Source organism: Mesorhizobium sp. M0045, assembly GCF_040323385.1.
Classification (GTDB): domain Bacteria; phylum Pseudomonadota; class Alphaproteobacteria; order Rhizobiales; family Rhizobiaceae; genus Mesorhizobium.
Genome location: NZ_JAMYUY010000025.1, coordinates 1 through 55,412 on the forward strand (window position 1 = coordinate 1; position 55,412 = coordinate 55,412).

At 63.4% G+C, this 55,412-nt stretch carries 56 protein-coding genes and 2 pseudogenes (1 of these 58 running past the window's edge); 40 read left to right on the top strand and 18 right to left on the bottom strand.

Going from position 1 to position 55,412, the window contains the following annotated elements:
- Positions 1-93 precede the first annotated feature (93 nt).
- The 11 genes and pseudogenes from NKJ72_RS31035 to NKJ72_RS27050 form a co-directional block, all read left to right on the top strand.
- Positions 94-237: pseudogene (locus NKJ72_RS31035) on the top strand (DUF2628 domain-containing protein); the annotation flags it as partial.
- Between the two features lies 1 nt (position 238).
- The gene (hisH, locus tag NKJ72_RS27005; RefSeq protein ID WP_352480180.1) at positions 239-889 is read left to right on the top strand and encodes an imidazole glycerol phosphate synthase subunit HisH; all 651 of its coding nucleotides are present in this window, start codon (positions 239-241) and stop codon (positions 887-889) included.
- A 3-nt stretch (positions 890-892) separates the two neighbouring features.
- A complete protein-coding gene (locus NKJ72_RS27010; RefSeq protein ID WP_352480181.1) occupies positions 893-1,183 on the top strand; it encodes a DUF1330 domain-containing protein in 291 nt (96 codons plus the stop codon).
- A 2-nt stretch (positions 1,184-1,185) separates the two neighbouring features.
- The gene (hisA, locus tag NKJ72_RS27015) at positions 1,186-1,935 is read left to right on the top strand and encodes a 1-(5-phosphoribosyl)-5-[(5-phosphoribosylamino)methylideneamino]imidazole-4-carboxamide isomerase (RefSeq protein ID WP_352480182.1); all 750 of its coding nucleotides are present in this window, start codon (positions 1,186-1,188) and stop codon (positions 1,933-1,935) included.
- Positions 1,932-2,768, top strand: a complete 837-nt coding sequence (locus NKJ72_RS27020; protein WP_352480183.1) for an arginase family protein — start codon at positions 1,932-1,934, stop codon at positions 2,766-2,768. Before hisA ends, NKJ72_RS27020 begins: the two co-directional genes overlap by 4 nt.
- Positions 2,765-3,559 (top strand): imidazole glycerol phosphate synthase subunit HisF, encoded by a 795-nt coding sequence (hisF, locus tag NKJ72_RS27025; protein ID WP_352480243.1) that lies wholly within the window; start codon positions 2,765-2,767, stop codon positions 3,557-3,559. The genes NKJ72_RS27020 and hisF overlap by 4 nt, the downstream gene beginning before the upstream one ends.
- Before the next feature lie 36 nt (positions 3,560-3,595).
- On the top strand, positions 3,596-3,922 hold the full coding sequence (locus NKJ72_RS27030) for a phosphoribosyl-ATP diphosphatase (protein WP_254815934.1): 327 nt from the start codon (positions 3,596-3,598) through the stop codon (positions 3,920-3,922).
- 18 nt (positions 3,923-3,940) lie between these two features.
- Complete coding sequence (gene coaA / locus NKJ72_RS27035) at positions 3,941-4,900, top strand: type I pantothenate kinase (protein WP_352480184.1); 960 nt, start codon at positions 3,941-3,943, stop codon at positions 4,898-4,900.
- A 78-nt stretch (positions 4,901-4,978) separates the two neighbouring features.
- Positions 4,979-6,019 (top strand): glycosyltransferase family 2 protein, encoded by a 1,041-nt coding sequence (locus NKJ72_RS27040; RefSeq protein ID WP_502901905.1) that lies wholly within the window; start codon positions 4,979-4,981, stop codon positions 6,017-6,019.
- On the top strand, positions 6,019-6,711 hold the full coding sequence (locus tag NKJ72_RS27045) for a class I SAM-dependent methyltransferase (RefSeq protein ID WP_352480185.1): 693 nt from the start codon (positions 6,019-6,021) through the stop codon (positions 6,709-6,711). The genes NKJ72_RS27040 and NKJ72_RS27045 overlap by 1 nt, the downstream gene beginning before the upstream one ends.
- A complete protein-coding gene (locus NKJ72_RS27050) occupies positions 6,704-7,138 on the top strand; it encodes a GtrA family protein (RefSeq protein ID WP_352480186.1) in 435 nt (144 codons plus the stop codon). Before NKJ72_RS27045 ends, NKJ72_RS27050 begins: the two co-directional genes overlap by 8 nt.
- 174 nt (positions 7,139-7,312) lie before the next feature.
- Here the strand turns inward: NKJ72_RS27050 and NKJ72_RS27055 are convergent, their stop codons facing one another.
- The 3 genes from NKJ72_RS27055 to NKJ72_RS27065 all read right to left on the bottom strand — a co-directional run bounded on the left by NKJ72_RS27055 (position 7,313) and on the right by NKJ72_RS27065 (position 10,189).
- Complete coding sequence (locus NKJ72_RS27055; RefSeq protein WP_352480187.1) at positions 7,313-7,930, bottom strand: alpha-ketoglutarate-dependent dioxygenase AlkB family protein; 618 nt, start codon at positions 7,928-7,930, stop codon at positions 7,313-7,315.
- Between the two features lie 131 nt (positions 7,931-8,061).
- Positions 8,062-8,499, bottom strand: coding sequence for an alternative ribosome rescue aminoacyl-tRNA hydrolase ArfB (gene arfB / locus NKJ72_RS27060; protein WP_352480188.1), 438 nt, complete (start codon positions 8,497-8,499; stop codon positions 8,062-8,064).
- A 79-nt stretch (positions 8,500-8,578) separates the two neighbouring features.
- Positions 8,579-10,189: a phosphoenolpyruvate carboxykinase gene (locus NKJ72_RS27065; protein WP_352480189.1), complete on the bottom strand. Its 1,611-nt coding sequence runs from the start codon at positions 10,187-10,189 to the stop codon at positions 8,579-8,581.
- A gap of 342 nt (positions 10,190-10,531) precedes the next feature.
- On the opposite strand from NKJ72_RS27065, the gene NKJ72_RS27070 reads away from it, so the two are divergent.
- From NKJ72_RS27070 to NKJ72_RS27130, 13 genes are all read left to right on the top strand, one after another.
- On the top strand, positions 10,532-11,233 hold the full coding sequence (locus tag NKJ72_RS27070; protein ID WP_023677547.1) for a response regulator transcription factor: 702 nt from the start codon (positions 10,532-10,534) through the stop codon (positions 11,231-11,233).
- Between the two features lie 148 nt (positions 11,234-11,381).
- Positions 11,382-13,166, top strand: a complete 1,785-nt coding sequence (locus tag NKJ72_RS27075) for a sensor histidine kinase (protein ID WP_502901904.1) — start codon at positions 11,382-11,384, stop codon at positions 13,164-13,166.
- Between the two features lie 31 nt (positions 13,167-13,197).
- Positions 13,198-13,644: an HPr kinase/phosphorylase gene (locus tag NKJ72_RS27080; RefSeq protein ID WP_352480190.1), complete on the top strand. Its 447-nt coding sequence runs from the start codon at positions 13,198-13,200 to the stop codon at positions 13,642-13,644.
- 164 nt (positions 13,645-13,808) lie between these two features.
- A complete protein-coding gene (locus NKJ72_RS27085; protein WP_254815942.1) occupies positions 13,809-14,210 on the top strand; it encodes a PTS sugar transporter subunit IIA in 402 nt (133 codons plus the stop codon).
- Positions 14,207-14,503, top strand: coding sequence for an HPr family phosphocarrier protein (locus NKJ72_RS27090; RefSeq protein WP_352480191.1), 297 nt, complete (start codon positions 14,207-14,209; stop codon positions 14,501-14,503). The genes NKJ72_RS27085 and NKJ72_RS27090 overlap by 4 nt, the downstream gene beginning before the upstream one ends.
- 156 nt (positions 14,504-14,659) lie before the next feature.
- The gene (ahcY, locus tag NKJ72_RS27095; protein ID WP_352480192.1) at positions 14,660-16,060 is read left to right on the top strand and encodes an adenosylhomocysteinase; all 1,401 of its coding nucleotides are present in this window, start codon (positions 14,660-14,662) and stop codon (positions 16,058-16,060) included.
- A 188-nt stretch (positions 16,061-16,248) separates the two neighbouring features.
- Positions 16,249-18,810: a sensor histidine kinase gene (locus NKJ72_RS27100; protein WP_352480193.1), complete on the top strand. Its 2,562-nt coding sequence runs from the start codon at positions 16,249-16,251 to the stop codon at positions 18,808-18,810.
- An 8-nt stretch (positions 18,811-18,818) separates the two neighbouring features.
- Entirely contained in the window at positions 18,819-20,330 is a 1,512-nt protein-coding gene (gene tsaE / locus NKJ72_RS27105) for a tRNA (adenosine(37)-N6)-threonylcarbamoyltransferase complex ATPase subunit type 1 TsaE (protein ID WP_352480194.1), read from the top strand.
- 41 nt (positions 20,331-20,371) lie between these two features.
- Entirely contained in the window at positions 20,372-21,130 is a 759-nt protein-coding gene (locus NKJ72_RS27110) for a nucleotidyltransferase family protein (protein ID WP_352480195.1), read from the top strand.
- Positions 21,127-24,264 carry a double-strand break repair protein AddB gene (gene addB / locus NKJ72_RS27115; protein WP_352480196.1) on the top strand — a complete coding sequence of 1,046 codons (3,138 nt, stop codon included), beginning with the start codon at positions 21,127-21,129 and terminating at the stop codon, positions 24,262-24,264. The genes NKJ72_RS27110 and addB overlap by 4 nt, the downstream gene beginning before the upstream one ends.
- Complete coding sequence (gene addA / locus NKJ72_RS27120; protein WP_352480197.1) at positions 24,261-27,773, top strand: double-strand break repair helicase AddA; 3,513 nt, start codon at positions 24,261-24,263, stop codon at positions 27,771-27,773. Before addB ends, addA begins: the two co-directional genes overlap by 4 nt.
- 73 nt (positions 27,774-27,846) lie before the next feature.
- The gene (trxA, locus tag NKJ72_RS27125) at positions 27,847-28,170 is read left to right on the top strand and encodes a thioredoxin (RefSeq protein WP_023677558.1); all 324 of its coding nucleotides are present in this window, start codon (positions 27,847-27,849) and stop codon (positions 28,168-28,170) included.
- 132 nt (positions 28,171-28,302) lie between these two features.
- Entirely contained in the window at positions 28,303-28,584 is a 282-nt protein-coding gene (locus tag NKJ72_RS27130; RefSeq protein WP_254815949.1) for a cupin domain-containing protein, read from the top strand.
- Positions 28,585-28,632: 48 nt separating this feature from the next.
- On the opposite strand, the gene NKJ72_RS27135 is transcribed toward NKJ72_RS27130, so the two are convergent.
- The 6 genes from NKJ72_RS27135 to NKJ72_RS27160 all read right to left on the bottom strand — a co-directional run bounded on the left by NKJ72_RS27135 (position 28,633) and on the right by NKJ72_RS27160 (position 34,347).
- Positions 28,633-29,052: a VOC family protein gene (locus NKJ72_RS27135; RefSeq protein ID WP_352480198.1), complete on the bottom strand. Its 420-nt coding sequence runs from the start codon at positions 29,050-29,052 to the stop codon at positions 28,633-28,635.
- Between the two features lie 62 nt (positions 29,053-29,114).
- Entirely contained in the window at positions 29,115-30,440 is a 1,326-nt protein-coding gene (locus tag NKJ72_RS27140) for a bifunctional folylpolyglutamate synthase/dihydrofolate synthase (protein WP_352480199.1), read from the bottom strand.
- 157 nt (positions 30,441-30,597) lie between these two features.
- Complete coding sequence (accD, locus tag NKJ72_RS27145) at positions 30,598-31,524, bottom strand: acetyl-CoA carboxylase, carboxyltransferase subunit beta (protein WP_352480200.1); 927 nt, start codon at positions 31,522-31,524, stop codon at positions 30,598-30,600.
- 37 nt (positions 31,525-31,561) lie between these two features.
- Positions 31,562-32,401, bottom strand: coding sequence for a tryptophan synthase subunit alpha (gene trpA, locus NKJ72_RS27150; protein WP_352480201.1), 840 nt, complete (start codon positions 32,399-32,401; stop codon positions 31,562-31,564).
- A 2-nt stretch (positions 32,402-32,403) separates the two neighbouring features.
- Positions 32,404-33,654, bottom strand: a complete 1,251-nt coding sequence (gene trpB / locus NKJ72_RS27155) for a tryptophan synthase subunit beta (protein ID WP_254815954.1) — start codon at positions 33,652-33,654, stop codon at positions 32,404-32,406.
- Between the two features lie 33 nt (positions 33,655-33,687).
- Positions 33,688-34,347: a phosphoribosylanthranilate isomerase gene (locus tag NKJ72_RS27160; protein ID WP_254816377.1), complete on the bottom strand. Its 660-nt coding sequence runs from the start codon at positions 34,345-34,347 to the stop codon at positions 33,688-33,690.
- A gap of 175 nt (positions 34,348-34,522) precedes the next feature.
- On the opposite strand from NKJ72_RS27160, the gene NKJ72_RS27165 reads away from it, so the two are divergent.
- Entirely contained in the window at positions 34,523-34,741 is a 219-nt protein-coding gene (locus NKJ72_RS27165) for a hypothetical protein (protein ID WP_352480202.1), read from the top strand.
- Between the two features lie 8 nt (positions 34,742-34,749).
- Here NKJ72_RS27165 and NKJ72_RS27170 read toward each other — a convergent pair whose 3' ends face one another.
- From NKJ72_RS27170 to NKJ72_RS27185, 4 genes are all read right to left on the bottom strand, one after another.
- Positions 34,750-35,508 (bottom strand): M48 family metallopeptidase, encoded by a 759-nt coding sequence (locus NKJ72_RS27170; RefSeq protein ID WP_352480203.1) that lies wholly within the window; start codon positions 35,506-35,508, stop codon positions 34,750-34,752.
- Between the two features lie 97 nt (positions 35,509-35,605).
- Positions 35,606-36,082: a DUF2852 domain-containing protein gene (locus NKJ72_RS27175; protein ID WP_352480204.1), complete on the bottom strand. Its 477-nt coding sequence runs from the start codon at positions 36,080-36,082 to the stop codon at positions 35,606-35,608.
- A gap of 116 nt (positions 36,083-36,198) precedes the next feature.
- The gene (locus tag NKJ72_RS27180; protein ID WP_352480205.1) at positions 36,199-37,341 is read right to left on the bottom strand and encodes a benzoate/H(+) symporter BenE family transporter; all 1,143 of its coding nucleotides are present in this window, start codon (positions 37,339-37,341) and stop codon (positions 36,199-36,201) included.
- A gap of 4 nt (positions 37,342-37,345) precedes the next feature.
- The gene (locus tag NKJ72_RS27185) at positions 37,346-38,113 is read right to left on the bottom strand and encodes an alpha/beta hydrolase (RefSeq protein WP_352480206.1); all 768 of its coding nucleotides are present in this window, start codon (positions 38,111-38,113) and stop codon (positions 37,346-37,348) included.
- Positions 38,114-38,327: 214 nt separating this feature from the next.
- On the opposite strand from NKJ72_RS27185, the gene infC reads away from it, so the two are divergent.
- From infC to NKJ72_RS27220, 7 genes are all read left to right on the top strand, one after another.
- Positions 38,328-38,864, top strand: a complete 537-nt coding sequence (gene infC, locus NKJ72_RS27190; RefSeq protein WP_023677573.1) for a translation initiation factor IF-3 — start codon at positions 38,328-38,330, stop codon at positions 38,862-38,864.
- Positions 38,865-39,066: 202 nt separating this feature from the next.
- Entirely contained in the window at positions 39,067-39,708 is a 642-nt protein-coding gene (locus NKJ72_RS27195; protein ID WP_352480207.1) for a methyltransferase family protein, read from the top strand.
- Positions 39,709-39,899: 191 nt separating this feature from the next.
- Positions 39,900-40,103 (top strand): 50S ribosomal protein L35, encoded by a 204-nt coding sequence (gene rpmI / locus NKJ72_RS27200; protein WP_006201248.1) that lies wholly within the window; start codon positions 39,900-39,902, stop codon positions 40,101-40,103.
- A 37-nt stretch (positions 40,104-40,140) separates the two neighbouring features.
- Positions 40,141-40,542: a 50S ribosomal protein L20 gene (rplT, locus tag NKJ72_RS27205; RefSeq protein ID WP_006201247.1), complete on the top strand. Its 402-nt coding sequence runs from the start codon at positions 40,141-40,143 to the stop codon at positions 40,540-40,542.
- A gap of 96 nt (positions 40,543-40,638) precedes the next feature.
- Positions 40,639-41,724: a phenylalanine--tRNA ligase subunit alpha gene (pheS, locus tag NKJ72_RS27210; protein WP_352480208.1), complete on the top strand. Its 1,086-nt coding sequence runs from the start codon at positions 40,639-40,641 to the stop codon at positions 41,722-41,724.
- A gap of 109 nt (positions 41,725-41,833) precedes the next feature.
- The gene (gene pheT / locus NKJ72_RS27215) at positions 41,834-44,242 is read left to right on the top strand and encodes a phenylalanine--tRNA ligase subunit beta (RefSeq protein ID WP_352480209.1); all 2,409 of its coding nucleotides are present in this window, start codon (positions 41,834-41,836) and stop codon (positions 44,240-44,242) included.
- Positions 44,243-44,282: 40 nt separating this feature from the next.
- Positions 44,283-44,885, top strand: coding sequence for a nucleotidyltransferase family protein (locus tag NKJ72_RS27220; protein WP_352480210.1), 603 nt, complete (start codon positions 44,283-44,285; stop codon positions 44,883-44,885).
- A 250-nt stretch (positions 44,886-45,135) separates the two neighbouring features.
- Here NKJ72_RS27220 and NKJ72_RS27225 read toward each other — a convergent pair whose 3' ends face one another.
- Entirely contained in the window at positions 45,136-46,131 is a 996-nt protein-coding gene (locus tag NKJ72_RS27225) for an aldo/keto reductase (protein ID WP_352480211.1), read from the bottom strand.
- A 104-nt stretch (positions 46,132-46,235) separates the two neighbouring features.
- Here NKJ72_RS27225 and NKJ72_RS27230 point away from each other — a divergent pair, with 104 nt between their 5' ends.
- The 5 genes and pseudogenes from NKJ72_RS27230 to NKJ72_RS31040 all read left to right on the top strand — a co-directional run.
- The gene (locus tag NKJ72_RS27230) at positions 46,236-47,126 is read left to right on the top strand and encodes a LysR family transcriptional regulator (protein ID WP_352480212.1); all 891 of its coding nucleotides are present in this window, start codon (positions 46,236-46,238) and stop codon (positions 47,124-47,126) included.
- Between the two features lie 149 nt (positions 47,127-47,275).
- Positions 47,276-47,854 carry a cytochrome b gene (locus NKJ72_RS27235; protein WP_352480213.1) on the top strand — a complete coding sequence of 193 codons (579 nt, stop codon included), beginning with the start codon at positions 47,276-47,278 and terminating at the stop codon, positions 47,852-47,854.
- Positions 47,855-47,922: 68 nt separating this feature from the next.
- Positions 47,923-48,498: a YceI family protein gene (locus tag NKJ72_RS27240; protein WP_352480214.1), complete on the top strand. Its 576-nt coding sequence runs from the start codon at positions 47,923-47,925 to the stop codon at positions 48,496-48,498.
- 115 nt (positions 48,499-48,613) lie between these two features.
- Complete coding sequence (locus NKJ72_RS27245; protein WP_352480215.1) at positions 48,614-49,600, top strand: Gfo/Idh/MocA family protein; 987 nt, start codon at positions 48,614-48,616, stop codon at positions 49,598-49,600.
- Between the two features lie 54 nt (positions 49,601-49,654).
- Positions 49,655-49,816, top strand: a pseudogene (locus NKJ72_RS31040) (FAD-dependent oxidoreductase); the annotation flags it as partial.
- 168 nt (positions 49,817-49,984) lie between these two features.
- On the opposite strand, the gene NKJ72_RS27255 reads toward NKJ72_RS31040, so the two are convergent.
- Entirely contained in the window at positions 49,985-50,731 is a 747-nt protein-coding gene (locus NKJ72_RS27255) for a GntR family transcriptional regulator (protein ID WP_352480217.1), read from the bottom strand.
- Positions 50,732-50,830: 99 nt separating this feature from the next.
- Here NKJ72_RS27255 and NKJ72_RS27260 point away from each other — a divergent pair, with 99 nt between their 5' ends.
- From NKJ72_RS27260 to NKJ72_RS27270, 3 genes are all read left to right on the top strand, one after another.
- Positions 50,831-51,418, top strand: a complete 588-nt coding sequence (locus NKJ72_RS27260; protein ID WP_352480218.1) for an autotransporter — start codon at positions 50,831-50,833, stop codon at positions 51,416-51,418.
- A gap of 135 nt (positions 51,419-51,553) precedes the next feature.
- On the top strand, positions 51,554-52,339 hold the full coding sequence (locus tag NKJ72_RS27265; RefSeq protein ID WP_352480219.1) for a DUF899 domain-containing protein: 786 nt from the start codon (positions 51,554-51,556) through the stop codon (positions 52,337-52,339).
- Between the two features lie 89 nt (positions 52,340-52,428).
- Positions 52,429-52,701 (top strand): hypothetical protein, encoded by a 273-nt coding sequence (locus NKJ72_RS27270; RefSeq protein ID WP_502901906.1) that lies wholly within the window; start codon positions 52,429-52,431, stop codon positions 52,699-52,701.
- Positions 52,702-52,747: 46 nt separating this feature from the next.
- Here the strand turns inward: NKJ72_RS27270 and NKJ72_RS27275 are convergent, their stop codons facing one another.
- From NKJ72_RS27275 to NKJ72_RS27285, 3 genes are all read right to left on the bottom strand, one after another.
- The gene (locus NKJ72_RS27275) at positions 52,748-53,689 is read right to left on the bottom strand and encodes an alpha/beta hydrolase (protein ID WP_352480221.1); all 942 of its coding nucleotides are present in this window, start codon (positions 53,687-53,689) and stop codon (positions 52,748-52,750) included.
- An 85-nt stretch (positions 53,690-53,774) separates the two neighbouring features.
- The gene (locus tag NKJ72_RS27280; RefSeq protein WP_352480222.1) at positions 53,775-54,557 is read right to left on the bottom strand and encodes a carnitinyl-CoA dehydratase; all 783 of its coding nucleotides are present in this window, start codon (positions 54,555-54,557) and stop codon (positions 53,775-53,777) included.
- Positions 54,550-55,412, bottom strand: the 3' portion of a protein-coding gene (locus NKJ72_RS27285) for an acetate--CoA ligase family protein (RefSeq protein WP_352480223.1). 1,216 nt of this gene lie beyond the right edge of the window; only the last 863 of its 2,079 coding nucleotides appear in the window; the start codon falls outside the window, past its right edge; the stop codon is at positions 54,550-54,552. Before NKJ72_RS27285 ends, NKJ72_RS27280 begins: the two co-directional genes overlap by 8 nt.

A 55,412-nucleotide genomic window follows, 5' to 3' on the forward strand; every position in this document is an offset into this window, starting at 1 on the left:
CACTCCTCTCTTTTGTGGGGGGGGGGGGGGTGTTTGTTTTTTTAATCTAATTTCTTGGGGGGGGCGCCGCCCCCCCCCCCCCCCCCCCCCCACGCCGACATCCGCTATGTGTTGGAAGCCGCTGCGGATTCGGATGCACAAACTCCTGGGCAGCGTATCGTCCCAGACGCAGCACATGCCCGGCCGGCGCAGATGGGCCTGGCACTGGGGCTGAACCATATTCCGGGAAAGCCCTGAGATGAGGGTCGCGATCATCGACTACGGGTCGGGCAATCTGCGCTCGGCCACCAAGGCCTTCGAGCGTGCCGCGCATGAAGCCGGCATTGCCGCCGCGATTGAACTCACCGCCGATGCCGAGCGGGTCAGGACCGCCGACCGCATCGTCCTGCCCGGCGTCGGCGCCTATGCCGATTGCGCCGCTGGACTGCGTGCGGTCGCCGGCATGTGGGAGGCGGTCGAGGAGGTGGCGATCGCCAAGGCTCGGCCGTTCCTCGGCATCTGCGTCGGCATGCAGCTGATGTCGGAGCGAGGCCTGGAAAAGACCGTCACAAAGGGCTTTGGCTGGATCGCCGGCGACGTCAAGGAGATCACGCCGGCCGATCCGACGCTGAAGATCCCGCAGATCGGCTGGAACACGATTGACCTGAAGCGCAAGCATCCGCTGTTTTCCGGCATTGCGACGGGCGGCAAGGGACTGCACGCCTATTTCGTCCACTCCTACCATCTGGATGCACGGGAAGAGGATGAGGTGCTGGCGGTTGCCGACTATGGCGGCCCGATAACGGCCGCTGTCGTCCGCGACAACCTGGCCGGAACGCAATTCCACCCCGAGAAGAGCCAGGCGCTGGGCCTGGCGCTGATCACCAATTTCCTAGGCTGGAGGCCCTGAACCATGAGCAAGAAGGGCTATTGGATGGCATTGGTCGATGTCCACGATCCCGAGATCTACAAGCAGTACATCGAGGCCAATGCCGCGGCTTTCGCGAAATACGGCGCGAAGTTCCCGGTGCGCGCCGGGCGGTATACCAGCCCGGAAGGACCGACCGGCAATCGCCACGTGCTGGTGGAATTCGAATCCTATGAAATGGCGCTGGAATGCTACGGCTCGCCTGAATACCAGGAGGCCTTGAAGTACAGGCTCGCCGGCTCGACCGGGCACTTTGTCATCGTCGAAGGCGCCTGAAGGTGATCCTGTTTCCGGCCATAGACCTCAAGGACGGCAAATGCGTGCGCCTCCGGCACGGCGACATGGCGACCGCGACGATCTACAATGACGATCCGGCGGCCCAGGCGCGCGCCTTCGAAGAGCAGGGCTTCGAATGGCTGCACGTCGTCGACCTCAACGGCGCCTTCAAGGGCCAGAGCGTCAACAGCGCGGCGGTCGGCGGCATCCTAAAGGCGACGAGCAATCCGGTGCAGCTCGGCGGCGGCATCCGCACCCTGGCGCAGATCGAGGACTGGCTCGACCGTGGGCTTGCCCGCGTCATTCTTGGCACCGTAGCGGTGCGCGATCCGGATCTGGTCAGGCAGGCTTGCAAGGCATTCCCGGGCAAGATCGCCGTCGGCATCGATGCCAAGGGCGGCAAGGTCGCGGTCGAAGGCTGGGCCGAGGCCTCGAGTCTCGGCGTGATCGAACTGGCGAGGAAATTCGAGGGTGCCGGCGTCGCCGCCATCATCTACACCGATATCGACCGCGACGGTGTGCTGACCGGCATCAACTGGGACGCCACCATCGATCTCGCCGACGCGGTGTCGATCCCGGTCATCGCTTCGGGCGGGCTCGCCTCGATCGCCGACATCGTGCGCATGACCATGCCCGATGCCCGCAAGCTCGAAGGCGCGATCTCCGGCCGCGCGCTTTATGACGGCCGCATCGATCCGGCCGAGGCGCTGGCGATCCTGCGCGGCAAGCCGACGGCAGGGGCGTCATCATGAAAGTCTCGATTATCGTCGCCCCTTATGACAGCGGGCACCATCATGAAGGGTGCGGCCAGGGGCCGGACGCTATCATCGGCGGTGGGCTCGTCGAAGCCCTGACCGTGGCCGGCCATGACGTCACCGTCGAAGATATCGGCAAGGTCGGAGACGAGCAGGGGCGCGAAATCGCAACCGGCTTTGCCGTCTGCAACACTGTAGCGACCAAGGTTAGCCTCGCCCGCGATGGAGGACGCTTCCCGATTATCCTTGCTGGAAATTGTCTGACCGCCGCCGGTGCGGTTGCCGGTGAAGCCGCGGATTCGATCATCTGGATCGACCAGCATGGCGATCTCAACACGCCGGAGACGTCGCCCTACGGCTTTCTCGACGGCATGGCGCTGGCGGCGACTCTCGGGCTCTGCTGGCGTCCGATGGCGGCAGCGATTCCGGGGTTCCGGCCGATAGACCCGGCGCGCTGCCTGCTGGTCGATGCCCGCGACCTCGATCCCGACGAAAAGCGCCTACTGGAAGCCTTGCCGATCGTGCGCACCGAATGTGCCGGCGCACTCCATATGATCGAAAAGCTCACGGCGACAGGGACTATGCGGGCGCATCTGCATCTCGACCTGGACGTCGTCGATCCGAATGTGCTGCAGGTGAACCGCTACACGCATCCGGGCGGTCCGAGCCCGGAACAGCTACGGCAGCTTGCCTGCGGACTGGCCAGGTCCATCCCGATCGTGGGCGTTACGCTCTCGGCATACGACCCGGCCTTTGATTCCCAGTCCGAGGTTCCGCCCGTCGTCGGCCAGCTGCTCGTCGACTTTCTTGCGGCGATCGAGAGGATCTGATGCTGAAAGCCCGCGTCATCCCCTGTCTCGACGTCAAGAACGGTCGTGTCGTCAAGGGCGTCAATTTCGTCGACCTGGTCGATGCCGGCGATCCCGTCGAAGCGGCAAAAGCCTATGACGCGGCCGGCGCCGACGAGCTCTGCTTTCTCGACATCACCGCCTCGTCGGAAAACCGCGAGACCATTTTCGATGTCGTCGCCCGCACCGCCGAACAATGTTTCATGCCGCTGACCGTTGGCGGTGGCGTCCGTCAGGTCGCCGACATCAGAAAGCTGCTATTGGCCGGCGCCGACAAGGTGTCGATCAACACGGCGGCGGTGAAGACCCCAAATTTTGTCGCCGAAGCAGCGGACAAATTCGGCAACCAGTGCATCGTCGTCGCCATCGATGCCAAGAAAGTGTCCGCTGCGAGCGAGGCCGATCGCTGGGAGATATTCACCCACGGCGGCCGCGAGAAGACCGGCATCGACGCCGTCGAGTTCGCTCGGCGAGTGGTCGATCTCGGCGCCGGCGAGATCCTGCTGACATCGATGGACCGCGACGGCACCAAGGCCGGCTACGACATCGCCCTTACCCGCGCGGTCGCCGATGCCGTACGCGTGCCGGTCATCGCTTCCGGCGGCGTCGGCACGCTCGACCACCTTGTCGAAGGCATTCGCGACGGCCATGCCGGCGCGGTGCTGGCGGCGTCGATCTTCCATTTCGGCACCTACAGCATCGCCGAAGCCAAGCTGCACATGGCTCAGGCCGGACTGCCGATGCGGCTGGACTCGCCGGGTAATCGGTCCTAGAGCCTTTCCGGCTAAGAAGAGGCTGTAAACGCCGTCATGACCGAGTTCTCGCTCTCCGATCTGGAGAAGATTATTGGCGAACGCGCGCGTTCCGGCGATCCGGATTCGTGGACGGCCAAGCTCTTTCAGCGCGGCATGAGCAAGGCAGCGCAGAAACTCGGCGAAGAGGCGGTCGAAACGGTAATCGCAGCCGTCAGCGCCGACCGGGACGCGCTTGTTTCGGAAAGCGCCGATCTCATCTATCATTGGCTTGTCGTTCTCGGCATAGCGGACATTCCGCTGAGCGATGTGCTCAACGAGCTTGAACGCCGCACCGGTCGTTCGGGCATCGCCGAAAAGGCGTCTCGGCTGGACCGGGGCTGATCGCTGCGGAGGAACTCGATGGACCAGCTCGCTCCTACCGAGAAGTATTCACCCTATCGTTTCTTCTCGGCCGAGCAATGGTCGCGGTTCCGCGCCGATACGCCGATGACGCTCACCGAGGACGAAATCCGTCGTCTGCGGTCGCTGAACGATCCGGTCGATCTCCACGAAGTCGAGCGCATCTATCTTTCGATGTCGCGGCTGTTGTCGGCTCATGTCGAAGCCAGTCAACTCCTGTTCAGGCAGCGCCAGGCCTTCTTCAACGCGCTGGACGCGGCCAAGACACCGTTCATCATCGGCATTGCCGGTTCCGTCGCGGTCGGCAAATCGACCACGGCGCGCGTGCTAAAGGAGCTGCTGGCGCGCTGGCCGTCGAGTCCCAAGGTCGACCTGGTCACCACCGACGGCTTCCTGCTGCCGAACGAAGTCCTGCGCCGCAACAATCTGATGGAGCGCAAGGGCTTTCCCGACAGCTACGACGTCGGCGCGCTGCTGCGTTTCCTGTCCGGCATCAAATCGGCGCAGCGCAACGTCCGCGCGCCAGTCTATTCGCACCTGACCTATGACGTCATTCCGGGCGCGTTCCAAACCATCGACCGGCCCGACATCCTGATCTTCGAAGGTATTAACGTCCTGCAGCCGGGCAAGCTGCCGAAGGACGGCAAGATCGTGCCTTTCCTGTCGGATTTCTTCGACTTTGCCATCTACATCGATGCGGAGGAGGCGCTGATCCATCACTGGTATATCGCCCGCTTCATGCGGTTGCGCGAAACCGCCTTCCGCGACCCGGCCTCCTTCTTTCACCGCTATTCGCAACTTTCCGAGGATGCGGCCCGCGCCATCGCCGAGGGTCTGTGGACCAACATCAACCTGAAGAATCTGCGCGAGAATATATTGCCGACCCGCGCCCGAGCCGATCTCATCCTGCGCAAGGGCGCCAACCATCTGGTCGAGGAAGTGGCGCTCAGGAAACTGTAACGGCGCGGTTAACGGCGCCTTAGGCTATCCCGGCTAGTGTTCGATGGGCAATTCCAGCGGATCTGTCGGGAGCAGTCTGTGATCAACGCGAGCAGTACCGGAGTTCGTGCGACGCAGCTCCGCTATTCCCTGGTCATTCCGATCTTCAACGAGGAGGCGGTTCTTCCACTCCTTATCCGGCGAATAGTCGCCCTGCTCGACGTGCTGGACGCACCGGCAGAGGCTATTTTCGTCGACGACGGCAGTACCGACACGAGTGTGATCTACCTGCGTGGGATGGTTGCCGAGGAGCCACGCTTCCGGCTGATCGAACTGTCGCGCAATTTCGGGCACCAGATTGCAATTACGGCCGGCATGGATGCGGCTGCCGGCGAAGCCGTGGTGGTCATGGATGCCGACCTCCAGGATCCCCCGGAAGTCGTTCTCCAACTGGTGGAAAAGTGGAAGGAGGGCTATGAAATCGTCTACGCGAGGCGTATGCGGCGCGAAGGCGAAACCTGGTTCAAACGGCTGACAGCCAGCATCTTCTACCGGCTGATGGAGAAGATGACTTCGGTCGACATTCCCCGCGACGTTGGCGATTTCCGGCTAATCGGCCGCAAGGCTCTCGATACGTTCAAGCAGATGCCGGAGCGCAACCGTTTCGTGCGCGGCATGTTCGGTTGGATGGGATTCAAGCAGACGGCGGTCTCATTCGAGCGGCCGGCGCGCGCCGCAGGTGAAACAAAGTATCCTTTCTGGAAGATGCTCCGCCTGGCTGTCCACGGGGTCATCGGCTTTTCGGAAAAACCCTTGCGTATGGCGCTCTGGGCCGGGCTCGCTATCTCGGGGGTAGCCGCGCTGCTCGGGCTCTTCGCCGTGGCTTCCTGGGCATTCAGTTTCGGTGTTGTCCAAGGCTGGACGTCGACAGTTGTTATTGTTTCCTTCTTGTCGGGGATCAACCTGTTCATGACCGGTATCGTCGGCCTCTATGTCGGCGGGATCCACTCCGAGATCAAGCGCCGGCCGCTCTACGTCATTGATCGCCTTACTGGCTTCGAGGACGCGCTCCGGGCGGAAGTCGACAATCGAAACACCGAGGCGACGTTGTCGGCGTCACGCGACAGAAGGTTTGGTTGATGGCCGAACTCTTCGATCAATATCGCACCACCTATAACAGGACGGTCGACGACTCGATCAGGTTCTCCGGGCTGAAGCATGACTTCTTCCTGCAGGCCAAGTTGGCCCCTCTCGCCGACCTGATCGCGACACGCGGTATCGCGAGGCGCGACGGCAGCGTTCGGGCGCTTGATGTCGGCTGCGGGATCGGCGCGCTGCATCCTTACGTGAAGCCGCTTTTTCCAGACCTTCACGGCTGCGACATTTCGAGGGAATCCATCGCCCGGGCGCGTGAGGAAAACCCCTGGGTCACCTATGCCGACTACACGGCTCCCGTGCTGCCTTACGCGGACGGCACATTCGACCTCGCATTCGCCGTTTGCGTCGTCCATCATGTGCCGCCTGAACATTGGCCGAGCTTTGTTTGCGAGATGCGACGCGTCGTCCGACCCGGCGGCGTTGTCTCGGTGATCGAGCACAACCCGTACAATCCGCTGACACGCCTTGCCGTCTTCCGCTGCCCCTTCGATGAAGATGCTGTCCTGATCAGTCGCCGCCAAGCCGGGAATCTCATGGAGACAGCCGGCCTCACAGAGGTCGAAGGTAGACATTTTCTGATGTTTCCTTTCGCGAATTCGGTCGCGCGCAAGGTCGAGGGCTGGGTCTCGCACCTGCCGCTCGGGGCGCAATATATATGCAGCGGCCGTGTTTAGCGCCGGTTCGGGCTTCAGACTTGCAAAGCAGCCGGCGCGTTTCCTGATTATCGGCCTTGGCGCCACTCTGCTCTACGCACTGCTTGCCGCGGTATTTTCGATGGGGGAAACGCCATTGATGCGGCCCGCTTCTGGCTCGGTGCTCTCTTACGTCATCGCGGCCCTCTACTCCTACGCCGGCCACAAGTATTTTACCTTCGCGTCCAGCGGGGCGCATCGTTTCGAGGCGCCTCGCTTTTTCGTGCTGACATTGCTTGGTCTGGCGGTGTCATTTCTTCTGCCCGCCGTGTTGTCCGGGATTCTGGGCCTGCAGGCGCAGATTCCGATTGTGCTGACATGCCTCGTAATCCCGCTCGTCAACTATGTGATGCTTCGCCACTGGGTATTCGCCAGCGCTGGTCTAGGTTTGCGGAACGGCTCGAGATGATGCGATTCCCGGACCGCCCGAGATCGGCTGTTGGCGCTCCAGGCCTGGCGTGCGCGCAACGATGCAACGCACCGCCAGCTCCGGGCTTGCAACCCTGGCCGGGGCAGTGCCCTGCTGCTGGCCAAACGCTACAACGGCGGTCGTGCTACTGGCACCCCCGGGCACCCGAACAGCCTATGTCGGCGTCGTCACCCGCCTCAGCGTCAGATTGATCCGCCCGCCGTTCTTCAACAAGGCCGAGGTCGAGGGGTAGATACGGTCGACGCCGTGAAAGCAGAGCCGGCCTTCGCCGCCAAGCACTACGACATCGCCGCTCTTCAGCCTGAACGATTTGGTGGCGCCGTCGCGCGTCGTCTGGCCGATCCGGAACAGGCACTCGTCGCCGAGCGACACCGAGACGACCGGTGCCGAGAAATCCGCCTCGTCGCGGTCCTGGTGAAGGCCCATCTTGGCATCCTGCGAATAGAAATTGACCAGGCAGGCCTCCGGCGGGTGCGCATAGGCAGATACGTCCCGCCACAGATCGAGCAGCATCTCCGGGATCGGCGGCCAAGGCCTTCCGGTCACCGGGTGGGTCGGCTGGTAGCGATAGCCGTGCTCCTTGTCGGTGACCCAGCCCAGCGGGCCGCAATTGGTCATGCGCACGCTCATCTCCGTGCCGGTACGCGGCATTGCCGGCACGAACAGCGGGGCTTCCTCCACGACTTTCCTGATATCTTCCACCAGCACTTCCTGCATGGCGCGCGAGAGGTGGCCGGGCATATGGCGGACGCCTTTGGGCAGTACGAGCATCGCGTTGCTTGATCCGTTGGTCTGGAAAATCAGAATGCCACCGTCAAACGAAAACGGCGACCCGAAAGCCGCCTCCGACAGTAGCTGCGCGCGTTACGCCGGCGATCTGAGATCCGAAGCCGCTTCGGCTGTCACTCATCCTCAACCCGGCCGCGCATTTTCTTGATCGAGCCGCGCCCGGCCTTGCTCTTGAGCCGTCTTTCGACCGCGCCTTTGGATGGCCTGGTCTTCTTGCGCGGCGGTGGCGGTGGTTCGGCGGCCTTGGCAACCAGTGCCGTCAGCCGCGCCCGGGCGTCCGCCCGGTTCTGCTCCTGGGTGCGGAAGCGTCCGGCTTCGATGACGATGACGCCGTCCTTGGTGGCGCGCTGGCCGGCAAGCTTGATGGTTCGTTCGCGCACCCGCTCCGACAGGCCAGCCGCATTGGCGGCATCGAAGCGCAATTGCACTGCCGTCGCCACCTTGTTGACGTTCTGGCCGCCCGGGCCGGACGAACGGATGAAGTCCTCGTGCAGGTCGCCCGGATTAATCACCGCATCGTCGGTGATGATGATCTTGTCGTCGGCGTTCATGCCGCAGTCATGGCGCGGCAGGCGAAAAAAGAAAAGGCCCGATCGAAGCCGGGCCTTGAAGCATCACCAAGGGCGACGGCTATTCAGCCGCTACCTGCATGCGTGGTGCGGCGCCGAGCACGGTGGCGTCGACATGGGCTTCGAACTTTTCGAAATTGTCGACGAACATGCCGACCAGCCTTGCCGCCTGCCGGTCGTAGGCGGGCTTGTCGACCCAGGTCGATCTCGGGTCGAGAATGGCGCGGTCGACGCCGGCAACCGTCACCGGTACGTCAAAACCGAAATTGGCGTCGGTGCGGAAGTCGGCCGCTTTCAGCGAGCCGTCGAGCGCCGCCGCAAGCAGCGCCCGCGTTGCCTTGATCGGCATCCGCTTGCCGGTGCCGTAGGCGCCGCCGGTCCAGCCGGTGTTGACCAGCCAGCAATCGACGCCGTGGCGGGCGATGAGCTCGCGCAGCAGATTGCCGTATTCCGACGGATGCCGCGGCATGAACGGTGCGCCGAAGCATGTCGAAAACGTCGCTTCGGGTTCGGTAACGCCCTTCTCGGTCCCGGCCACCTTGGCGGTATAGCCGGAGAGGAAATGATACATCGCCTGCGCCGGGGTCAGGCGCGCGATCGGCGGCATCACGCCGAATGCGTCGGCGGTCAGCATGATGATGTTCTTCGGGTGGCTGGCGCGCCCCGTCTTGCTGGCGTTCGGGATGAAATGGAGCGGGTAGGCGCAGCGCGTGTTTTCGGTCAGCCCGCCGTCGTCGAAATCCGGCACGCGGCCGGCGTCGAGCGCCACATTCTCCAGTACGGTGCCGAAGCGCTGGGTGGTGGCGAAGATCTCCGGCTCGGCTTCGGCCGAAAGCTTGATCGTCTTTGCATAGCAGCCGCCTTCGAAATTGAAGACGCCGTGCGGTCCCCAGCCATGCTCGTCGTCGCCGACCAGCGTGCGCGACGGGTCGGCCGACAGCGTCGTCTTGCCGGTCCCGGAAAGGCCGAAGAAAACGGCCGCGTCGCCGGCGGGCCCTTCATTGGCCGAGCAATGCATCGGCATCACGCCTTTTGCCGGCAGCAGATAGTTGAGCACGGTGAACACCGACTTCTTCATCTCGCCGGCATAGGAGGTACCGCCAATCAACACGATCATGCGCGAAAGATCGACCGCGATCACCGTTTCGCCGCGCGTGCCGTGGCGGGCGGGATCGGCGCGGAACGACGGCAGGTCGATTATCGTCAAATCGGGCACGAAATGCTCGAGTTCGGCGGCTGCAGGCCGGATGAGCAGATTGCGGATGAACAAGGAGTGCCAGGCAAGCTCCGTGATCACCCTGGTCGGCAGCTTCAGTTCCTCGTCGGCACCGCCGACCAGGTCCTGCACATAAAGGTCCTTTCCAGCCGCATGGGCGCGAAAATCGGCGAGCAGCGTATCGAACTGGATCGGCGAAATCGCCTTGTTGTTGTCCCACCATACATGCGGCGCGGTGCTTTCGTCGCGCACCACGAATTTGTCCCTGGGCGAGCGGCCGGTGTGCTGCCCGGTCTCGGCGGCAAGCGCGCCATGCGCGGTGAGTCGGGCCTCGCCACGGCGGATTGCCTCCTCGTAGAGCGCGGCCGCGCCGAAATTATAGCGCACCACGCCAGTGGTTCTCAGGCCGATCCGATCGATTGCACATGCAGGATTGCGTTTGCCGGCTTCCGACATGGGTGTCCCTTCTTCGATTTACCGCGTCTTTACCGGCGAATTCCGGAAACCCCATTGCAGGAGCTAATAACGTCAAAACCAGAAAAGGCGAATGATATCAAATCATTAATCGATTTAAATATTTTGAAAGTTGTTTAAATCGTTTATATGTGCAAAAACACTGATGGTTGCCCAAAGGATTGGCGATGTTCATTCGTCCAATCCATATCGAGGTACAATTGTGGCCGCCGGCGTGCCGCGCGTGACAGCGGATAAAGCCTATGCCACATTTTGTACCTAATTTGTCCTGCAAAAGCCCCTTCTCGACGAAAGAAGGGACAGCTCATGAGGGAGCCGCTTGAAATGGCAACAATCGCGCTTGTCGACGACGATCGCAACATTCTGACTTCGGTTTCGATCGCCCTCGAATCCGAGGGTTATCGGGTCGAAACCTACACGGATGGGGCATCGGCGCTGGAGGGACTGGCGGCGCGCCCGCCGAACCTCGCCATCCTCGACATCAAGATGCCGCGCATGGACGGCATGGAGTTGCTGCGCCGGATGCGTCAGAAATCCGACCTGCCGGTGATCTTCCTGACCTCCAAGGACGATGAGATCGATGAACTGTTCGGCCTCAAGATGGGCGCCGACGACTTCATCCGCAAACCCTTCTCGCAGCGTCTTCTGGTCGAACGCGTCCGCGCCGTGCTGCGCCGCGCCAGCACCCGCGAGGCGGCGGCCAAGGCGCCCAACCAGCAGGCTCGGTCGCTTGAGCGCGGCCAGCTTGTCATGGACCAGGAGCGCCACACCTGCACCTGGAAGGGCGAGCCGGTGACGCTGACCGTCACCGAGTTCCTCATCCTGCATTCCCTGGCACAGCGTCCGGGCGTCGTAAAAAGCCGTGATGCGCTGATGGATTCCGCTTATGATGAGCAGGTCTATGTCGATGACCGCACCATTGACAGTCACATCAAGCGGCTGCGCAAGAAGTTCAAGGCCGTCGATGATGACTTCGAAATGATCGAAACCCTTTACGGAGTCGGGTATCGGTTCCGCGAAGCATGAATAGGCAGTAGGCAGTGGGGAATAGTCGGTAGTCAGTTTTGAATGATGCGAGCGGCCACTCATGCATCGCCGCGATCTCAGCCAACCATTTCTCTATTCCTGCTGCCTACTCACTACTCACTAATTACCGAGCGGGAGCTGCTATTCGATGGCAGTGGAAGTAGAGCGAGTGAGACGGTCGGGCGCCGCCAGGCGCCCGCCGCGGATTCTGCCCGCCTTGGTGTCGAAAATTACGGTGCCGATGCGCCGGTTTCTCGGCCATCACATTTTTTCCAGCCTAACACGGCGTATTCTCTTTCTCAATCTCGCCGGCCTTGCCGTCCTGGTCACCGGCATTCTCTACCTCAACACCTTTCGCGATGGGCTGATCGACGCCCGTGTCGAGAGCCTGATGACCCAAGGCGAGATCATCGCCGGCGCGATCGCCGCGTCAGCGACGGTCGAAACCGATTCCATCAGCATCGATCCGGAAAAGCTGCTTGAGTTGCAGGCCGGCGAAAGCCTCGGGCCGGGCTCCGACCAGCTCGACAATCTCGATTTCCCGATCAATCCGGAGCGCGTGGCGCCGGTGCTCAGGCGGCTGATCTCGCCAACGCGGACGCGCGCCCGCATTTATGACCGCGACGCCAACCTGCTGCTCGATTCCCGCCATCTCTATTCGCGCGGCCAGATCCTTCGCTACGACCTGCCGCCGGTCGAAGTGGAACAGCCGGACCTTCTGGAGCGCATCCAAAAATTCGTCTTTGATTTCTTCCGCAACAAGCAGCTGCCTGTCTATCGCGAGCAGCCGGGCGGCAACGGTGCTGCGTTTCCGGAAGTGGTCAAGGCGCTTACCGGCAGTCCGTCGACGATCGTGCGGATCTCGGAGCAGGGCGAGCAGATCGTTTCAGTGGCGGTGCCGATCCAGCGCTTCCGTGCCGTTCTCGGCGTGCTGATGCTGTCGACCGAAGGCGGCGACATCGACAAGATCGTCGCGGCCGAGCGCAAGGCGATCCTGCGTGTGTTCGGCATCGCCGCCCTGGTTACCGCCATCCTGTCGATGCTGCTGGCCTCCACCATCGCCAACCCGCTTCGCCGGCTTTCCGCGGCGGCGGTCAGGGTTCGCCGCGGCGTCAAGAACCGCGAGGAAATCCCCGACTTCTCCGACCGCCAGGACGAGATCGGCAATCTCTCGATCGCCGTGCGCGACATGACCAATGCGCTCTACGCCCGTATCGAGGCGATCGAAAGTTTTGCCGCGGATGTCTCGCACGAGCTGAAGAACCCGCTTACCTCGCTGCGCAGCGCTGTGGAGACATTGCCGCTGGCCAGGAACGACAATTCGCGGAGCCGGCTGATGGATATCATCCAGCACGATGTGAGGCGGCTGGACCGCCTGATCACCGATATTTCCGATGCCTCCCGTCTTGATGCCGAGCTGGCGCGGGAAGACGCGGGAACCGTCGACCTGAAGAAGTTCATCACCGATCTGGTCGCCGTCTCGCGCGAGGCCACGCGCAACAAGAAGGCGGTCGAGATCGAGTTCAAGGTCGCCAAACTGCCGCAGGGCGTGAAAGGCTACTTCGTCGTCGGCCATGATCTGAGGATCGGCCAGGTGATCACCAACCTGATCGAGAATGCCCGCTCGTTCGTTCCCGAAGATCGTGGCCACATCACCATATCGCTGGCACGCGCCGGCAAGTTCAACATCGTCACCGTCGACGACAATGGCCCCGGCATCCGGGCCGATAACATCGATCGCATTTTCGAGCGGTTCTATACAGATCGGCCGGCCGGCGAGGCGTTCGGTCAGAACTCGGGCCTTGGCCTGTCGATATCCAGGCAGATCGTTGAAGCCCATGGCGGCACGCTGAGCGCCGAGAACATCCCGGGCACCAAGCCTGGCGAGATCAAGGGCGCGCGCTTCGTGGTGACGCTGCCGGCGGAAGGCTGAGGGATGAATTCCAATCACGCCTGGTCCTATTGTGCAGCCTGAACACATTCACGGCACCGCGATCCTGATAGGTGATCGCGGCATTCTCATCACCGGACCGTCCGGCTTGGGCAAGACGACGCTGGCGCTCGCCTTGATCGATCATTGCAGCCAGCGCGGGCTGTTTTCCCGGCTGATCGGCGATGACCAGCTCTTTGCCGCCGATTGCGAGGGGCGGCTGGTCTGCCGCGCACCAGCCAGCATAGCCGGCCTCGTCGAGGTGCCGGGATTCGGCCCCAAACCGATACAGTTCGAGCCAAGCTGCGTGATCGACCTCATTATCCGGCTGGTGCCAGTCGGCAAAATGGCCCGCTTCCAGGAAGACTGCAGCGAACTCGTTGTCGGCGTGACGGTGCCGCGCATCGATCTTGCCGGGCGCAATGTCGCGGCCGCCCTGCCGGCAGTGATGTCGCGTCTATCGATTGCGCCTTTCCTGTGATCCGATTTCGATTTTTTGCTGCAATGCGTCAAATTGGCTTGGGCCGGCGCAATTTTGGGCTTGTCAACGGGCCTTGCGTCGACAAGATAGCGCTCCCGCCGCCTGGAACGGTCGGCGAGCATAAAATGCGCCTGTGAAGCGGCGATGACGGGAGCCACCAAAGAATGATCGGACTCGTGCTTGTAACGCACGGTCAACTGGCCGCCGAGTTCCGCAATGCCGTGGAACACGTCGTTGGGCCACAAGACAATTTCGAGACCGTGGCGATCGGTGCCGACGATGATATGGAACAGCGCCGCCGCGACATTATCGACGCAGTCGGCCGCGTCGATACGGGATCAGGCGTCATCGTTTTGACCGACATGTTCGGCGGCACGCCCTCCAACCTCGCCATTTCCGTGATGGAATCCGGCCGCATCGAGGTCATTGCCGGCATGAACCTGCCGATGCTGATCAAGCTGTCCAGCGTTCGCAAGGGCGACAACATGACGGCAGCCCTGGATGAGGCGCAGGCTGCCGGCCGCAAATACATCAATGTCGCCAGTCAACTCCTGAGCAGCAAATGAGCGCGCTGTTGCCGGAAAAGGACAAGATCGTTCGCGACTTTCCGATCGTCAACCAGCGCGGCCTGCATGCGCGCGCCTCGGCCAAGTTCGTTCAAATTGCCAGCGGCTTCAATGCCACGGTCCAGGTCGAGAAGGACGGCGTCAAGGTCGGCGGCACCTCGATCATGGGCCTGATGATGCTGGCGGCAAGCCCCGGTTATTCGATCCGCGTCACCGCCACCGGCCCGGAGGCCGAAGAGGTCATCGAGGCGCTGGAGCAACTGGTTGCTTCCCGTTTTGGCGAGGAATGCTGACGTGCTGATCGCTTCCGAAGACATGCACGGATAAAGATTTCTTTATATCCCATTGTCGTCCAACTCTCGATCTGCTAGTCAGGCCGGCAACTCGCGCCCTCCGACACGCTTTCGGGGCGGGCGCGTCCCGCAATCAATTCGCATCGGAGCACTGCCATGACGGGTAGCAAGGACTATGTGGTCGCAGACATCGCGCTTGCCGGCTGGGGCCGCAAGGAGATCGAGATCGCCGAAACCGAAATGCCGGGCCTGATGGCCTGCCGCGAGGAATTCGGCGACAAGAAGCCGCTCAAGGGCGCGCGCATCACCGGCTCGCTGCACATGACCATCCAGACGGCGGTGCTGATCGAAACGCTGAAGGCGCTCGGCGCCGATATCCGCTGGGCTTCCTGCAACATCTTCTCGACCCAGGACCACGCCGCCGCGGCCATTGCCGAGGCCGGAATTCCGGTGTTTGCCGTCAAGGGTGAGACGCTGGAGGATTATTGGGTCTACACCGACAAGATCTTCCAGTGGGCCGATGGCGGCACCTCCAACATGATCCTCGATGACGGTGGCGATGCCACCATGTACATCCTGATCGGCGCCCGCGCCGAGGCCGGCGAGGATGTGCTGTCTAATCCGGGCAGCGAAGAGGAAGAGATCCTGTTTGCCCAGATCAAGAAGCGTATGCAGGCATCACCCGGCTTCTTCACCAGGCAGAAGGAAGCGATCCGCGGCGTCACAGAAGAGACGACGACCGGCGTCAACCGGCTCTATCAGTTGCAGAAAAAAGGCCTGCTGCCGTTCCCGGCGATCAACGTCAATGATTCCGTCACCAAGTCGAAATTCGACAACAAATATGGCTGCAAGGAATCGCTTGTCGACGGCATTCGCCGCGGCACCGACACGATGATGGCCGGCAAGGTCGCGGTCGTCTGCGGCTATGGCGACGTCGGCAAGGGCTCGTCGGCTTCGCTCAAGGGCGCTGGCGCCCGCGTCAAGGTCACGGAGGTCGATCCGATCTGCGCGCTGCAGGCGGCGATGGACGGTTTCGAGGTGGTCACGCTCGAAGACGCGGCGCCGACGGCCGACATCGTCATCACCACCACCGGCAACAAGGACGTCGTTACCCTCGACCACATGCGCCTGATGAAGGACATGGTGATCGTCGGCAACATCGGTCACTTCGACAACGAGATCCAGGTTGCCTCGCTGCGCAACCTGAAATGGACCAACATCAAGCCTCAGGTCGATATGATCACCTTCCCGGACGGCAAGCGGATGATCCTTTTGTCGGAAGGCCGCCTGCTCAACCTCGGCAACGCCACCGGCCACCCGAGCTTCGTCATGTCGGCGTCCTTCACCAACCAGGTGTTGGCCCAGATCGAGCTGTACACCAAGCCCGGCCAGTACGAGAACCGGGTCTATGTCCTGCCGAAGCATCTCGACGAAAAGGTCGCGCGCCTGCATCTCGACAAGCTCGGTGCCCGCCTGACCGAACTGTCTGGCGAACAGGCCGCCTACATCGGCGTCACTCCGCAGGGACCGTTCAAGCCGGAACACTACCGCTATTAACCACGGCGAAACTTGCCACTAGATATTGAAGCCGGGCCATTGACTTTTCGCCCGGCTTTATTTTTGCGCTGATTGATTCTTCACGCCGATTCGCGCAAGCGCTATGGTGCTGATTCGCGGTCCGGGGACGAGGCCCGGGCGCACGCATCAGGGCGGTCTTGCATTCAGGCGGCGAAGAGGACCAAGACATGCCGGGGGATAACCCGCCTTGCGCGGGACAGGCCGTTTCCGGCGGCCATAACGATTCGATCACGGGCTCCGCTGCCAGAGGCGGCAGCCTTTTGTGGCGTGCCGGCACCCGTGTCGGGGTGCTGCTTGCTTCTTCCGCGCTGGTTGGTCCGCTGCTTGGCTTTGCTGCACATGCGCAAACCCGCGTGGCGCAAAAGGCCGGGCTGTCAGTCAGCACGGTCGAGGTCATGCAACTCGCCATGTTCGTCGGCGTCATGGGGGCGGCATTGCTGTCGGCCATCTTTCTGATCCGCGAACGGGCGCGCACCGCGGCGGAAAATGCCGAGCTCAGGACCCGTATCGCCGACGTCAATGCCGCGCTGCAGCGCTCCGAGGCGCTGCTCCATTCCCGCGATCAGCGCGTGGTCGTATGGGCGGCCGAAAACAAGAAGCCCGAGCTTGTCGGGACATTGCCGCTCGAGAGCGGCGCGCCGGAGGACCGGGCGGCCTTCCTGGCTTTCGGCCGCTGGCTTATGCCGCGTTCGGCGGCCGCACTCGAACATGCCGTCGCATCACTGCGGGACAAGGCAAAGCCGTTCGATCTGGTCATCGAATCGCAGGCCGGCCAGCCGCTCGAGGTTCACGGCCGCAAGAGTGCGGCGCATGTGCTGGTTCGCTTCGTCTCGCTTTCGGAGACACAGCGAAGCCAGGCCAGGCTGAAGATCGAGAACCAGCGCTTGGCCGCCGACCATGAGACGCTGATCGGTCTTCTGGATGCGCTCAAGATGCCGTCATGGCTGCGTACTGTCGACGGGCGGCTGAAATGGGTCAACCGCGCCTATGCCGAAGCGGTCGAGGCCGAGAATGCCGAAGCGGCGGTTCGTGACGGCAAGGAATTCCTCGGAGGCCAGGCGCGCGACACGATCGCTGAGCAGCACAAGTCGCACCCCGTCTTCGAACAGACGCTCTCCACGGTGATCGAAGGCGACCGCCGTATGTTTGCCGTGACCGATTTTGCCGGGGCGGATGGTTCGGCTGGTCTTGCCTGCGACATCAGCGCCATCGAGGCCATTCGCGCCGAATATGAGCGGACCGTGCAGAGCCACGCCGACACGCTCGATCAGCTCAACACCGCCGTGGCGATTTTCGATACCGACGAGAAATTGCGGTTTTTCAATCAGGCGTTCCAGAAACTATGGGGCCTCGACAGCGGCTTCCTGCACAGCGCGCCGGATAACGCCTTGCTGCTCGACCGCCTGCGCAGCGAAGGCAAGATCGCCGAGCAGCCCGAATGGCGGCGCTGGAAAGAGAGCCTGCTCGGCGCCTACCGCGCGGTTGAATCGCAGGAGCATTGGTGGCATCTGCCGGACGGCAAAACCATTCGCGTCGTCGCCAATCCGCAGCCCAAGGGCGGCGTCACCTGGGTGTTTGAGAACCTGACCGAGAAGATGGACCTTGAAAGCCGCTATCAGACCGCTGTGCGGGTCCAGGGTGAGACGCTCGACAACCTTGCCGAAGGCGTCGCTGTGTTCGGCCCCGACGGCAGGCTGAGATTGTCCAACCCGGCCTTCGCGGCACTGTGGGGGCTGGATGCCGATGCCTCAAAACCCAACGTCCATGTCTCGACGATCCGCGAACTTTGCGACCGCCGTGCCGTCGACAGTCCGTGGGGCGGGTTCGTTGCCGCCATCACAGGCTTCGACGACGAGCGCCGCGACCGCCACGGCCAGACCGAATTGAACAACGGCACCGTTTTGCGCTACGCCGTCATCCCTTTGCCCAACGGCCAGGTGATGATGACCTTCGTCGACGTTACCGACAGCGTCAATGTCGAGCGGGCGCTGAAGGACAAGAATGAGGCGCTGCAAAAGTCCGACCAAATCAAGAACGAATTCGTGCAGCACGTCTCCTATGAGCTGCGCTCGCCACTCACCAACATCATCGGCTTTACCGAGCTTCTTTCACTGCCGTCGACTGGTCCGTTGAACCAGAAGCAACGCGAATATATCGGGCATGTCGGCTCGTCCTCCTCGGTCCTGCTCACCATCGTCAACGACATCCTCGATCTGGCGACGGTGGATGCCGGCATCATGGAACTCGACATTTCCGAAGTTCACATCAATCGAACCATCACAGCCGCCGCCGAACTGGTCGCCGATCGGCTGGAGGAACATGCGATCAAGCTTAGGATCGACGCGGCTGCCGCGCCGAAGACCTTCCACGGCGACGAGATCCGCGTCCGCCAGATACTCTACAATCTGCTCAGCAATGCCGCCAATTACGCGCCGGAGGCGAGTACCATAACGCTCGCCTGCCGCCAGCTTGCCGACGGCGTGGAATTTTCCGTTCACGATGACGGCCCCGGCATGCCGCCGGACCTGCTTGAGTCAGTGTTCCGGCGCTTCGAGCCGCGCACCAATGGCGGCCGCCGCCGTGGCGCCGGGCTCGGCCTGTCGATCGTCAAGAGCTTTGTCGAACTCCATGGCGGCAGCGTCCGCATCGAGACCGGCAGGGATAAGGGCACGACAGTTGTTTGCGCCTTTCCCGACACGCCGTCGGGCATCCGTGCGGCGGCCGAGTAGCGCGGTCGATGGCGGTATTGGTGCTGGAGCGTTTTCTCGCCGACGAGGCTGCGACGGCAAGGCTCGGCGAGGATCTTGCCATGTCGCTGCGCATTGGCGACGTGCTCGCTCTCAAGGGCGATCTCGGCGCCGGCAAATCGACCTTGGCACGGGCGCTGATCAGGGCGCTGGCCGACGATGCCGGCCTAGACGTGCCGAGCCCGACCTTCACGCTGGTCCAGAGCTACGACACGCGTGTGCCGGTCCATCATTTCGATCTCTACCGCTTGGGCACGGCATCCGAGCTGGACGAGCTGGGCTTCGACGAGGCGCTGACGCAAGCGGCTGCGCTGGTTGAATGGCCGGAGCGGGCAGAGGCATATTTGCCGAAAACCTCGGTGCTGGTCGAACTTCTCCAGCAGGGCGACGGCCGACTGGCGAGACTGTCGGGGGAGGGCGCCGCCTTCGAGCGCGCGGCGCGATCGCTGGCAATGCGCGATTTTCTCGGGCAGGCCGGTTGGGGCGAAGCGCAGCGGCGATATTTCATTGGTGATGCCTCGGCTCGCTCCTACGAGATCGTCACGCTCGCCGGATTTCCGCCGCGCGTGCTGATGAACTCGCCAAGACTGGTGCTCGGACCGCCAATCCGCGACGGCAAACCCTATGCCGAGATCGCCCACACGGCGCAATCCGTTTCGGCATTCGTCGCCATCGACCGGGCCTTGCGGGCCGGCGGTGTCAGCGTCCCGGAAATCCATGCCCAGGATCTCGAGCAGGGTTTTCTTCTGCTGGAGCATCTCGGTTCCCAAGGCTTCCTCGACAAGCGCGGCCAGCCGGTGGCCGCGCGTTATGCGGCGGCGGCCGAACTGCTTGCCATGATGCACGGCAAAACATGGCCGGCCCGCATACAGGCCGGCCCCGGCGTCTTCCACGAGGTGCCGCCTTTCGACCGCGACGCCATGATGATCGAGGCCGAATTGCTGGTCGACTGGTATGTCCCGGCGATTTCAGGCGCTCCGCCAAGCGAGGCGCTGCGCGCCGGCTACCGCAGCGAATGGAATGCGGTGCTCGATCGGCTCGAGGGGCGCGAATACACGCTTATGTTGCGCGACTTCCATTCGCCCAACCTGATCTGGCGCGCTGACCGTTCCGGTCATGACCGCCTCGGCGTCGTCGATGTCCAGGATGCGCTGATCGGACCGTCCGCCTACGACGTCGCCTCGCTCGCCATGGACGCGCGCGTCACCATTTCACCTGAAATCGAAAAGCACACGCTCGCCGCCTATATCGCCGCGCGGCGCGCTGCCGGCGTCTTCGACGAGGACGAATTCCTCGAAACCTATGCAATCATGGCCGCACAGCGCAATTCCAAGGTACTCGGCATCTTCGTGCGGCTCGAAAAACGCGACGGCAAGCCTTATTATCTGAAGCATCTGCCGCGCATCCGCGACTATCTTCGCCGGGCGCTGGCGCATCCGGCGCTGGCCGGGCTGCAGGATTTCTACATCGCCCACGGCTTGCTGGAGGAACGCTCGATTTGACGGCTAAGGATTCAGGCCTGGCGGTGTCGGACGAGGGACCGATGCCAACGACCGCCATGGTGCTCGCCGCCGGGCTCGGCAAGCGCATGCGGCCGATCACCGACACCATGCCGAAGCCGCTGGTCAAGATCGCCGGCAAGACATTGCTCGACTGGGGGCTGGATTGCCTGGCCGAAGCCGGCGTCGCCAAGGCCGTCGTCAACGTCCACTACCTGCCGAAACAGATCGTGGACCATGTAGCCCGCCGCAATGCGCCGAGAATCGTCATTTCGGATGAGAGCAGCGGCTTGCTCGACTCTGCCGGCGGCATCGTCAAGGCATTGCCCTGGTTAGGGGCGCCCTTCTATGTGCTTAACGCGGACACCTTCTGGATAGACAGCGGCTTTTCCAATCTCAGGCGTCTTGCCCTTGCATGGGAGGGCGCGACAAGGGACATTCTGCTGATGCTTGCGGATCTCCAGTCGGCAACCGGACATAGCGGCGGCACCGATTTCCTGATGGCGCCGGATGGCGCCTTGCGGCGTGCGAACAACGATCCGGCCGGCCTGATCTATGCCGGCGCCGCAATCGTCCATCCGCGCATCTTCAAGAATGCGCCGGCCGGCCCGCTGTCGCTCAACGCCTATTTCGATGCGGCAATCGCCGCCGGCCGCCTGTTCGGCATGAAGATGCAGGGTCACTGGATCACTGTCGGCACACCTGACGCGATCCCGCGGGCGGAAGCAGCGGTCGCCGCCGCGCTTGCCGGCACGCCCAATGCTGTTGCTGAGGCACCCGGCGCTCTTACCGAGTCGAAATGAGCGGCTCCCGCCGCGTTTTCTCGATTCCGCCCGGAGCGCCGTTCCTGCCGACGCTGGCCGAGGCGCTGCTTGCAGGGCGCCTGGTTCCCGGCTTTGCCTATGATGGCGATCCGCTGATGCTGGCCGATCTCACCATCTATGTGCCGACGCGCCGTGCGGCGCGGGCGCTTCGCGGCGAATTCGTCGATGCTCTCTCGCGCTCGGGAAGCCGCTCGGCGATCCTGCCGGTCATCCGCCCGCTTGGCGAATTCGACGAAGATGAAGCGGCCTTCGAGGCAGGAGCTTCGGCCGCCATCGACCTTGCGCCGCCGATCGCCGCGGTCGAGCGCCTGCTGCTGCTGGCGCCGCTGGTGCGAGCGTGGAAACGCCGCCTGCCGGCACATGTCGCCGCATTGTTCGACGAGGAGATCGTCATCCCGGCCTCCGCCGCCGACGCCCTCTGGCTGGCGCGCGACCTGGCGCGGCTGATGGATGGGATCGAGACCGAGGGCACGGATTGGGCGAGGCTCGCCGACCTTGTGACCGGCAATCTCGCAGGCTGGTGGCAGGTGACGCTCGATTTCCTGAGCATCGTGACCGAGAACTGGCCCAAGCTGCTCGAGGAACGCCATCGCTCCAATCCCGCCGCGCATCGCAATGCCCTGATAAGGCTGGAGGCGGCGCGGCTCAGGCGCAATCCGCCGGCCGGGCCGGTGATCGCCGCCGGCTCCACAGGATCGATCCCAGCCACGGCCGAGCTGCTTGCCGTGATCGCCGGTCTGCCCAATGGCGCCGTTGTGCTGCCCGGGCTCGACCGGACACTGGACGAGCCGTCCTTTGCCGCCATCAGTGCGCTCGGTGCGCGCCCGGCCCTGCTTGGCCACCCGCAATACGGCCTGGCAAAGTTGATCGGCAAGATCGGCGTGCCGCACGCCGACGTCGAGGACCTTGCTGTTGCGCCGCGGCCGCTTGCATTGCGCGCCGCACTCGTCGGCGAAGCGCTTCGCCCGGCGGAGACTACCGAGCTCTGGGCCGAGACGCGCGCCCGCTTTACCGCCGGTGATATTGCCGAGGCCTTCGCTGACGTGACGCTTCTCGAAGCCGCCAGCGAACGCGATGAAGCCGTGGCGATCGCCGTCGCGCTCAAACAGGCCGTCGACCGGCCCGGCCAGCGCGCCGCGCTGGTCACCGGCGATCGCGCGCTGGCGCGGCGCGTCTCGGTCGAGCTGTTGCGCTTCGGCGTCGCCGCCGACGATTCCGGGGGCACGCCGCTCATCAACACGCCAGCCGCCAGCCTGCTCAGGCTGGCGCTTCAGGCAGCCTTCCGCCCGGGCGACCCGGTCGCCTTACTGTCGCTGCTCAAGCATCCCCTGCTAGGCCTCGGCCAGGAGCGGGCAAGCGTGCGCCATGCGGCCGAAATCGTCGAACTCGTGGCGCTGCGCGGTGGCACCGGGCGTCCGGACGTCGCGTCGCTGCCGCAGCTCTTCGACACCCGGCTCCTCGAATTCGACGGCGGCGGCAATCGCCGCCCGCCTTTCTGGCGATCGCGCCTCTCGGTCAGGCGCATCGAACAGGCGCGCGAGCTGCTGATCCGGCTAACGGCTGCGCTGGCGCCGCTGGTAGCTTTTCGCGGCCAGGAGAATGCCGATCTTGTCACGCTTGTGCGTGCCAGCGTCGTTGCGCTCGAAAGCCTCGGACGCGCCGCCGACGGCAGCCTGAGCGAACTCTATGCCGGCGATGCCGGCGAAAAGCTTGCCGAGCTCTTGCGCGGGCTGGTCGCGGCCTCGGTGTCGTTCTCCTTCGCGGCTGACGAATGGCCTGACGTGATGGAGGCGCTGATCGCGCCCGAGATGGTCAAGCCGGCGCAAGGCACCGACAGGAACATCGCCATCTGGGGTGTGCTGGAAGCGCGGCTTCAGGATGTCGATACGCTGGTCGTCGGCGGGCTCAACGAAGGCGTGTGGCCGCGCAAGCCGGAGAGCGACCGCTTCATGTCGCGGCTGATGAAGACCGGCATCGATCTTGAACCGCCGGAGCGGCGCATCGGCCTTGCCGCCCATGATTTCCAGATGGCCATGGGCGCCAAGAAATTGGTGCTGGCCCGCTCCGCCCGTTCTGGCGACGCACCGTCGGTGCCCTCGCGCTGGCTGCAGCGTATCCTTACCTTCGTCGGCGAGGACCATGCTACGGCACTTCGCCGGCGCGGCGATGAACTGCTTGCCTGGGCGCGTGTGCTCGATGCCGGCGAAAAGCAGGACTTTGCGCCGCGGCCGCAGCCGAAACCGCCGCTCACCGTACGGCCGCACCACTTCTCGGTCACCGAGATCGAAACGCTGCGTCGCGATCCCTATGCGGTCTATGCCAGGAGGATACTCGGCCTGATGCCGCTCGATCCGGTCATTCGCGATCCGGGCGCCGCCGAGCGTGGCACGCTGTTTCACGCAATTCTGCACCTCTTCTCAGCGAGGGTGGCCGACCCGCGCGCGCCGGAGGCGCTGGACGGGCTCATCGCCGCAGGCCGCTCCTGCTTTGCCGAGGCTGCGCTGCCCGCCGATGTCGAGGCGGTGTGGTGGCCACGCTTCGAAAAGCTTGCCGCCGGCATCATCGAATGGGAGCGCGGCCGGGCCGCAGCCGTGGCACGGCGGCACGCCGAGGAACGCGCCGAAAAGACCGGGGTCGGCCGATCCGGTGTAACTCTGTCCGGCTATGCCGATCGCATCGATCTGCTGGCTGGCGGAATGGCCGACATCCTCGACTACAAGACCGGCTCGTCGCCATCCAAGGCACAGGCGCACACGCTGCTCGCGCCGCAACTGGCGCTGGAGGGCGCGCTGCTCAGGCGCGGCGCTTTCAAGGAGCTTGGCGCATGCGAGCCGTCGCAACTGGCCTTCGTGCGGCTGAGGCCGAATGGCGAAGTGTTCGAGGAATCCATCCTCGAATACAACCGCAAGCCGCGAACCGCCGCCGATCTCGCCGAAGAAGCGTGGGCGCGGCTGGAAAAACTGCTGATCCACTACGCCGACCCGGCGACCGGCTATCTGTCGCGGGCGCTGCCGTTCCGCGAGGGCGAGACCGACGGCGACTATGACCATCTCGCCCGCGTGCTCGAATGGTCGGCCGGCGGCGACGCCGACGACGAGGGGGGGGAGGCATGAAAAAGGCCTACCCCATTCCAAGCGACACTGCCGCGAGCCAGGCAAGCGCGTCCGACCCGCGCAATTCCGCCTGGGTGTCGGCCAACGCCGGATCCGGCAAGACCCATGTACTCGCCCAGCGCGTCATCCGGCTTTTGCTGCGTGGCACCGATCCGTCCAAGATCCTGTGCCTGACCTATACGCGTGCCGCAGCCGCCAACATGTCGAACCGTGTGTTTTCGACCCTGTCGCAATGGACGACCTTGGGCGATGCCGAGCTCTCGAAACGGATAGAGGCGCTGGACGGCCGCCAGCCCGGCCGCGAAACCATGCGCCGGGCGCGGCGGTTGTTTGCGGAGGCGCTGGAGACACCGGGCGGGCTGAAGATCCAGACCATCCACGCCTTCTGCGAATCGGTGCTGCATCAGTTCCCGCTGGAAGCCAATATCCCGGCACATTTCGAAATGCTCGATCCGCAAATGGAGGCTTCGCTGTTCGCCGCCGCCCGCCGCGACATGATTTCGGGCGGCGTTGCAGGCGATACGGCATTGGCCGAGGCCTTCGCCACCGTGCTGGAGCGCGGCGGCGAACATGGGCTCGACGCACTGCTGGCCGAGATCGTGCGCAAGCGCGATGGTTTGCGTGCGTTCATCGCCGCGGCCGGCGGCGAGGGTTTTCAGGCGCTGTTCGACGAGTTTCAGTTCCGCGCCGGCCAGACGGCCGAAGGCATAGCCGCCTCCGTCTGGCCGCTGCCCGGCTTCCTGCCGGATTATCTCGTCACCTTTTCACGGGCGGCCGAGGCCGCCGATGCGCGCGTGGTGCTGAACAATATGCTGCCATACGCCCGTCTCGCCTTCGCCGAGGAGCATCCGGTACGTCGCCTGAATTTGCTCTCCAAGGCTTTCCTGAGGGCCGACGGCGAGCCTTACGATCCGGCAAAGACGTTTAAAAGGGCATTGCTTGACCGGTTGCCCGATCTTGCCGAACGATATCTGGCGGCGGTCGAAGCCATTCTCGAAATGTCCGACCGGCTGGCCTTGTTCAGGATGCTGGAGGGCACCCGTGCGGCGCTGACCATCGCCGACTGGCTGATCGCCCGCTACGAGCAATTGAAGCGCGCCCGCGGCTTCCTCGACTTCAACGACCTGATCACCCGCACGGTCCATCTACTGGCGCGGCCCGACGCCGGCCCATGGGTGCAATACAAGCTCGACCAGGGCATCGACCACATCCTCCTCGACGAGGCGCAGGACACCAGTCCCGACCAGTGGGAGGTGGTCAAGCGGCTGGCGGAGGAGTTCTTTGCCGGACTCGGCGCACGCGACGCCGTCCACCGCACCATCTTTGCGGTCGGCGACGAAAAGCAGTCGATCTATTCCTTCCAGGGAGCCGCCCCGGACTCCTTTGCCGACAGCCGGCTTTTGTTTGCCGGCAAAGTCAGATCCGCCGCCGCCGCCTTCGCCGATCTCAAGCTGACCTGGTCGTTTCGCTCGACCGACGACGTGCTTGCGGCGGTGGATCGTGTCTTTGCCGACCCGAACGTGCGGCGCGGCATCAGCCACGATCCCGATCCGCTCGACCACAAGGCGATCCGCAACGATGCGCCGGGCTATGTCGAGGTCTGGCCCTCGCTCGGCGCCGACACCGTCGACGAACCGGACGACTGGACGCAAGCGGTGGATCACGCCCACGCACCGGCGGTGCGCGTTGCCGAAAACGTTGCAGCGACCGTTGCCGGCTGGATCGGCGGCGGCGAGGTCATCGAAGGGCGTGGCAAGAAACTCCGGCCCGGCGACGTGCTGGTGTTGGTGCGCAAGCGCGACCGCTTCGTCCATGCCCTGACACGGGCGTTGAAGCGCCGCGACATCCCCGTGGCCGGCGCCGACCGGCTCAGCCTGCCTAGCCATATCGCGGTGAAGGACCTGATCGCACTCGGTCATTTCCTCATCCAGCCCGAGGACGATCTGTCGCTGGCCGCCGTGCTGCGCAGCCCGGTCTTCGATGTCTCGGAAGAGCAGCTTTTCGCGCTTGCTGCGGGGAGGCCGTCGGGCGTCTCGCTGATCGCCTCGCTGCGCCGGCATGCCGGCGAAAGCGAGGCGTTGGCCGCCGTCGTCAGCCGGCTCGACACATGGTCGAACGAGGCCGCATTCAAGCCGGTGTTCGAATTCTATGCTGCAGCTCTCGCCCGCGACGGCCTGCGCAAGAAGATGATCGCGCGGCTCGGGCCGGAGGCCGGCGACATCCTCGACGAATTCCTGAATTTTTGCCTGGCCGAGGAGCGGACCGGCCTGCCGGGACTGGAATCGTTCCTGTCGACGTTGGAAAACGCCGGCCCCGAGATCAAGCGCGAAATGGACCAGACCCGCGACGAGGTTCGCGTCATGACCGTGCATGCCGCCAAAGGCTTGGAGGCGCCGGTGGTATTCCTTGTCGATGGCGGCTCCGCGCCGTTCAGCGACCAGCATCTGCCGAGATTGATGCCGTTCGAAGGCTCGGGCGACTGCTGGGAGGGCAAGGGTTATCTCTGGCGTTCAGCCAGCGATGTCGCCAATGGATTTTCACGCGCCGCATCGGCCCGCGCCCGAGAGCTCGCCGACGATGAATATCGCCGGCTGCTCTATGTCGGCATGACCCGCGCCGAGGATCGGCTGATCGTCTGCGGCTACCATGGCAAACGGGCGCCGAATACCGGCACCTGGCATTCGATCGTCAGCCGCGCACTGGTCGGTGCCACGGAGAGCGAAGAACGCCGGCATCCCGCCACGGGCGAAACCGTGCATCGTTTCCAGGTAACGAAACTGACGCCCATGCCACTGGCGTCCGTGGATGAGGCACGACAGGCTGAACGCTTTGCGCCATTGCCGGAAACCCTGTTCCAGCCTCTGCCGCCCTTCGAGGAATTGCCGCGGCCGCTCTCGCCGTCCGGCGCCTCGGTGCTGATCGACGAGGCGCGGCAAGCGGTGGCCGACACGCGTTCGCCGGTGCTGGATGCCGACGCCGAGCCCGGCTTTGCCGTCGTGCGCGGGCTGGCGCTGCACAAATTGCTGCAGATGCTGCCCGGCATCGCCGAGGGCGAACGCCAGGATGCCGCCGAACGCTATCTGGCAAGAGTCGGCGCGGCATGGCCCGACCACGAGCGCGACAAGGCCTTGGCTGGCGTTTTCAGAATTCTTGCCGACAGCCGCTTTGCGCCGCTATTTGCGCCGAACTCGCGCGCCGAAGTCGCCATCATGGGCAGCCTGGGAGTGAGGGGCAAACTGCGCTCGATTTCCGGCAAGATCGACCGGCTGGCAGTAACGCCGGACAAGGTTTCGATCGTCGACTACAAGACCAATCGGCCAGCGCCGGCTACGCTCGTCGAAGTGCCGCAAGCCTATGTATTGCAGCTCGCACTCTATCGCGCGCTGCTTCAGCCGCTCTATCCGGGACGCGAGGTCTCGGCGGCGCTGCTGTTCACCGAGGCGCCGCGGCTGATCGAGCTGCCGGCAGCGGCCATGGACGACGCGCTTGCTAGACTCACGGGAGCGTGACACAACACTTGCTTGAAGACGGACGCGATCACCACCACATTTGGTGCGACGAACAAATCGAAAGGATCTCAGCATGGCCACCGTCAAGGTCGACAAGAGCAATTTCCAGGCCGACGTGCTCAACGCCAAGGAGCCGGTCGTGGTCGATTTCTGGGCGGAATGGTGCGGCCCGTGCAAGATGATCGCCCCGGCGCTCGAGGACATCGCCATCGAACTCGGCAGCAAGATAAAGATCGCCAAGCTCAACATAGACGAGAATCCTGAGCTGGCCGCGCAGTTCGGCGTGCGCTCGATCCCGACGCTGATGATCTTCAAGGGCGGCGAAGTCGCCGACATGAAGGTCGGTGCTGCGCCGAAAACGGCATTGTCGCATTGGATCAACGGCAGCCTCGCCTGATCCGATCAGAATTTTGCAGAAAAGCCCGGCCTCGCGCCGGGCTTTCTTTTGCTGGCGTCATTGGTGGGGCGCTCTGGCACTCGCGGCTTGCCGCCCGGTATTCTTCTCTTCTGAATACAAAGGAGAAGCGATATGACCGGATCCGCCAAGGCCACCGTCTTCATCGACAATGAGCGCGTCATCGTCACCGAATACCGCTTCGCTCCCGGCGACAACACCGGCTGGCACCGCCACGGCCACGACTATGTGATCGTGCCGCTGACCGACGGCAAGGTGAAGCTCCTGACCAAGGATGGGGAATCCTTTGCCGAAATGAAGAAGGGCTCGCCGTATTTCCGCAATGAGGGCGTCGAACATGACGTCATCAGCGCAAACGATGGCGAATTCGCCTTCATCGAGGTCGAACTGAAGTAGTCCACCAACCACCGGCTGCGCCGCTACAATTGTCCGGCGCGGCGCTATTCACCAATCCGCGATACGATCGCCGCCGAGGAATTGTGCGCTTTTCTCAGTGTATTCGAACAGTTCGATCTTCACGCCGTTGGGGTCGCGGATCCAAGCCTGGTAGGTGTCATCGCACGCGCGTTTCTTGGAAGTGACATCAACCCCCTTTGACCCCAGATGGGCGATCGCGGCGTCGATGTTTTCCACTTCGAGGCAGAAGTGGTTGATCTGGTTCAAGTCGCTATAGCTTGCGCCGTCTTTCTGGAACACCTCGACGTGGCTACGGCTGCCGCAATTTAGGTAGAAGCCGAAAGTCTTCCCGTCGCGCAGGAAATTGAACTGAGTGTCCATGCCGAGGACGTCCCGATAGAAGCTTCGCGTCATCTCCAGGTCATTCGCGAAAATGCAAACGTGAGCGAGCTGCTTTACCTTGATCATGACTGGCTCCTCGCGGTGATCTGACAGGTATGGCGTCATCGCTGCCCGGGCGAACGCACGCCTCAGGTTGGCGGCGTGCCGTTTTCGGCCAGCACCGCGCCGGCCAGGTAAAGCGATCCGCCGATCAGGATGCGTGGCGGCGGTCCGTCCCATGTATCGCGCAGCAGCATCAGTGCGTTTGCAACGGAACTAACCGGTTCGGCCGACAAGCCTGCCTCAATGGCGCGCGTCGCCAGTTCGTCGTTCGGCACGCCGGCGTCGCTCATGCTCACCGGCACGGTGTAGACGTGCCGCACCAGCCCTTTGAAGGCCCGGAAATAGCCGCTCTGGTCCTTGGTGTTGATCATGCCCGAGATCAGGAACAGCGGCCGCGGGTTCTTTTCCTCCTGCTCGGCCAGCGCCTCAGCGACGACCACGCCGGCGCCGGGATTATGGCCGCCGTCGAGCCAGATGTCGGCGCCCTTCGGCGCCAGTTCGCTCAGCCGGCCTTGCGGCAGCTTCTGCATGCGGCCCGGCCAGGCGACATTCGCCATCGCCTTCTCGGCAGCGCGGTGGCCGATCTCGAAGCCGGCCGCCTTGACTGCCGCGATCGCCGCCGCCGCATTGGCGAATTGATGGCGCCCCGGCAGGCGCGGCGGCGGCAGGTCCATCAATCCATCTTCGTCCTGATAGACCATGCGGCCGTTTTCCTCAAAGGCAAGGAAATCCTGGCCATAGACGAAGGCGGGGCAGTCGAGCCGTTCGGCGGTTTCGATGAGCACCTGCTGGGCCGTCTCGCTCTCCTGCGCGCCGATGACGACCGGGCACCCGCGCTTGATGATGCCGGCCTTTTCGGCGGCGATCAGCTCGACGCGGTCGCCGAGATAGGCTTCGTGGTCGAGCGAGACCGGCATGATCACCGACACGGCCGGCTCGGCGATGACATTGGTGGCGTCGAAGCGGCCGCCAAGGCCGACCTCGAGGATGACAGCATCGGCCGGATGTTCAGAAAACAGCAGGAAGGTGACGGCGGTGAGGATTTCGAAGACGGTGATCTTCTGGCCTTGATTGGCCTCGGCGACCCGGGCGATGGCTTCGGCGAAGACCTTGTCGTCAACCAGCCTGCCGCCGCCATCTGCGGCCAGCCGGTAGCGCTCGTGCCAGTTCACTAAGTGTGGCGAGGTGTGGACGTGGACGCGGTAGTCGGCTGCTTCGAGCAGCGCCCGTGAAAAGGCGGCACAGGAGCCCTTGCCGTTGGTGCCGGCGATGTGGATGACCGGCGGCAGCTGGTCCTGCGGATTGCCGAGGCGTTCGAGCAGCCGCGAAATGCGGTCGAGCGAAAGGTCGAAGCCCTTCGGGTGAAGCGCCATCAGGCTTTCGATTTCGCGGTCGGCGGCAAGCGTGGTCATGGCGAATCCTAGAGCATTTTGCAGCCAAATGGAATCATTTGGCGTCCGCATAAATGCGGCAAAACAGATAGTTAGAGCGGGTTACCGGTTCCAGGAGAACCGGAACCGCTCTAGGCGCGTCACGGATGGCGCGCAATCGCAGTTCGTGGCGAATGCGTCAGGCGTGCGGCCGGGCTTCGGCCGGAATTACCGACGGGGGCAGGATCTCCGGCTCCTGCGGTTTTTGCTCCTCCGGCAGCTTGAGCAGCATTCTCAGCAGCCGCGCAATCGTCTGGCGCATCTCCAGCCGTGACACCACCATGTCGACCATGCCGTGTTCCATCAGATATTCGGCGCGCTGGAAGCCTTCGGGCAGTTTTTCCCTGATCGTCTGCTCGATGACACGCGGTCCGGCAAAGCCGATCAGCGCGCCTGGCTCGGCAATATGCACGTCACCCAGCATGGCGTAGGAGGCGGTGACGCCGCCGGTCGTCGGGTTGGTCAGGACGACGATGTAGGGCAGGCCGGCCTCCTTCAGCCTGTCGACGCCGACCGTGGTCCGCGGCAACTGCATCAGCGACAGGATGCCTTCCTGCATACGGGCGCCGCCGGAGGCCGCAAACAGGATCAGCGGCCGCTTGCGCTGCAAGGCGACCTCGAAACCATGCACGATGGCGTCACCTGCCGCCATGCCGAGCGAGCCGCCCATGAAGGCAAAATCCTGCACCGTCACCACCACCGGCACGCCTTCGACCGTGCCCAGCGCATTGATGATGGCGTCTTCCATGCCGGTCTTGGCTTTGGCATCCTTCAGCCGGTCTGCGTAGCGCTTCTCGTCGCGGAACTTGAGCGGATCCTGAACGACCTTGGGGTTCTCGAGCGTCTCGTATTTGCCGTCGTCGAGGAAGAATTTCAGCCGTTCCTTAGCCGATATCTTCATATGGTGGCCGGAGGACGGGATAACGAACTGGTTCTGCTCCAGATCCTTATGGAACACCATTTCGCCGGTCTCGGGATCCTTGATCCACAAGTTTTCTGGCATGTCGGTGCGGCGGCCGAGCATCGAATTGATCTTCGGACGGACGTAATTGGTGATCCAGTTCATCGCTTCGGCTCCTGTCCCTTAAGAAGACGTAGGAAGATTATTCGGCGGCAGCAAGGCGAGCCGCGCGAACCCCTTGCGAAAGCCCGCTGACCAGCGTGGCGACGGCCTCGGCCGGATCGGCGGTCTTTTCGCCCTTCGGCCCGAGCACGTTGGCGACGGCATTGACAATCGCGGTGCCGACAACGACGCCGTCGGCCGACGCGCCGATGATGCGCGCCTGCTCTGCTGTCTTGACGCCGAAGCCGACGCAGACCGGCAGGTCGGTATGGCTCTTGATGCGCTTGACAGCTGCCGCCACCTTGCCGGTGTCGGCCAGCGCCGAACCGGTGATACCGGTCATCGACACATAATAGACGAAGCCGGAGGTGTTCTGCAGCACCTTGGGCAGGCGCTTGTCGTCGGTGGTCGGCGTCGCCAGCCGGATGAAATTGATGCCGGCCTTGAGTGCCGGGATACAAAGTTCCTCATCCATCTCCGGCGGCAGGTCGACGACGATCAGCCCGTCTATGCCGCTGGCCAGCGCGTCGCTCAGGAAGCGCTCGACGCCGTAGATGTAGATCGGATTGTAATAGCCCATCAAGACGATCGGCGTTTCACTGTCGCCGGCGCGGAATTCCGAGGCCATCTTCAGTGTCTTGACCAGTGTCTGGCCGCCCTTCAGCGCCCGCAAGCCGGCCGCCTGGATCGCGGGGCCGTCGGCCATCGGATCGGAAAACGGCATGCCGAGCTCGATGATGTCGCTGCCGGCGCCGGGCAGCGCCTTCATGATCGAGAGCGACGTGTCGTAGTCAGGGTCGCCGCCCATGAAATAGGTTACGAGTGCCGGTCGGCCCTCGGCCTTCAGCTTTGCCATGCGGCGGTCGATACGGGTGGCCATGATCAGATCTCCATGCCCAGCATATTGGCCACCGTATGCACGTCTTTGTCGCCGCGGCCGGACAGGTTGACGATGACGATCTGGTCCTTGTCCATGTCAGGCACGATCTTCACCGCCTGTGCGATGGCATGGGCCGATTCAAGCGCAGGAATGATGCCCTCGACGCGTGTCGTCAACTGGAACGCCTCCAGCGCCTCGCTGTCGAGGATCGGCACGTAGTCGACGCGGCCGGAATCGCGCAGCCATGAGTGCTCCGGCCCGACGCCGGGATAGTCGAGGCCGGCCGAGATCGAGTGGCCGTCCATGATCTGGCCGTCGGCGTTCTGCAGGAGGTAGGTACGGTTGCCATGCAGCACGCCGGGCGCGCCGGCACTCATCGAGGCGCAATGCTCGATGCCGTCGAGGCCGCGGCCTCCGGCTTCCACGCCGATGATGCGCACCCCACTGTCGTCGAGGAAGGGATGGAACAGGCCGATAGCGTTGGAACCGCCGCCGACACAAGCGATGATGGTGTCCGGCAGCCGGCCTTCCTGCTCGAGGATCTGGGCGCGCGCCTCGGTGCCGATCACCGACTGGAAGTCGCGCACCAACTCCGGATAGGGGTGCGGGCCGGCGGCGGTGCCGATCAGATAATAGGTATCCTCGACGTTGGTCACCCAGTCGCGCAGGGCCTCGTTCATGGCGTCCTTCAGCGTGCCGTGGCCGGCCGTCACCGGCCGCACCTCGGCGCCCAGAAGCTTCATGCGAAAGACGTTGGGGCTTTGCCGGGCGACATCGGTCGCGCCCATATAGACGATACAAGGAAGCCCGAAGCGCGCCGCGACCGTGGCGGAAGCGACGCCATGCTGGCCGGCACCGGTCTCTGCGATGATCCTCGTCTTGCCCATGCGCTTGGCGAGCAGGATCTGGCCGAGGCAGTTGTTGATCTTGTGCGAGCCGGTGTGGTTCAGGTCCTCGCGCTTGAAATAGACCTTTGCGCCGCCCCCGAGGCCCTTTGCCAAGGAGACCTCACGAAGATGCCTGGTCAGGCCTTCGGCGAAATAGAGCTTCGACGGCCGCCCGGCGTAATGCGTCGAGAGATCGGTCAGTTCGGCCTTGAAATCCGGGTCGTTCTTGACCTCGTTCCAGTGCCGCTCCAGCTCGAGGATCAGCGGCATCAGCGTTTCGGCAACGAAACGACCGCCAAAAATGCCGAACATGCCCTGCTCATCGGGGCCGGTGCGGAAGGAATTCGGTATCGCCGGCTTGTCCATCGCCGATCTCCTGGTCTGAGGTTTGAAGCGTGGTCAGGCGGCGCGGTTGTCGCGTGCTGCCCCGACGGCGCGGAAAAATTGTTCGATCAGCGCCGGTTCCTTGACGCCCGGCGCGCTCTCCACGCCCGAAGAAACATCTATTCCGGGCGGGTTCGCCAGCCGAAAGGCGTCGCCGATATTGCCGGCATTGAGCCCACCGGAAAGCATGTAATCAACGCCGGCGTCAAGGCCAGCCAGAATGCGCCAGTCGAAGGCAAGACCGTTGCCGCCCGGCAATTCCGAACCCCTAGGCGGCTTGGCATCGAACAGGAAGCGGTCCGCAATGCCGATGAAGGGTTTGACCCGCGCGAGATCGGCAGCCTCGCCGACCGGCAGCGCCTTCATCACCGGCAAGCGGTAGCGGGCCTTCACCTCGGCCACCCGCTCGGGGGGCTCGGCGCCGTGAAGTTGCAGCATGTCGGGCTGCATCTTTTCAACGATCTCATCCAGGAACGCATCGCTGGCGTCGACCGTCACCGCAACCGCCTTGGCCTTGCCGCGCGCCGCTTCGCGCAGGCGGCCGGCTTCCGCCGGCTCGACATAGCGCGGGCTTTTGGCAAAGAAAATGAAGCCCACATGGCTGGCGCCGCCGGCCAATGCCGCGGCCAGTGCCTTGTCGGTCTTCAACCCGCATATCTTGATGTCGAGCGCCATGGCGCGGGATTGGCACGAAACGGCCAAAGAGTCGAGAAAAAGCATCCTGTTTGCCGCCAGCGCGGAACGCGCTACCTTGCTAATGTAGCTAATGTAAGAGCGGAACGCGCCACCTTGCTAATATAAGACCGCAACGCGCTACTTGCTCAGGCACAAAGGCGGGAGAACAAAGATCATGCCGGAAAAGACCGTCGCGGAACTCAGGCAAAAGCTGGCACAGGCCCATGAGGTCATCGCTCATTTGATGGACAAGGCAGCCTTCAACGGTGCGGAAGCGCACCGGGCGCTGGCTTATTTCAGCAACGATGGCTTCGAGCGGGATTTCCTGCCGTGGCCGCGCCATGTCGATGAGGGATTGCGGCCGGAGGAGTTGAACGCGGCGAATGACGATTGATCGGACAACTACTCGAACGCGATCGCCTGCAGCGCGCCGCCATTGCGCTTGAGCCAATCCTTGCAGCGTTCGGTATCCGGGCAAAGCTGCTCGCATAACTTCCAGAATTTAGGCCCGTGGTTCATCTCCTTGAGATGCGCCACCTCATGCGCGACGAGGTAGTTTATCACTGGCCGCGGCGCCATCATGATGCGCCAGGAAAACGACAGATTGCCGTCCGACGTGCACGACCCCCAGCGGCTCGACGTATCCTTGAAGCGGATCGCCTTGGCGCGCTTGCCGACCGCCGCGCTGTGCTTGGTCACCAGCGCTTCGATCTCGCGCTTGGCTTCGCGCTTGAGGAAATCGGCGATGCGGCGCGGCAGATGCACGCGTTCGCCATGCACGATCATCAGCGGCCCGCGCTCGTCGCGCGACAGCGTGACGGTGCCGCGTTTCGACGGTTCATGGACGATGCGATGCGGCACGCCGCGCACCGGTATCTTGATGCCGGGCCGCACCTGCGGCCGGTTGGGCACTTTGGCTAGCCTTTGCTCCAGCCAGTCCTGATGGCGGTCGAGGAATTTTTCCACCTCGCCGCGCCGCAGCCCCGGCGGCACGGTGATGCGCAAGCCGCGGCCGCCGGAATCGATGCGCAGTGTAAGGCGGCGGGCACGGTCGTTCTCGACGATCTTGAGCGGCAGCGTGCGGCCGGCAACGCAATGCTCGCGCTCCACGACGGGCGTGGGTTTGGGTTTCGTCGGGGTGCGAAAGAAGCCGAAGGACATTCCGGGACGATACGTGATTCGAGGGAAACGACTAGAACAAAAAAGAAACGGCGCCGCTGACGCGACGCCGTTGGATTATCTATCTGCGCACGGGACCTTACTCGTCGAGCAGGCCTGGCGTGGACTTGCCGCTGGATTTGTTGTTCGTCGCCGACCCGGTCGTGGGGGACGTCGACTTGTTGCGATTGGCCATGAAGCGATCGAACTCTTCCTGATCCTTGGCGCGGCGCAACTCGCGGGCATATTCGTCGAACTCGCTCAGCATCTCGTCGAGCTTGCGGCGTTCCTCGGCAAGCCGCTCGAGTTCCTTTTCGCGCCAGTCGTCGAAAGCGACGTTGCCGGTGCGGGCGGAGCCATGACCCCAGCGCGCGGCCTTGTCGGAACCGCGGCGGCAACCGGCGAAGATGCCGTCGGTGGCGCGGTTGACGTCGCGCTTGAAGCCCTCGAGCCGGTCGCCCCAGATGATGTAGGCGAGCATGGCCAAGCCGAGCGGCCAGAACACCATGAACCCGATCACCATCAACGCGATGGTCGCCGGCGTCCAGGCCGGACGGATCAATGCAGATGTGTTCATTTCTCCCAATCCTTCAGTTGGAGACAGCCAAATCCGGCTGCGTTGAATCGAAATGGGATGGAGAAAACGGCGATTCAAGACAGTGATCGCCAAAACCGGACAAGCGGCTGAAATGATTATCGCTTTTTGAGATTTTCGAGGAAAAGCACGACCAATCCGGCAATCAGCCCCCAGAACGCCGCGCCGACGCCGAACAGCGTCAGCCCCGATGCGGTGACGGCGAAGGTGACGGTGGCGGCCATCCGCTCGTCCTCATCTTTCAAGGCGATCGACAGTGCATTGGCGAGCGGCGCCATCAGCGCCAGGCCGGCGACCAGCGCAATCAGGCTCTGCGGCAATACGGCGAAGATCGCCACCAGCGAGGCGCCGAACAGGGCAAAGACGAGATAGGCCAACGCATAGAACGGCCCGGTCTTCCAGCGCTCGGCCGGATCGGGATGCACGTCGGGCCCGGTGCAGATCGCCGCCGAGATTGCCGCCAGATTGGTGGTCGAGGCGCCGAACGGCGCCGTCAGCAGCGAAAACAGGCCGGTGACGCCGATCAGCGGCCCGGGTTCGGGATGATAGCCGGCTGCCCTCAGCACGGCGAGGCCGGACAGGTTCTGCGAGGCCATGGTGACGAGGTAGAGCGGCAAGGCGAGGCCGATGATTGCAGTGGCGGTGAACTGCGGCATCACCAGCGTCAAGCTTGAGAGTTCCGGTGCCGGCAGACCGCCGACCCGGCCGGTGAGGAAGGCGGCGAGACCGCCGCCGATCAGCACCAGCAGCACCGACAGCGCCGGGTTGAACAGGCGAATGACGAAGAATGCCGCAACCAGCGGCAGGATCAGCCAGGGGTCGACGGGAACGGTCTTGACCGCATTGATGGCGAAGGTGACGACGATGCCGGCCAGCATTCCGGATGCGACCGACGCCGGTATTCTGGCGATCAGCTTGGTCAAGGGCCCGAACAGGCCTGTGGCGATCAGCAGGACCGCGGTGACGACGAAGGCGCCAACCGCCTCACCCATCGAAAAGCCGGTCGACGCGGCGATCAGCGCCACGCCTGGCGTCGACCATGCGGTGATGACCGGCATTTTTGTGCGCCAGGACAGCCACAGGCTCTCGATCGCCATCGCCAGGCAAAGCGCCGTCACCCAGCTTGCGGTCTCGACCTGCGTTGCGCCGACCGCCTTGGCGGCGGCAATGACGATGGCCAGCGTACCGCCGAAGCCGACGATCGCCGCGACGAAGGCGGACACCGGAATGGAAATGCGCATGCCTCTATCCCGCCTGCCGCACCATAGCGTCCACCGTCCGCACCAGCATGTCGAGATCCTGTGGCCGCGACAGGCGGTGGTCGCCGTCCGGGATGAGCGACAGCGTGACGTCGTCGGCCGGCAGCAGGCTGACCAGCTTCAACGCATGGCTCGACGGCACGTCGGGATCGGCCAGGCCTTGCAGGATGTGGACCGGACAGTGCGTGTCGATCGGCCCGGTCATCACCCGGTTGTTGCGGCCGTCCTCGATCAGTGCGCGCGTGTAGATGTACGGTTCGGCGGAATAGTCCGACGGCTCTTCGAAAAAGCCCTTTTTCCTGAGGTCGCGCTTCTGCGCACCGGTCAGCACCGGCTCCACCAGTTCGAACGTGAAATCGGGCGCCGGCGCCAGCAGCACAAGGCCGGCGACGCTGTTCTCGCCCGCCTTGCGCAACTCCTGCACCATGCGCAGCGCGATCCAGGCGCCCATCGACGAACCGACCAGGATTTGCCTGCCCTGGGTGAAACGGCGGAAAACCGCCAGGCTCTCGCCCAGCCATTTCGAGATGGTGCCGTCGGCAAAGGCACCACTCGATTCGCCGTGGCCGGAATAATCGTGGCGCAGGAAGGCGCGGCCTTCTTTGCGCGTCCATTCCGACAAGGTTTCGGCCTTGGTGCCCAGCATGTCGGATTTGTAGCCGCCAAGCCACACGATGCCGGGCTCGGCACCTGCCGCATGCCTGACGGCGATGCTCGTCCCGTCGACGTCCAGGAAGATCGGGGTGGTGCTCATGGTATATTCCCTCACGCCGGTCTTTTGGCACAAGCGGGGGTTCAACGAAAAGTGCTCTGCTACTTTCTTCGCTTGGTGCAGAGGAGCATTCATCGGGCAGGTGATTTCCTGAGAATGCTGTGCTATTGACTCCGACCGCGCGCTCACCACATTGCGCGTTCGCAATTCTGAACTGAAGAACCCCTTAACGAAACGGCTCAAGGAGACCACGACCATTCGCAGACCTTTCAAAGCAGCGGCGCCCACCAAGGAAGGCCCGCGCTCCAACCGTGACATCCGGGTTCCCCGGGTCCAGCTAATCGACGCCGAAGGCCAGAACCGCGGCGATGTCTCCATCAACGACGCATTGCTGCTCGCCGAAGAGGCTGGGCTCGACCTGGTCGAGATATCGCCCAATGCAGTGCCGCCCGTCGTAAAGATCCTTGATCTCGGCAAGCTGAAATACGCCAACCAGAAGAAGGCGGCCGAGGCGCGCAAGAACCAGAAGGTCATCGAGATCAAGGAGATCAAGATGCGACCGAACATCGACAGCCACGACTACGAGACCAAGATGAAGGCTGTCCGGCGCTTTTTCGAGGAAGGCGACAAGGTCAAGCTGACATTGCGCTTCCGCGGTCGCGAGATGGCGCATATGGAACTCGGCATGCAGCTTCTGAACAAGGTTCGCGAGGAAGTGGCGCCCATCGCCAAGGTCGAAGCCGAACCGAAGCTCGAAGGCCGCCAGATGATGATGGTGCTGGCGCCCCGCTAAAGCGCGTTGCGCTTTGGTTCTGTTTTGTGCATGTCGTTGTCGCAAAACCGCTGCGCACTTTTGGGCGACGTGCATAAAATCCGCCTGAATCATGTTGCAAGGCGTCCCGGCGATCGGCGGGGCGCCTGTTTTCTTGGCCAGACGCTGCGATCGCCGGCGAGAACAAAGACGCTCTGGTTCCCTCGACGATCGGATTCCCGACATGGTCAATGACGTCAAGCATTCGGAAGCCAAATATGGGCTGGGCAGCTACCAGCACACGCGCAGGGTGGTGCTTGCCGTCGTCGTCGTCGTCCTGTTCGCGATGCTTTTGTTCGGGCAGTCGGTTTTTCCGCCCGATACGCCTGTGCATGAAACGATCGAAATGGTTGGCGTCGTGCTGATCTTTCTCGGCATCGTCGGACGCTTGTGGTCGACGCTCTATATCGGCGGTCGCAAATCCTCCGAAGTGGTGACCGGCGGCCCCTATTCGATCACCCGCAACCCGCTCTATGTCTTCTCTACTTTAGCTGCCGCCGGTGTCGGCGCACAGATCGGCTCGATCACCGCCACGATCGGCTTTGCAGCGCTCTGCGCTGGTGCCTTTTACATCGTTATCCTGCGCGAGGAGAAATTCCTCAAGGAGGTTCTCGGCGCGCCATACCAGGCCTACCTGGCGAAAGTGCCGCGCTTTTTTCCGAAGCTGTCGCTGTACCAGGAAGGCGACACCGGCGGCTTCAAGCCGCGCCTGTTGCGAACCACGCTGCTGGACGGTCTGGTCTTCCTGGTTGCCTTGCCGGCTTTCGAACTGATCGACGGCGCCCAGCAGTCCGGCATATTGCCGGTGCTGTTCCGTCTCCCCTGAGTGCAGTGTTGCTGAGTACAGTGTTGCTCGGTACGGGGTGTTGCGCGCCAGCCCGCTTTGACGTATAGGACCGCCGTTCCCAAAAAACCGCCCGGCAGGGCATGCCGTGGCGGTTTCATTTGCTTTTCGGGCTTTGGTCGGCCTGAAGCGAACAAGAAGCGCATTGGTGCGCATATAAACGGAGTAGCAAAATGCCCAAGATGAAGACCAAGTCGGCCGCTAAGAAGCGGTTCAAGATCACAGGTACGGGTAAAGTTCTGTCGGCTGCGGCCGGCAAACGTCACGGCATGATCAAGCGTTCCAACAAGTTCATTCGAAATGCCCGCGGCACGATGGTTCTGGCTGAACCGGACGGCAAGAAGGTCATCAAGAATTTTCTGCCGAACGGCCTTTAGAGCATTCGGCCTGGACAACGTTTAAGGAGATCATGACATGGCACGCGTAAAGAGAGGCGTCACCTCGCACGCCAAGCACAAGAAGGTCCTGAAAGCCGCCAAGGGTTTTTACGGCCGTCGCAAGAACACCATCCGGATCGCCAAGCAGGCGGTGGAAAAGTCGCTACAGTACGCCTATCGCGACCGCAAGAATCGCAAGCGTTCGTTCCGCGCGCTGTGGATCCAGCGCATCAATGCGGCGACGCATGAGCATGGCCTGACCTACGGCCGCTTCATCGACGGTCTCAACAAGGCCGGCATCGAGATCGACCGCAAGATCCTGTCGGATATGGCCATCCACGAGCCGCAGGCCTTCGCCGCACTCGTGGCCAAGGCCAAGGTCGCGCTCGAATATCTCAAGAACACCACGCCGAATGCTTTTGAAAGCGCTGTCGCTTAAGACCAGCGCTTCCCAAGCTATTCGACACTTGATTTGGGAAACCCGCGCTGGCAGGGCTGGCGCGGGTTTTTCTTTGCTTCCAATCGGATCTGGAACATGAGTGACATGGAAACTCTCGAACATTCCCTGATGGCCGAGATTGCCTCGGCCGCCGACGAGCAGGCGATCGAGGCGGTGCGTGTCTCGGCCCTCGGCAAGAAGGGCTCGGTGTCCGAGATGCTGAAGACGCTCGGCTCGATGAGCGCCGAGGAGCGCCAGGTCAAGGGCCCGGCGATCAACGGCCTCAAGAACCGCGTCACCGAGGCGCTTTCTGCTCGCCGCGCCGAGCTGAAGGACGCGGCGATTACGGCCCGTCTCGCCGCCGAGAAGGTTGACGTGACGCTGCCGGTCAGGCAATCGCCGGCCGAGCGCGGCCGCATCCATCCTATCAGCCAGGTCATCGACGAGATCGCGGCGATCTTCGGCGATCTCGGCTTTGCCATCGCCGAAGGCCCCGACATCGAGACCGACTATTACAATTTCACCTCGCTGAACTTCCCGGAAGGCCACCCGGCGCGCGAGATGCACGACACCTTCTTTTTCCAGCCGGACGCGCAGGGCGAACGCAAGCTTTTGCGCACCCACACCTCGCCGGTGCAGATCCGCACCATGGAGATGCAGAAGCCGCCAATCCGCATCGTCATTCCTGGCAAGACCTACCGGCAGGATTCCGATGCCACCCACTCGCCGATGTTCCATCAGGTCGAGGGGCTGGTGATCGACAAATCGGCCAATGTCGCCAACATGAAGTGGGTGCTAGAGGAGTTCTGCAAGGCCTTCTTCGAGGTGCCGAGCGTGAAGATGCGCTTCCGGCCGTCCTTCTTCCCGTTCACCGAGCCCAGCCTCGAGGTCGACATCCAGTGCGATCGTTCGCGGCCGGGCGAGGTGCGCTTCGGCGAAGGTTCCGACTGGATGGAGATTCTCGGCTGCGGCATGGTGCACCCCAATGTGCTCCGTTACGGTGGCCTCGATCCCGACGAATACCAGGGCTTCGCCTGGGGCATGGGCATCGACCGCATCGCCATGCTGAAATACGGCATGCCGGATCTGCGCGCCTTCTTCGACGCCGATGTCCGCTGGCTTTCGCATTACGGTTTTAGGCCGCTCGACATGCCAACGCTGTTCGGTGGCCTGAGCGCGTGACGAGCGGGCTGCAGCAGCAAATCCGCGGACAGCTCGCCTTCCTGCACATGTCGGACGCGCGGCCGCATAGCTTCAAGTGCAACGTGCCCAGACCAGACGGAACACAGTCATGAAACTCACCCTCTCCTGGCTCAAAGACCATCTCGAGACCGACGCCTCGCTGGCGGAAATCGTCGAGCGTCTCACCTCGATCGGCCTTGAAGTCGAGCATGTCGACGACCGGGCGAGCCTAGCCCCCTTCGTCATCGCCAAGGTGGTGACGGCGGTGCAGCACCCAGATGCCGACCGGCTTCGCGTGCTGACCGTCGACACCGGCGACGGCAAGCCGCCGGTGCAGGTCGTGTGTGGAGCGCCGAACGCCCGCGCCGGCCTGATCGGCGCCTTTGCAGCACCCGGCACCTATATCCCCGGCATCGACGTGACGCTGACCGTCGGCAAGATCCGCGGCGTTGAAAGCCACGGCATGATGTGCTCCGAACGTGAGCTCGAATTATCCGAAGAGCATGACGGCATCATCGACCTGCCGGCCGATGCGCCGGTCGGGACCAGTTTCGCCGCCTATGCCCATCTCGACGACCCGCTGATCGAGATCAATCTGACGCCGAACCGGCCGGATGCCACCAGTGTCCATGGTATCGCCCGCGATCTGGCGGCGAGCGGGCTCGGTACGCTGAAGAGCGCGCCGATAGAGCCGATCCCCGGCAAAGGCGCGACGCCGGTCAAGGTGACGATCGAAGCGCCGGAGCTCTGCCCCGGCTTTGCGCTGCGCCTGGTGCGCGGCGTCAAGAACGGACCGTCGCCGAAATGGCTGCAGCAAAGGCTTCTCGCCATCGGCTTGAGGCCGATCAGCGCGCTCGTCGATATCACCAATTACGTCACCTTCGATCGCGGTCGGCCGCTGCATGTTTTTGACGCTGGGAAGGTCACCGGCAATCTCACCGTGCGCCGGGCGCGTGACGGCGAAAAGGTGCTGGCGCTCGACGGCCGCGAATACACGCTGACGCCTGAGATGTGCGTGATCGCAGACCAGGACGGCATCGAATCGATCGCCGGCATCATGGGCGGCGAGCATTCCGGGTGTGACGAGAACACCACCGACGTGCTGATCGAGTCGGCGCTTTGGGACCCGATCGCCACCGCCCGCACCGGCCGCACGCTCGGCATCATCAGCGATGCACGCTACCGCTTCGAGCGTGGCGTCGACCCGGAAATGATGGTTCCGGGCGTGGAGCTGGCAACGAAGCTGGTGCTCGATTTCTGCGGCGGCACGCCGGCGCAAACCGAGGTCGTCGGCTATGCCGGCCATCGGCCGAAGATCGTCTCGTTCCCTTTGTCGGAAGTGAAGCGGCTGACCGGCATCGAAGTGCCGCGCTCGACGAGCCTCGACATTCTTGCCCGCCTCGGCTTCAGGCCGGAGGGCACGGGCGACGTCGTCAATGTAGCGGTCCCTTCCTGGCGGCCGGATGTCGACGGCAAGGCCGACCTGGTCGAGGAGGTCATGCGCATCCACGGCGTCGACAATATCGCGCCGCAGCCGCTTGGTTCGCACGATGCGGTCAACGGCAAAATCCTGACTGTGCTGCAGATCCGCACCCGCGCCGCCAAGCGGGCGCTTGCCGTGCGCGGCATGATGGAGGCCGTCACCTGGTCGTTCATTCCGGCAAAACACGCCGAATTGTTCGGCGGCGGCCAGCAGGCGCTGAAGCTTGCCAACCCGATCGCCGCCGATATGTCGGATATGCGGCCGTCGCTGCTGCCGGGGCTGATCGCGGCAGCGCAACGCAATGCCGACAAGGGCATCGGCGATGTCGCGCTGTTCGAAGTGTCTGGCACTTATGAGGGCGACGGCGCCGACCAGCAGCGGCGCGTTGCCGCCGGTGTGCGGCGCGGCACCGCCAAGCTCGAGGGCTCCGGCCGCCATTGGGCCGGCAACGCCGGCGCCGTCGGCGTCTTCGATGCCAAGGCCGATGCGATCGCAGCACTCGAAGCCTGCGGCGCGCCGGTCGAGCGGCTGCAGATCGAGGCCGGCGGCCCGGCCTGGTATCATCCCGGCCGCTCCGGCACGATCAAGCTCGGGCCGAAGGTCGTGCTCGGCACATTCGGCGAATTCCACCCGAAGACGCTGGAAGGGCTTGACGTCTCCGGCCCGCTCTGCGGCTTCGAAGTGTTCATTGATGCGGTGCCCGAGCCGAAGGCCAAGCCGACGCGGACAAAGCCAAGGCTCGATCTGTCCGCCTTCCAGGCGGTCAAGCGCGACTTCGCCTTCGTCGTCGACAAGGCGGTCGAAGCCGGCACACTCGTTCGCGCCGCCCTAGCCGCCGACAGGAAGCTGATTTCCGGCGTCTCGGTGTTCGATGTTTTCGAGGGTGCAGCCCTCGGCGCGGCGAAGAAATCGATCGCCATCGAGGTGTCGATCCAGCCGGTCGAAAAGACGCTGACCGATGAGGATTTCGAGGCGCTGGCCAAGCGCATCGTCGAGAATGTGCACAAGCAGACCGGCGGCGTGCTGCGCGGCTGAGGGGGTTGCGAGCGCCTGGCGAATCGCCCTCCAAAGGGCGATGAACCATCTGCGCTATTCAGGGCTGCCCTTCGAGGAACAGCGTGCAGTCTTTCTCGATATCGTCTCAGCCGATCCGATGGTCAGTGAGACGCTGTCGCGGGTGCGCACGCTCGACCTCCCCGACTGGCTGGTCGTCTCCGGCGCGCTTTACAACAGCGTCTGGAACCATCTGACCGGAAGACCTTCCGGGTACGGCATCAAAGATGTCGACCTGTTTTATTTTGACGAGAGCGATCTGTCCTATGAGGCCGAGGATTTGGTCATTCGCCGTGCGGCGAGGCATTTCGAAGGGCTGAAGCTGCCGGTCGAGGTGCGCAATCAGGCGCGGGTGCATCTGTGGTATCCGAGCAAGTTCGGGCAGGAATGCCCGCGCTATATGAGCGCTAGCGAATCGGTCAGCTATTTTGCGTCGAAGACGCATGCAGTCGGCGTGCGCTACGATGCCGAAGGGCGCCTCGATCTGGTGGCACCGTTCGGGCTCGACGACATTTTTTCGTTCCGCATCACGCCGAACAGGGTGCTGGATAATCAGCGGACCCATGAGCTGAAGGGCAGGCGGGCACAGGAGTGCTGGCCGGAGATTACTGTCGTGCCTTGGTAGAATGTCGGCGCGAGGCACCTGCCCTGCCGGGCATCTCCCGCAAGACGGGAGATTGGCAGTTCCAGCGCCCTGCCCGCCCTTCCGGCGCCGGCGATTGGCGAAAGCCGAGGTGACGTCCAATCTCCTCCTTGAGGCGGAGATGTCCGGCAGGACGGAGGTCGCGCCAATTTCTCGCAATTATTTTGCACCGCTGCGGCATTCGAAACGGGGTGCCGAAACGCCCCGTTTCGATTGCGCTGTCGATTGCCGTTCACTCGTCGACCAGGGCCAGCAGCTCCTCGGTATAGCGCTTGCCCATCACCTTTTCCGGCGACAGGGCGTCGCCGATGGATGCCACTTCGGCCGGGGTCAGCACGATATCGGCTGCCGCCGTATTCTGTTCGAGATGTCGGATCTTGCGGGCACCAGGGATCGGTACAATGAAGTCGCCCTGATGCAGCACCCAGGCAAGCGCCAACTGCGCCGGCGCCACGTCCTTCTCGGCGGCCATCCTTTCCAGCACGGCGACGACCGCCGCATTGGCCGCCATGGCGTCGGCCTGGAAGCGCGGCAACCCCCGGCGCCAGTCGTCGGCGCCGAGAACATCAGGCTTGGCGATCGTGGCGGTGAGCAGGCCGCGGCCGAGCGGGCTATAGGGGACAAAGCCGATGCCGAGCTCGCGGCAGACGGCAAACACCTCATCCTCCGGATCGCGGCTCCACAACGAATATTCGCTCTGCACCGCGGCGATCGGATGCACGGCATGCGCCCGGCGGATGGTCGCCGCACTCGCCTCCGACAGGCCGAGCGCCCGCACCTTGCCCTCGCGTACCAGCTCGGCCATGGCGCCGACCGTATCCTCGATCGGCACGCTGGGGTCGACGCGGTGCTGGTAGTAGAGATCGATGATCTCGGTATCCAGCCGCTTCAACGACGCTTCGGCCACCGCCTTGACATGCTCCGGGCGGCTGTCAACACCAACCATGCGCTCGGTGCCGCTGCCTTCTTCGAGGATATTGAAGCCAAATTTGGTCGCGATCGTCACATGATCACGCACCGGCTTCAGCGCCTTGCCGACCAGGATCTCGTTCTCGTAGGGACCATAGACCTCGGCGGTGTCGAAGAAATTGACCCCGATCTCAACGGCGTGGCGCAGCGTGGCAATCGCCTCCGCCTCCGGCTGGCCACCATAGGCAAAGCTCATCCCCATGCAGCCGAGGCCGACTGGGTAGACGTCGAGTTCATTGCCGAGCTTGCGGGTTTGCATCACGTGTCTCCTTATTGTGATGGTTGTGATGCCACGGAGATACCGTCTTGCACAGCGTTCGATAATCGCCTCTTATTTGCACGGGCTGTTCCCAAAAATAGATCATGAAGCGAACACATCTTTCACAGCTTGCCGTGCTGGCAACGGTCGCCCAATGCGGCAGTTTTCGCGGTGCCGCCAAGGAGCTGGCAATCGCGCCGTCGGCGGTCAGCCACGCGGTGTCCAGCCTGGAAGCGCGTCTCGGCGTGCGCCTTCTGGCGCGCAGCACGCGCAGCGTCGCTCCGACCGAGGAGGGCGCGCAACTGCTCGAGCGCCTCAGGCCGGCGCTGTCGGAAATCGACCTGGCGCTGGAATCGGCGATCGAGGCGCGCGACCGGCCGGCGGGCAATCTCAGGCTGACCGTGCCGCGCACCGCCGCCCACCTGGCGCTGACGCCAAGGCTCGGCGCCTTTGCGGCTGCCTATCCCGACATCGTGCTGGAGATCGTCATCGATGACCGCTTCACCGATGTGGTCGAGGGCGGCTTCGATGCCGGTGTGCGGCTGGGCGAGAGCCTGCAGCGCGACATGATCGCAGTGCGCATCGGGCCGAACCTTCGCGGCGCGGTGGTCGGCACGCCATCTTACTTCGAGACCAGGCCCAAGCCGCAGCATCCGCGCGATCTCGCCGCTCACCGCTGCATCCGCTTCCGCTTCTCCAGCGGCACCATCTATCGCTGGGAATTCGAGAAAAACGGCGAGGAGATCGAAATCCCGGTGCAAGGGCCATTGATCCTCGACGAGGACCATCTGATTGCCAATGCTGCGGTTGACGGCGCCGGGCTCGCCTTCGTGTTCGAGGACTATGTCCGCGACCCGCTCGCCGCCGGCAAGCTCGTTCGCGTGCTGGAGGACTGGTGCCCGCCCTTCGATGGTTTTTTCGTCTATTATCCGAGCCGACGCCAGATGCGGCCGGCGCTCAGGGCCTTTGTCGATTTCTTCAAAGTGAGCATATAGCGGCACCGTCGGAACAGCGGAGGGCAATCTATTCAGGCGTGAATGCTCGTCTTACGGCCGTTGGCACCGGCAATTAGTCGTCTTCAAACATAAGTGGAAACCGCCTTTCCGGGATGGAAGAAAGCCGACCTGGCATTCGTTCACAGACCATGTCAGCACTGCCCAAAAAACAGCGGACCGGCTATGGCTGGACGGCGATCATCCTTCACTGGCTGATCGCGGCGCTGTTTATCGGCCAGTTCGTGCTCGGCTTCGTCATGGTGCGGCTGTCCAGCCAGCGCACCGCCTTCGAGCTGATTCAGCTGCATAAATCCTTCGGCTTCCTGCTGCTTGGGCTGGTCATCCTGCGCATCGCCTGTCGCCTTGGCAGACCGGCCCCGCCGCTGCCGCGCTCAGTCGGCCCTTTCGAGCGCCGCATGGCGCCGCTTGTCCATCTTGCGCTTTATGCTTTTCAGCTCGCTCTGCCGCTGTCCGGCTGGGCACTGGTCTCGGTCTCGGTGCTGGAGATCCCGAGCGTGCCGTTCAATCTGTTCGTCATGCCCAATCTGCCGCTTAGTAAATCGGACATGGCAGAAAGCTTCTGGGCAGCGACGCACTGGTATCTCGCTTATGCCGGCATCGGACTTGTCGCTTTGCATCTCGCCGCTGCGCTGCGTCATCATTTCTGGCTGAGGGATACCGTGCTGACGCGCATGATCACGGCTTCGTCACATCGCGAGACGGAATAGAGCGGGCGGCTCATTCGTTCATGGGGCGAGGACGCAAGAAAGCGTTGCCTGCCAAGAGGACCATTTCCATGTACGCGCGCATCTTCGGATTTGCGGCAGCCGCCGCTTGTTTTGCCATGCCTGTTTTCGCCGCCGTTGCCATTGGCGAGGCGGCCGGCAGCTACACGATCAGCCCAGGGAGTTCCAGCATCCACTTCTCCATCGCCAAGCTCGGCGGCGGCGGGCTCGACGGTGCCTTCTCCCGCTTCAAGGGCAATATCCTTATCGACAACAGCGATGTCGGCCGGTCCCAGGTCAATTTCACCATCTTCCCCGAAAGCGTCGGTACCGGCCAAAGCCGCATCGATGCCTTTCTCCGCTCGGACGCGGTTTTCGACGCGACCAACAATCCGGAGATCCAGTTCCGTTCGACCAGCGTCAAACGCACCGGCGACACGTCGGCCCTTGTCACCGGCCAGCTGACGGCGCGCGGCAAGACCTTTCAGGAAAAGTTCACGGCCGAGCTCGGCGGCCTCAAGGCGGGCACGATAAAGTTTCACGTCACAGGCAAGGTGTTGCGGTCGCGCTATGGCATGGATGTCGGCGCGCCGATTTATTCCAACGTCGTCGAATTCGACATGACGCTGACGGGTAGAAGAGGTTGAGCGGTTCTGCCTGCGGTTTCACCGTCGCTGCAGGACCTGGGTTCCTCGCTCCCGCATTGGCTTTTCCGCCGATTTCAGGCAAACCTCCAGGCCTGCAATCGAGAGGAGAAATCTGATGTTCCGATGGGGTGTTTTGTCGACGGCCAAAATCGGCCGCGAGCAGCTTTTGCCGGCAATCGTCGAGGCGGAGAACGGCGTGCTGTCGGCGATCGCCAGCCGCGATCTGTCGAAAGCTCGGGCGCTGGGCGAACGCTTCGGCGCGCGCCACGCTTTCGGCTCCTATGAGGAACTGCTCGCCTCCAGCGACATCGACGGCGTCTACATTCCGCTGCCGACCTCGCAGCATGTCGAATGGACAGCCAAGGCGATCGAGGCCGGCAAGCATGTTCTGGTCGAAAAGCCACTGGCGCTCGACGCCAAGGACATTCCGCCACTGATCAAGCTGCGCGATGCCAGGAAGGTGCTGGTCTGCGAAGCCTTCATGGTCGTCTACCACCCGCAATGGGTCAAGGTGCGCGAGCTGATCGCCAACGGCGCCATCGGCCGGCTGCGCCATGTCCAGGGCGCGTTCTCCTACTACAATGTCGACCCCAACAACATGCGCAACAAGCTCGATCTCGGCGGCGGCGCGCTGCCCGACATCGGCGTCTATCCGACGGTATCGACGCGCTTTTCGACCGGCAAGGAGCCGCTGCGCGTCCAGGCGACGATCGAGCGCGACAAGACATTCGGCACCGACATCTATTCCTCGATCCGCGCCGATTTCGGCGACTTCGAGTTGTCGTTTTACCTGTCGACACAGATGGCGGCACGCCAGGTGATGGTCTTTCACGGTGAGAAGGGCTTCATCGAGGTGTTCTCACCGTTCAACGCCGGACTCTACGACCATCACCGCGTCGAACTGCACAACCAGAACCACAGCGAGGCGCAGGTCTTCCGCTTTCCTGGCACGCAACAGTACCGGCTGGAAGTCGAGGCCTTCGCGCGGGCGGCACAGGGCGGCAAGGATCGTGTTTTCACCCTGGAAGAATCGGTGCTCAACCAGAAGGTCATCGATGCCATCTTCCGCGCCGGCGAGAAGGTAGGCTGGGAGGCAGTCTAGGCCGGCCGTGATCCTGCAACGGGCCGGTTTTTGGACGAGATCATGGCCAAATAGATGCCCGACGATGCGGATGTGATCATCGTCGGCGCCGGCCTTGCCGGCCTTGTCGCGGCGGCCGAACTGACTGCGGCCGGCAAGAAGGCCATCATTGTCGAGCAGGAGCCGGAGCAGTCGCTTGGCGGCCAGGCACCCTGGTCGCTCGGCGGCCTCTTCCTCGGTGGGGTGAAACAAGCCCCGCCGGCGGCCGTTGCGCCAAGGTGGCGGTCGCACCGAACGGCCAACTTTCCCTCTGAGCATTTTGCAGCCAAATGGAATCATTCGGCGCCCGCATAAATGCGGCAAAACAGATAGTTAGAGCGGGTTACCGGTTCCAGGAGAACCGCTCTAGGCGAAGGGCTGCAAATTGACGTCCTGAAGCTTGGAACCGGCAAGCAAAGCCTCGAGCACCTGCTTCTTGAGAAACAGACACTGCGAACGGGCAAGTTTGACGATGCCGGAAACGTCGCCTGCCTCGCAGGCAAGAACCAGTTCCTTTTGCTGGGCGATGATCAACTGGGTGAAGTCGCGGGATTTGAACCCAAGGTGAAGAACCCGCGCCGACTGGTCGAGTATCTGGTCCAGTAGATGCGCCAATCGTAAATTTCCCGAGAGCTCCGCAAAGGCCAGACGAAACGCACGATCGGCCGCCAGGAATGCAACATGACTACGCAACGTCTCCGGCTTCAGCACTTTTTTCGCTGCCAGCCCGATGTCCTCCAGCCCGCGCTCGGTAATGTTCGATGCCGCCACTCTGAACACTTCCGGTTCGATCAAGCTGCGGACATCGAAGATCTCGTTGACGTCCCGCAGGCTGAGCGTTGCAACGACGTAGCCGCGGCGCGGCTCGCTCCTGACCAGACCTTCCTGCATCAGGCGGGCCAACGCCGCGCGGATGGTCGCCTTTTTGATCTGGTATCGATCGCCGATCTGTTTCTCGGTCAGCGCTTCGCCGGGGCGCAGCACGCAGGCAATGATGTCGTTCCTCAGCTGCTCATATGCCTGTTCCCTGCGAAGGACGTCGGCGGCTGACAGTGCTGTCGCCTCGACCGTGGCCGGCCTTGCCGGTTCGGCGGTCAACTTCGTCGTTTTCATATTTTGTCCGTTTGGCTGTCCGGTTGACGCTGGCATCGGCAGTCGCTAGCGTGAGCACCCCAGGTTGAAAATCTGAGCATCTCAGGCAGGATAACTGATATGCCTTTACTCGCCAACTCGCCTCTCTACGCTGTTGCCGATGATATCGTCAATGCCGCGAAGGGGCCAGATCCCCTCGAAGCGGTAAGGACGGTCCTGGGCGACTACACCAACCGTTTTCACGCATCGGGAACACTCGCTCACGAAGAAGACGACGACGAGGTTCTTTTGCATGCGAGCCCGAACCTGACGATCTATCACATCACGTTGTCGCCCGGCCTGCAGTACCCGCCCCACAACCACCTGATGGATGCCTTGATCGGCATCTACAAGGGCAGCGAGACGAACTTCATCTATCCCGTTGCCGGCAGCGAACTCGATGTTCCCGAAAGGCAGGACATCGCAGCGCCTGCCGTCGTGCACATGGCGTCAAATACCGTGCATGCGGTTGCGAATACGGGCAGCGCGCGATCCGGTGCCCTGCATGTCTATCTCGGCGATCTCACACGAACCCATCGGCAGCTGTGGAGCCGGAAAGCAACCAGGCCGAACCGTTTGACAATGATCGCTACCTGGCCGGCGCACGGCCCATCCAGCAGTCCGGGTAGGAATGAGCAGAGGCGTCGCGGGCGGCAAATTTGGCCGTGATCAGCGGACCCGTCGGAATCGCGTCACACTTGTCACTCTCGCCAATCCGCTATCGCCCCTATCCTGGCTCATGACCAATCAGCAACACGTCGCGCCGGGAATGGTGCGACAACAGACCAGCAAGGGAGATGCACAATGACGGCACATCAGAATGGCACAGGCGAGCAGACGACGCGGCTCGCGATGAAGACACCACCCGTCGTTTCGCCTGATGCGTGGGAGGCCGCGCGCCAGCAGTTGCTCGTGAAGGAGAAAACCGTGACCCGGGCTCGCGACGCCTTGGCCGCCGAGCGTCGGCGGATGCCGTGGATGGCGGTGGAGAAGGCCTATACGTTCGAGGGCCCCAACGGAAAGGTGAGCCTGCTCGACCTGTTCGAGGGCCGCCGTCAGCTGATCGTCTACCGCGCTTTCTTCGAGCCCGGCGTATTCGGCTGGCCCGATCACGCTTGCCGCGGCTGCTCGCTGGGGGCAGACCAGGTCGGCAATCTTGCCCATCTGAACGCCCGCGACACCACGCTTGCCTACGCCTCGCGCGCACCGCAGGCCGACATTGCACGGCTGAAGGCGCGGATGGACTGGAAGATGCCCTGGTACACCATCACCGACAGCTTCGATGCCGATTTCGGCGTTGACGAATGGCACGGCCATAACGTGTTCATCCGCGATGGGGATCGCGTGTTCCGTACCTACTTCATCAACAACCGCGGCGACGAGGCGATGGGGACCGTATGGAGCTATCTCGACCTGTCGCCGCTCGGCCGCCAGGAGGTTTGGGAGGATTCGCCCGAAGGCTATCCGCAGACGCCGACGTACAAGTGGTGGAACTGGCACGACAATTACGGCGCCGAAACCGTTCCCGACAAAAAGTGGGTCGAGGTGTCGGACGCCGGAGAGGCCGCGTTCCGGAACCGCACCGAATAGAACGTTTGGCGTCGCGGAAATGCGGCTAGGACAATTGGAGGAGCGGGATGCACGTTCATTCGACCGCATCCCGCTCGCTATGCAGGACTATGGCCATGAGCGAGATTCATGCAGGCGGATCCACCGGCGATGCGAGCCCGGCCGGCGTTGGCGCAGCCGATTGGCTGTCCTTTGCGGCCGCGCCGACCTTCGCAACCATGGCGCTGCTGACGTTTCTCGGCGGAGCGCCGGATATGATGTGCTCGACCGGGCAAGGTGCGTCGCCGCTGGGCGGCATGGTCCCGATGTACTTGCTGATGAGCGCCTTTCATTTGGGACCTTGGTTGAGGCGGGTCTCCGGCCGCCCACGCCGCCGCAAGTAGAGCTATAGCGGCCGATAAAGGCCCTTCGCGGCGAGGAGGGCAGCCCTCACCAGATCCATTCACCCTTCCCAAGTACCGTCACGGCATCGACAATCCGGGTAAAGCTCGAGCGGGCGCGGCCGGCCGTGTGCCTGGCTCTGAGATAGCCGTGCACCAGCCCCGGCTCCTCGAACCACCAGGCGCGTCCGTCTGCGGCAACGATGCGGTCGCGATAGGCTTCACCGTCTGACGACAGCGGGTCGCATTCGGCGGTGATCACGACGGTAGGCGGCAGATAGGCGAAATCGGCGTCCGCAAGCGGAGACAAAGTGATGTCGCCTGTGGCGTCCACTCCGCCCGTCCGGATGTTTTTATAGAACTCCAGATCGCGCATCGTCAGCATCGGCGCTTCGGCATGCGTGACATAGGAACCGCTTGAACGGTCGCCGCCAAGGCCAGGATAGATCAGCACCTGGCCGACCGGCTTTGTCACGTGGCCACGCGTCGCATGACTGACGGCACAGGCGAGATTGCCGCCGGCGCTGTCGCCGCAGAGCAGGACGGGGCATTCGTAAGTGGCGGTGGCCCATTCGAAGGCGCCAATCGCATCGTCGAAGGCGGCCGGGTGCAGATGTTCCGGCGCCAGCCGGTAGTCGACCGAGACCACCTCATAGCCGGTGCGGGCGCAAAGCTCGGCGCAGACATCATCATGGCTGTCGAGTCCGCCGAGGATGTAGCCGCCGCCATGGACATAGAGCACCATCGCAGAGGCGTTCGGCGCCGCGCTGCGATAAATGCGGATCGGGACGTCGTGCGCTGGCGCGGCAATGACGGTGGTTTCAGCCGTCACGCCATCCGGATAGCCGGCAGAGAATTCGCGGCACATCCGGTCGTAGATCGCGCGCTGCTCAGCGATCGTGTAGTCGATCGTATCCGGCGGATAATACGAATTGGTCCGTTCGATGAAGGCCCAGGTCTCGGCGTCGATGAGTTTCTTGTAGTTGGTCATGGAAACGGAACGGATCGTAACGAATCCGCCTGGCCGGCAGGCCGGAGGGGGGTGGGACGGAACGCCGTCGTTCCAGAGACACTCACTATCTGCCCTTCCACACCGGATCGCGCTTTTCGGCAAAGGCGCGAAAGCCCTCGAGATTGTCCTCCGAGCCGTAGAGCGCGTCAACCGTCGGCAGTTGCCGGCGCGTCACCCGGTTCATGGCATCCTGGAAGGTCAGCGATTCTGCGACCCGGGCCGTTTCCTTGATCGCGGCGAAGACCAGCGGCGGGCCGCTGGCGAGCAGCCGGGCGATCTCCCAGACGCGGTCCTCCAGTCTTTCCTTGGGCAGCACCTCGTTGACCAGGCCCCAGCGATGCGCCTCGGCGACATCCATCCAGCGGCCGGTGAACAAAAGGTCCATGGCGACATGATAGGGGATGCGCTTCGGCAGCTTGATCGTTGCCGCATCGGCCAGCGTGCCGGCGCGGATTTCGGGCAGCGCGAAGGAGGAGTGGTCCGACGCGTAGATGAGGTCGCAGGACAGCGCCAGCTCGAAGCCGCCGCCGACCGCCATGCCGTTGACGCAGGCGATCACCGGCTTGTTGAGGTCGCCCAATTCCTGCAGCCCGCCGAAGCCGCCGACGCCATAGTCGCCGTCGACGGCATCGCCGCCGGCCGCTGCCTTCAGGTCCCAGCCGGCGCTGAAAAACTTGTCGCCGGCGGTCTTGACGATGGCGACGCGTAGGTCGGGATCGTCGCGAAACCTCTTGAACGTCTCGCCCATCAGCCGCGACGTCTTCAGGTCGATGGCATTGGCCTTGGGCCGGTCGAGCGTGACTTCGAGGATCGTGCCCTCGCGGCGGGTGGTGATGACGTCAGACATTTTTGTTCTCTCCCAGCACCAGCAGCGCGTCGGCGATCCAGGCGCCCTTGCCCTCGGTGCAGACGATCAGAGGATTGATGTCGAGCTCCTCGATCTCGCCGGCGTTTTGCTGCACGAAAGCGGCAATGCCCGATATCGCATCGATTGCCGCTGCGACATCGGCCTTCGGCCGACCGCGATAACCGTCGAGAAGCGGGAACAGTTTCAAGCCGCGCAAAGCGGCCTCGATGTCGTCACGGGTCGCCGGCAGCATCAGTGTGACGCTGTCGCGCAACAGCTCGACCAGCACGCCGCCGGTGCCGAGCGTCATCACCGCGCCGAACATCGGGTCGCGGGTGAAGCCGACCAGCAGCTCGGCGACGCCGTCGCGCACCATGCGCTCGACATAAAGGCCGGTGCCGAGCGGGCCGAGATCATGGGCGGCGGTGCTGACCGATTCGGCATCCCTGAGGTTGAGCCGGACCGCGTCGAGCTCGGACTTGTGGATGACGCCAAGAGCCTTCAGCGCCACCGGGAAGCCGAGCGCCATCGAGGAGATCACAGCTTCGACCGCATTGCCGGCGCGCTCGCCCTTCGGCACGGGGAGCCCGGCCTCGATGAGCCGCGCCTTCGCCTCGGCCTCGTCCGGCGTGACATGGTCGCCGGCCGGCGCGCCGGACGCCGAAGTGTCGATCGGCTGCGCCTGCGGCTCGCGCCACGCCCAGCCGATGAAGGCTGCCGCCTGGGCGGCGTCCATGGCCTCGGAAATGCCGAACAGCGGCACCATGCCCCGCGCCATCAGGCCGGCAGTGTATTCCTCGGGCAGGTTTTCCGGCAGCGAGGAGACGATCGCGCCCTGCGCGCTGTTGGTCTTCA

What these genes read in the sequence shown, in the direction of transcription:
- hisH (WP_352480180.1), top strand. Translation starts at nt 239, where the DNA reads ATGAGGGTCGCGATCATCGACTACGGGTCGGGCAATCTGCGCTCGGCC.
- NKJ72_RS27010 (WP_352480181.1), top strand. Translation starts at nt 893, where the DNA reads ATGAGCAAGAAGGGCTATTGGATGGCATTGGTCGATGTCCACGATCCC.
- NKJ72_RS27020 (WP_352480183.1), top strand. Translation starts at nt 1,932, where the DNA reads ATGAAAGTCTCGATTATCGTCGCCCCTTATGACAGCGGGCACCATCAT.
- NKJ72_RS27030 (WP_254815934.1), top strand. Translation starts at nt 3,596, where the DNA reads ATGACCGAGTTCTCGCTCTCCGATCTGGAGAAGATTATTGGCGAACGC.
- coaA (WP_352480184.1), top strand. Translation starts at nt 3,941, where the DNA reads ATGGACCAGCTCGCTCCTACCGAGAAGTATTCACCCTATCGTTTCTTC.
- NKJ72_RS27045 (WP_352480185.1), top strand. Translation starts at nt 6,019, where the DNA reads ATGGCCGAACTCTTCGATCAATATCGCACCACCTATAACAGGACGGTC.
- NKJ72_RS27055 (WP_352480187.1), bottom strand. Translation starts at nt 7,930, where the DNA reads ATGCTCGTACTGCCCAAAGGCGTCCGCCATATGCCCGGCCACCTCTCG.
- arfB (WP_352480188.1), bottom strand. Translation starts at nt 8,499, where the DNA reads ATGAACGCCGACGACAAGATCATCATCACCGACGATGCGGTGATTAAT.
- NKJ72_RS27065 (WP_352480189.1), bottom strand. Translation starts at nt 10,189, where the DNA reads ATGTCGGAAGCCGGCAAACGCAATCCTGCATGTGCAATCGATCGGATC.
- NKJ72_RS27070 (WP_023677547.1), top strand. Translation starts at nt 10,532, where the DNA reads ATGGCAACAATCGCGCTTGTCGACGACGATCGCAACATTCTGACTTCG.
- NKJ72_RS27075 (WP_502901904.1), top strand. Translation starts at nt 11,382, where the DNA reads ATGGCAGTGGAAGTAGAGCGAGTGAGACGGTCGGGCGCCGCCAGGCGC.
- NKJ72_RS27085 (WP_254815942.1), top strand. Translation starts at nt 13,809, where the DNA reads ATGATCGGACTCGTGCTTGTAACGCACGGTCAACTGGCCGCCGAGTTC.
- NKJ72_RS27090 (WP_352480191.1), top strand. Translation starts at nt 14,207, where the DNA reads ATGAGCGCGCTGTTGCCGGAAAAGGACAAGATCGTTCGCGACTTTCCG.
- ahcY (WP_352480192.1), top strand. Translation starts at nt 14,660, where the DNA reads ATGACGGGTAGCAAGGACTATGTGGTCGCAGACATCGCGCTTGCCGGC.
- NKJ72_RS27100 (WP_352480193.1), top strand. Translation starts at nt 16,249, where the DNA reads ATGCCGGGGGATAACCCGCCTTGCGCGGGACAGGCCGTTTCCGGCGGC.
- tsaE (WP_352480194.1), top strand. Translation starts at nt 18,819, where the DNA reads ATGGCGGTATTGGTGCTGGAGCGTTTTCTCGCCGACGAGGCTGCGACG.
- NKJ72_RS27110 (WP_352480195.1), top strand. Translation starts at nt 20,372, where the DNA reads ATGCCAACGACCGCCATGGTGCTCGCCGCCGGGCTCGGCAAGCGCATG.
- addB (WP_352480196.1), top strand. Translation starts at nt 21,127, where the DNA reads ATGAGCGGCTCCCGCCGCGTTTTCTCGATTCCGCCCGGAGCGCCGTTC.
- addA (WP_352480197.1), top strand. Translation starts at nt 24,261, where the DNA reads ATGAAAAAGGCCTACCCCATTCCAAGCGACACTGCCGCGAGCCAGGCA.
- trxA (WP_023677558.1), top strand. Translation starts at nt 27,847, where the DNA reads ATGGCCACCGTCAAGGTCGACAAGAGCAATTTCCAGGCCGACGTGCTC.
- NKJ72_RS27130 (WP_254815949.1), top strand. Translation starts at nt 28,303, where the DNA reads ATGACCGGATCCGCCAAGGCCACCGTCTTCATCGACAATGAGCGCGTC.
- NKJ72_RS27135 (WP_352480198.1), bottom strand. Translation starts at nt 29,052, where the DNA reads ATGATCAAGGTAAAGCAGCTCGCTCACGTTTGCATTTTCGCGAATGAC.
- NKJ72_RS27140 (WP_352480199.1), bottom strand. Translation starts at nt 30,440, where the DNA reads ATGACCACGCTTGCCGCCGACCGCGAAATCGAAAGCCTGATGGCGCTT.
- accD (WP_352480200.1), bottom strand. Translation starts at nt 31,524, where the DNA reads ATGAACTGGATCACCAATTACGTCCGTCCGAAGATCAATTCGATGCTC.
- trpA (WP_352480201.1), bottom strand. Translation starts at nt 32,401, where the DNA reads ATGGCCACCCGTATCGACCGCCGCATGGCAAAGCTGAAGGCCGAGGGC.
- trpB (WP_254815954.1), bottom strand. Translation starts at nt 33,654, where the DNA reads ATGGACAAGCCGGCGATACCGAATTCCTTCCGCACCGGCCCCGATGAG.
- NKJ72_RS27160 (WP_254816377.1), bottom strand. Translation starts at nt 34,347, where the DNA reads ATGGCGCTCGACATCAAGATATGCGGGTTGAAGACCGACAAGGCACTG.
- NKJ72_RS27165 (WP_352480202.1), top strand. Translation starts at nt 34,523, where the DNA reads ATGCCGGAAAAGACCGTCGCGGAACTCAGGCAAAAGCTGGCACAGGCC.
- NKJ72_RS27170 (WP_352480203.1), bottom strand. Translation starts at nt 35,508, where the DNA reads ATGTCCTTCGGCTTCTTTCGCACCCCGACGAAACCCAAACCCACGCCC.
- NKJ72_RS27175 (WP_352480204.1), bottom strand. Translation starts at nt 36,082, where the DNA reads ATGAACACATCTGCATTGATCCGTCCGGCCTGGACGCCGGCGACCATC.
- NKJ72_RS27180 (WP_352480205.1), bottom strand. Translation starts at nt 37,341, where the DNA reads ATGCGCATTTCCATTCCGGTGTCCGCCTTCGTCGCGGCGATCGTCGGC.
- NKJ72_RS27185 (WP_352480206.1), bottom strand. Translation starts at nt 38,113, where the DNA reads ATGAGCACCACCCCGATCTTCCTGGACGTCGACGGGACGAGCATCGCC.
- NKJ72_RS27195 (WP_352480207.1), top strand. Translation starts at nt 39,067, where the DNA reads ATGGTCAATGACGTCAAGCATTCGGAAGCCAAATATGGGCTGGGCAGC.
- rpmI (WP_006201248.1), top strand. Translation starts at nt 39,900, where the DNA reads ATGCCCAAGATGAAGACCAAGTCGGCCGCTAAGAAGCGGTTCAAGATC.
- rplT (WP_006201247.1), top strand. Translation starts at nt 40,141, where the DNA reads ATGGCACGCGTAAAGAGAGGCGTCACCTCGCACGCCAAGCACAAGAAG.
- pheS (WP_352480208.1), top strand. Translation starts at nt 40,639, where the DNA reads ATGAGTGACATGGAAACTCTCGAACATTCCCTGATGGCCGAGATTGCC.
- pheT (WP_352480209.1), top strand. Translation starts at nt 41,834, where the DNA reads ATGAAACTCACCCTCTCCTGGCTCAAAGACCATCTCGAGACCGACGCC.
- NKJ72_RS27220 (WP_352480210.1), top strand. Translation starts at nt 44,283, where the DNA reads ATGAACCATCTGCGCTATTCAGGGCTGCCCTTCGAGGAACAGCGTGCA.
- NKJ72_RS27225 (WP_352480211.1), bottom strand. Translation starts at nt 46,131, where the DNA reads ATGCAAACCCGCAAGCTCGGCAATGAACTCGACGTCTACCCAGTCGGC.
- NKJ72_RS27230 (WP_352480212.1), top strand. Translation starts at nt 46,236, where the DNA reads ATGAAGCGAACACATCTTTCACAGCTTGCCGTGCTGGCAACGGTCGCC.
- NKJ72_RS27235 (WP_352480213.1), top strand. Translation starts at nt 47,276, where the DNA reads ATGTCAGCACTGCCCAAAAAACAGCGGACCGGCTATGGCTGGACGGCG.
- NKJ72_RS27240 (WP_352480214.1), top strand. Translation starts at nt 47,923, where the DNA reads ATGTACGCGCGCATCTTCGGATTTGCGGCAGCCGCCGCTTGTTTTGCC.
- NKJ72_RS27245 (WP_352480215.1), top strand. Translation starts at nt 48,614, where the DNA reads ATGTTCCGATGGGGTGTTTTGTCGACGGCCAAAATCGGCCGCGAGCAG.
- NKJ72_RS27255 (WP_352480217.1), bottom strand. Translation starts at nt 50,731, where the DNA reads ATGAAAACGACGAAGTTGACCGCCGAACCGGCAAGGCCGGCCACGGTC.
- NKJ72_RS27260 (WP_352480218.1), top strand. Translation starts at nt 50,831, where the DNA reads ATGCCTTTACTCGCCAACTCGCCTCTCTACGCTGTTGCCGATGATATC.
- NKJ72_RS27265 (WP_352480219.1), top strand. Translation starts at nt 51,554, where the DNA reads ATGACGGCACATCAGAATGGCACAGGCGAGCAGACGACGCGGCTCGCG.
- NKJ72_RS27270 (WP_502901906.1), top strand. Translation starts at nt 52,429, where the DNA reads ATGGCCATGAGCGAGATTCATGCAGGCGGATCCACCGGCGATGCGAGC.
- NKJ72_RS27275 (WP_352480221.1), bottom strand. Translation starts at nt 53,689, where the DNA reads ATGACCAACTACAAGAAACTCATCGACGCCGAGACCTGGGCCTTCATC.
- NKJ72_RS27280 (WP_352480222.1), bottom strand. Translation starts at nt 54,557, where the DNA reads ATGTCTGACGTCATCACCACCCGCCGCGAGGGCACGATCCTCGAAGTC.